The sequence below is a fragment of the Shewanella sp. 10N.286.51.B8 genome, assembly GCF_041469325.1.
Lineage (GTDB): Bacteria > Pseudomonadota > Gammaproteobacteria > Enterobacterales > Shewanellaceae > Shewanella.
In genome coordinates this window covers 1-49,605 of sequence record NZ_JBFRKG010000006.1, presented here as the reverse complement: position 1 = coordinate 49,605, position 49,605 = coordinate 1, and the positions used below count along the sequence as shown (strand labels likewise).

At 42.7% G+C, this 49,605-nt stretch carries 44 protein-coding genes, 1 tRNA gene and 2 pseudogenes; 21 read left to right on the top strand and 26 right to left on the bottom strand.

Annotated features, from left to right (window positions below):
• From AB4160_RS02810 to AB4160_RS02745, 14 genes and pseudogenes are all read right to left on the bottom strand, one after another.
• Window positions 1-392 (bottom strand): annotated as a pseudogene (locus tag AB4160_RS02810) (flagellin); the annotation flags it as partial.
• 283 nt (window positions 393-675) lie between these two features.
• Complete coding sequence (flgL, locus tag AB4160_RS02805; RefSeq protein ID WP_372003546.1) at window positions 676-1,881, bottom strand: flagellar hook-associated protein FlgL; 1,206 nt, start codon at window positions 1,879-1,881, stop codon at window positions 676-678.
• Between the two features lie 11 nt (window positions 1,882-1,892).
• A complete protein-coding gene (gene flgK, locus AB4160_RS02800; RefSeq protein ID WP_303459759.1) occupies window positions 1,893-3,815 on the bottom strand; it encodes a flagellar hook-associated protein FlgK in 1,923 nt (640 codons plus the stop codon).
• Window positions 3,815-4,936 carry a flagellar assembly peptidoglycan hydrolase FlgJ gene (gene flgJ / locus AB4160_RS02795; RefSeq protein WP_372003544.1) on the bottom strand — a complete coding sequence of 374 codons (1,122 nt, stop codon included), beginning with the start codon at window positions 4,934-4,936 and terminating at the stop codon, window positions 3,815-3,817. The genes flgK and flgJ overlap by 1 nt, the downstream gene beginning before the upstream one ends.
• Window positions 4,937-4,953: 17 nt before the next feature.
• A complete protein-coding gene (locus tag AB4160_RS02790; protein ID WP_372003548.1) occupies window positions 4,954-6,015 on the bottom strand; it encodes a flagellar basal body P-ring protein FlgI in 1,062 nt (353 codons plus the stop codon).
• 46 nt (window positions 6,016-6,061) lie between these two features.
• Window positions 6,062-6,736, bottom strand: coding sequence for a flagellar basal body L-ring protein FlgH (gene flgH / locus AB4160_RS02785; protein ID WP_102439334.1), 675 nt, complete (start codon window positions 6,734-6,736; stop codon window positions 6,062-6,064).
• A 24-nt stretch (window positions 6,737-6,760) separates the two neighbouring features.
• Window positions 6,761-7,549 (bottom strand): flagellar basal-body rod protein FlgG, encoded by a 789-nt coding sequence (gene flgG / locus AB4160_RS02780; RefSeq protein WP_102439330.1) that lies wholly within the window; start codon window positions 7,547-7,549, stop codon window positions 6,761-6,763.
• An 11-nt stretch (window positions 7,550-7,560) separates the two neighbouring features.
• Window positions 7,561-8,304, bottom strand: a complete 744-nt coding sequence (gene flgF, locus AB4160_RS02775; RefSeq protein WP_076540191.1) for a flagellar basal-body rod protein FlgF — start codon at window positions 8,302-8,304, stop codon at window positions 7,561-7,563.
• Window positions 8,305-8,573: 269 nt separating this feature from the next.
• Window positions 8,574-9,938 (bottom strand): flagellar hook protein FlgE, encoded by a 1,365-nt coding sequence (flgE, locus tag AB4160_RS02770; protein WP_102439331.1) that lies wholly within the window; start codon window positions 9,936-9,938, stop codon window positions 8,574-8,576.
• A gap of 75 nt (window positions 9,939-10,013) precedes the next feature.
• Window positions 10,014-10,811 carry a flagellar hook assembly protein FlgD gene (gene flgD, locus AB4160_RS02765; RefSeq protein ID WP_102439332.1) on the bottom strand — a complete coding sequence of 266 codons (798 nt, stop codon included), beginning with the start codon at window positions 10,809-10,811 and terminating at the stop codon, window positions 10,014-10,016.
• Window positions 10,812-10,835: 24 nt separating this feature from the next.
• Complete coding sequence (flgC, locus tag AB4160_RS02760; RefSeq protein WP_102439333.1) at window positions 10,836-11,252, bottom strand: flagellar basal body rod protein FlgC; 417 nt, start codon at window positions 11,250-11,252, stop codon at window positions 10,836-10,838.
• Between the two features lie 2 nt (window positions 11,253-11,254).
• The gene (flgB, locus tag AB4160_RS02755; RefSeq protein WP_076540181.1) at window positions 11,255-11,653 is read right to left on the bottom strand and encodes a flagellar basal body rod protein FlgB; all 399 of its coding nucleotides are present in this window, start codon (window positions 11,651-11,653) and stop codon (window positions 11,255-11,257) included.
• Window positions 11,654-11,796: 143 nt separating this feature from the next.
• On the bottom strand, window positions 11,797-12,636 hold the full coding sequence (locus AB4160_RS02750) for a protein-glutamate O-methyltransferase CheR (RefSeq protein ID WP_102519869.1): 840 nt from the start codon (window positions 12,634-12,636) through the stop codon (window positions 11,797-11,799).
• A 141-nt stretch (window positions 12,637-12,777) separates the two neighbouring features.
• Window positions 12,778-13,698, bottom strand: a complete 921-nt coding sequence (locus tag AB4160_RS02745; protein ID WP_102440676.1) for a chemotaxis protein CheV — start codon at window positions 13,696-13,698, stop codon at window positions 12,778-12,780.
• Between the two features lie 319 nt (window positions 13,699-14,017).
• On the opposite strand from AB4160_RS02745, the gene flgA reads away from it, so the two are divergent.
• The 3 genes from flgA (at window position 14,018) to AB4160_RS02730 (ending at window position 15,630) form a co-directional block, all read left to right on the top strand.
• Window positions 14,018-14,725: a flagellar basal body P-ring formation chaperone FlgA gene (gene flgA / locus AB4160_RS02740; protein ID WP_102440677.1), complete on the top strand. Its 708-nt coding sequence runs from the start codon at window positions 14,018-14,020 to the stop codon at window positions 14,723-14,725.
• Window positions 14,726-14,797: 72 nt separating this feature from the next.
• The gene (flgM, locus tag AB4160_RS02735) at window positions 14,798-15,130 is read left to right on the top strand and encodes a flagellar biosynthesis anti-sigma factor FlgM (protein ID WP_102440678.1); all 333 of its coding nucleotides are present in this window, start codon (window positions 14,798-14,800) and stop codon (window positions 15,128-15,130) included.
• Window positions 15,131-15,204: 74 nt separating this feature from the next.
• Entirely contained in the window at window positions 15,205-15,630 is a 426-nt protein-coding gene (locus AB4160_RS02730) for a flagella synthesis protein FlgN (protein ID WP_102440679.1), read from the top strand.
• A 131-nt stretch (window positions 15,631-15,761) separates the two neighbouring features.
• Here AB4160_RS02730 and AB4160_RS02725 read toward each other — a convergent pair whose 3' ends face one another.
• Both AB4160_RS02725 and AB4160_RS02720 read right to left on the bottom strand, forming a co-directional pair.
• The gene (locus AB4160_RS02725) at window positions 15,762-16,217 is read right to left on the bottom strand and encodes an LPP20 family lipoprotein (protein ID WP_102530793.1); all 456 of its coding nucleotides are present in this window, start codon (window positions 16,215-16,217) and stop codon (window positions 15,762-15,764) included.
• A complete protein-coding gene (locus AB4160_RS02720; protein WP_102440681.1) occupies window positions 16,214-16,918 on the bottom strand; it encodes a FlgO family outer membrane protein in 705 nt (234 codons plus the stop codon). The genes AB4160_RS02725 and AB4160_RS02720 overlap by 4 nt, the downstream gene beginning before the upstream one ends.
• Before the next feature lie 272 nt (window positions 16,919-17,190).
• On the opposite strand from AB4160_RS02720, the gene AB4160_RS02715 reads away from it, so the two are divergent.
• The 3 genes from AB4160_RS02715 (at window position 17,191) to AB4160_RS02705 (ending at window position 19,055) form a co-directional block, all read left to right on the top strand.
• Window positions 17,191-18,381, top strand: coding sequence for a flagellar assembly protein T N-terminal domain-containing protein (locus tag AB4160_RS02715; protein ID WP_372003542.1), 1,191 nt, complete (start codon window positions 17,191-17,193; stop codon window positions 18,379-18,381).
• A gap of 56 nt (window positions 18,382-18,437) precedes the next feature.
• Window positions 18,438-18,513: transfer RNA gene (locus AB4160_RS02710), tRNA-Arg, on the top strand.
• A gap of 209 nt (window positions 18,514-18,722) precedes the next feature.
• Complete coding sequence (locus AB4160_RS02705; protein WP_102438708.1) at window positions 18,723-19,055, top strand: YegP family protein; 333 nt, start codon at window positions 18,723-18,725, stop codon at window positions 19,053-19,055.
• 106 nt (window positions 19,056-19,161) lie between these two features.
• Here the strand turns inward: AB4160_RS02705 and AB4160_RS02700 are convergent, their stop codons facing one another.
• The gene (locus AB4160_RS02700; protein ID WP_372003540.1) at window positions 19,162-19,746 is read right to left on the bottom strand and encodes a protein disulfide oxidoreductase; all 585 of its coding nucleotides are present in this window, start codon (window positions 19,744-19,746) and stop codon (window positions 19,162-19,164) included.
• A gap of 467 nt (window positions 19,747-20,213) precedes the next feature.
• Here AB4160_RS02700 and AB4160_RS02695 point away from each other — a divergent pair, with 467 nt between their 5' ends.
• The gene (locus tag AB4160_RS02695) at window positions 20,214-21,626 is read left to right on the top strand and encodes an endonuclease/exonuclease/phosphatase family protein (RefSeq protein WP_303414356.1); all 1,413 of its coding nucleotides are present in this window, start codon (window positions 20,214-20,216) and stop codon (window positions 21,624-21,626) included.
• Between the two features lie 137 nt (window positions 21,627-21,763).
• Here AB4160_RS02695 and AB4160_RS02690 read toward each other — a convergent pair whose 3' ends face one another.
• Complete coding sequence (locus AB4160_RS02690) at window positions 21,764-22,426, bottom strand: glutathione S-transferase (protein WP_102519873.1); 663 nt, start codon at window positions 22,424-22,426, stop codon at window positions 21,764-21,766.
• Window positions 22,427-22,551: 125 nt separating this feature from the next.
• Here AB4160_RS02690 and AB4160_RS02685 point away from each other — a divergent pair, with 125 nt between their 5' ends.
• From AB4160_RS02685 to AB4160_RS02670, 4 genes are all read left to right on the top strand, one after another.
• Window positions 22,552-24,861, top strand: coding sequence for a peptidase U32 family protein (locus tag AB4160_RS02685; protein WP_102475416.1), 2,310 nt, complete (start codon window positions 22,552-22,554; stop codon window positions 24,859-24,861).
• 380 nt (window positions 24,862-25,241) lie between these two features.
• Window positions 25,242-26,804: a PAS domain-containing methyl-accepting chemotaxis protein gene (locus AB4160_RS02680; protein WP_303414348.1), complete on the top strand. Its 1,563-nt coding sequence runs from the start codon at window positions 25,242-25,244 to the stop codon at window positions 26,802-26,804.
• A gap of 266 nt (window positions 26,805-27,070) precedes the next feature.
• The gene (locus AB4160_RS02675) at window positions 27,071-27,550 is read left to right on the top strand and encodes a DUF2947 domain-containing protein (RefSeq protein ID WP_102475418.1); all 480 of its coding nucleotides are present in this window, start codon (window positions 27,071-27,073) and stop codon (window positions 27,548-27,550) included.
• Window positions 27,551-27,611: 61 nt separating this feature from the next.
• Window positions 27,612-28,172 (top strand): chalcone isomerase family protein, encoded by a 561-nt coding sequence (locus tag AB4160_RS02670; protein ID WP_102438720.1) that lies wholly within the window; start codon window positions 27,612-27,614, stop codon window positions 28,170-28,172.
• Between the two features lie 105 nt (window positions 28,173-28,277).
• Here the strand turns inward: AB4160_RS02670 and AB4160_RS02665 are convergent, their stop codons facing one another.
• Window positions 28,278-29,237 carry a DUF6268 family outer membrane beta-barrel protein gene (locus tag AB4160_RS02665; protein WP_133126422.1) on the bottom strand — a complete coding sequence of 320 codons (960 nt, stop codon included), beginning with the start codon at window positions 29,235-29,237 and terminating at the stop codon, window positions 28,278-28,280.
• A 169-nt stretch (window positions 29,238-29,406) separates the two neighbouring features.
• Window positions 29,407-30,048, bottom strand: a complete 642-nt coding sequence (locus tag AB4160_RS02660) for a TetR/AcrR family transcriptional regulator (protein ID WP_303446063.1) — start codon at window positions 30,046-30,048, stop codon at window positions 29,407-29,409.
• Window positions 30,049-30,295: 247 nt separating this feature from the next.
• Here AB4160_RS02660 and AB4160_RS02655 point away from each other — a divergent pair, with 247 nt between their 5' ends.
• Together AB4160_RS02655 and AB4160_RS02650 are read left to right on the top strand one after the other, a co-directional pair.
• On the top strand, window positions 30,296-31,414 hold the full coding sequence (locus tag AB4160_RS02655; protein WP_372003537.1) for an efflux RND transporter periplasmic adaptor subunit: 1,119 nt from the start codon (window positions 30,296-30,298) through the stop codon (window positions 31,412-31,414).
• Window positions 31,411-34,485, top strand: coding sequence for an efflux RND transporter permease subunit (locus AB4160_RS02650; protein WP_372003535.1), 3,075 nt, complete (start codon window positions 31,411-31,413; stop codon window positions 34,483-34,485). Before AB4160_RS02655 ends, AB4160_RS02650 begins: the two co-directional genes overlap by 4 nt.
• Before the next feature lie 143 nt (window positions 34,486-34,628).
• Here the strand turns inward: AB4160_RS02650 and AB4160_RS02645 are convergent, their stop codons facing one another.
• The gene (locus AB4160_RS02645; RefSeq protein WP_372003533.1) at window positions 34,629-35,120 is read right to left on the bottom strand and encodes a LysR family transcriptional regulator; all 492 of its coding nucleotides are present in this window, start codon (window positions 35,118-35,120) and stop codon (window positions 34,629-34,631) included.
• 375 nt (window positions 35,121-35,495) lie between these two features.
• Between AB4160_RS02645 and AB4160_RS02640 the strand changes: the two genes are divergently transcribed.
• Genes AB4160_RS02640 through AB4160_RS02630 form a run of 3 tightly spaced genes read left to right on the top strand, consistent with a single transcriptional unit; the run spans window position 35,496 to window position 38,201 of the window.
• On the top strand, window positions 35,496-36,239 hold the full coding sequence (locus AB4160_RS02640; protein ID WP_076540150.1) for a (Fe-S)-binding protein: 744 nt from the start codon (window positions 35,496-35,498) through the stop codon (window positions 36,237-36,239).
• An 11-nt stretch (window positions 36,240-36,250) separates the two neighbouring features.
• Window positions 36,251-37,633 carry a lactate utilization protein B gene (locus tag AB4160_RS02635; protein WP_102438728.1) on the top strand — a complete coding sequence of 461 codons (1,383 nt, stop codon included), beginning with the start codon at window positions 36,251-36,253 and terminating at the stop codon, window positions 37,631-37,633.
• A 1-nt stretch (window position 37,634) separates the two neighbouring features.
• Window positions 37,635-38,201, top strand: a complete 567-nt coding sequence (locus tag AB4160_RS02630; protein ID WP_102475424.1) for an LUD domain-containing protein — start codon at window positions 37,635-37,637, stop codon at window positions 38,199-38,201.
• 50 nt (window positions 38,202-38,251) lie between these two features.
• On the opposite strand, the gene AB4160_RS02625 is transcribed toward AB4160_RS02630, so the two are convergent.
• Window positions 38,252-39,145 carry a LysR substrate-binding domain-containing protein gene (locus AB4160_RS02625; protein ID WP_372003530.1) on the bottom strand — a complete coding sequence of 298 codons (894 nt, stop codon included), beginning with the start codon at window positions 39,143-39,145 and terminating at the stop codon, window positions 38,252-38,254.
• Window positions 39,146-39,286: 141 nt separating this feature from the next.
• Here AB4160_RS02625 and AB4160_RS02620 point away from each other — a divergent pair, with 141 nt between their 5' ends.
• The 3 genes and pseudogenes from AB4160_RS02620 to AB4160_RS02610 all read left to right on the top strand — a co-directional run bounded on the left by AB4160_RS02620 (window position 39,287) and on the right by AB4160_RS02610 (window position 40,334).
• Complete coding sequence (locus AB4160_RS02620) at window positions 39,287-39,496, top strand: ATP-binding protein (protein ID WP_372003528.1); 210 nt, start codon at window positions 39,287-39,289, stop codon at window positions 39,494-39,496.
• Window positions 39,460-39,723 (top strand): annotated as a pseudogene (locus AB4160_RS02615) (methyl-accepting chemotaxis protein); the annotation flags it as partial. The gene AB4160_RS02620 and the pseudogene AB4160_RS02615, both read left to right, overlap by 37 nt.
• 128 nt (window positions 39,724-39,851) lie before the next feature.
• Window positions 39,852-40,334 (top strand): DM13 domain-containing protein, encoded by a 483-nt coding sequence (locus AB4160_RS02610; RefSeq protein ID WP_102438736.1) that lies wholly within the window; start codon window positions 39,852-39,854, stop codon window positions 40,332-40,334.
• 126 nt (window positions 40,335-40,460) lie between these two features.
• Here the strand turns inward: AB4160_RS02610 and cydX are convergent, their stop codons facing one another.
• Genes cydX through AB4160_RS02595 form a run of 3 tightly spaced genes read right to left on the bottom strand, consistent with a single transcriptional unit; the run spans window position 40,461 to window position 43,311 of the window.
• Window positions 40,461-40,586, bottom strand: a complete 126-nt coding sequence (gene cydX / locus AB4160_RS02605) for a cytochrome bd-I oxidase subunit CydX (protein WP_102438737.1) — start codon at window positions 40,584-40,586, stop codon at window positions 40,461-40,463.
• Window positions 40,587-40,599: 13 nt separating this feature from the next.
• Entirely contained in the window at window positions 40,600-41,739 is a 1,140-nt protein-coding gene (cydB, locus tag AB4160_RS02600) for a cytochrome d ubiquinol oxidase subunit II (RefSeq protein WP_102438739.1), read from the bottom strand.
• Between the two features lie 15 nt (window positions 41,740-41,754).
• Window positions 41,755-43,311 carry a cytochrome ubiquinol oxidase subunit I gene (locus AB4160_RS02595; RefSeq protein WP_102438741.1) on the bottom strand — a complete coding sequence of 519 codons (1,557 nt, stop codon included), beginning with the start codon at window positions 43,309-43,311 and terminating at the stop codon, window positions 41,755-41,757.
• Between the two features lie 1,268 nt (window positions 43,312-44,579).
• On the opposite strand from AB4160_RS02595, the gene AB4160_RS02590 reads away from it, so the two are divergent.
• Entirely contained in the window at window positions 44,580-45,137 is a 558-nt protein-coding gene (locus AB4160_RS02590; RefSeq protein WP_102475426.1) for a hypothetical protein, read from the top strand.
• A gap of 541 nt (window positions 45,138-45,678) precedes the next feature.
• On the top strand, window positions 45,679-47,793 hold the full coding sequence (locus tag AB4160_RS02585; RefSeq protein WP_372003526.1) for a TonB-dependent siderophore receptor: 2,115 nt from the start codon (window positions 45,679-45,681) through the stop codon (window positions 47,791-47,793).
• Window positions 47,794-48,149: 356 nt separating this feature from the next.
• On the opposite strand, the gene AB4160_RS02580 is transcribed toward AB4160_RS02585, so the two are convergent.
• On the bottom strand, window positions 48,150-48,629 hold the full coding sequence (locus AB4160_RS02580; RefSeq protein WP_102436250.1) for a Fur family transcriptional regulator: 480 nt from the start codon (window positions 48,627-48,629) through the stop codon (window positions 48,150-48,152).
• Window positions 48,630-49,605: the final 976 nt, after the last annotated feature.

Here is a 49,605-nt window from a genome sequence, read left to right as displayed (position 1 = left end):
GACGTTGTGTCAGCAATACGGGTTAATTCTGTTTGTAATGCGCCAATCTCTTTTTGCATCGCAGCTCTATCATCTACTGAGTTTGAGCCGTTAGCAGATTGCAGTGATAAATCACGCATACGTTGTAAGATGTTGGTTGACTCTTGCATTGAGCCTTCAGCGGTTTGTGCAATTGAGATACCGTCATTGGCATTACGCATCGCCACCCCAATACCGTTAATTTGACTGGTCATACGGTTTGAAATTTGCAGGCCTGCTGCGTCATCTTTAGCGCTGTTAATGCGCAGGCCTGATGATAAACGCTCCATTGAGGTTTGCAGGTTGCCATTAGCGCCATTTAAACTGTTTTGCGCTTTCATTGCGGTGACATTGGTATTAACTGAAATAGCCATGATACTTTCCTTTTTTAGTAGCATTGCCAAGGCTAAGCGCTTGGCTAAACTTGTTAATAAAGTTATTGACCCAGCCGCTCTATCCCTATTGATTTGCGGCTGAAAACGGTTGACTCAATAACCTTTAAACAAAATTAAATGAATAAATTAACATTAAAAGTTGTTGTTAGCTTTTGGGTATTGGTTGCTATTTTATTTGGGCTTTTATTGATAAAACGATTAGTTATATCAGCCTATAAAACACCCTTACCCAATGACTGACATTGCAGTTTCATCGCGCTTGTTAGATGTAATCAAACAAGCTCGTTGAACCTACCTTGCTGAAAACACTTGATACGGCATTAAGTGCTAACTGCTGTTTTTCAAACTCAATAATGGCTTCGGCATAATCTAAATCTTCTAACATCGACAAGGCTGATGCGTTGATCACCTTCTCGTCGGTGTGATTCGATTTGTACTGGTCCATTACTTTTAAGCTGTTGCCAACCTCACCGCGCTTAGCGCTCATTTGATTGACACCACTATCGATATTATTCAACAACTGTGCCAACTCCGCTTTACCTTGTGGGGTTTGTATCTTGTCGCCACTTTGCAGCAAGCTAATTGCCTGGCTAAAACTGTCTAAAATACTGACCTCAGCCATAGGCTCAAGGGTAAAACTGTCGCCCGCCATCGGCTCGCCATCAAGTTTAACCTCCATGCCATTTATCTTAATTGGCATGGAACTATCAAAATCTGCCACTGTTGTCAGTACTTTATTGGCGCTGTCTCTGACTTCAACATCCACCCCACCTGCGCCATTGTCGATAAAAGCAAACTGATAAGTATCTGCAATATGTGCTGCACTATCGGTAATTTTGGCGCTATCGACGCTAAACTCACCTTGCTGGCCTGCCATATAATTGGCGCTATAATCGCCCATGGCATTGAGCGCGTTCATAAAAACAGCATCACCGGGCATATTGGTATCAGTGAGTACCCCTGAGGCAATAATGCTTTCGCGGGTGCCTGAGTCGCCGTTGTAAATAATTTGACCATTGGCATCAAACTCAAATGGTGCGCTGCCAGTTTTATTGCCAGCAAATAAGTAATTGCCTGACTCATCTTTTTTGTTGGCAATGGCCAACATTTGATCGAGCGTTTTTTGCATTTCATCGGCAATAGTTTGCCGCTCGTTGTCGGTCATGCTGCCGTTTGAGCCACGCAATAATTGCTCTTTCATGCTGCCAGCTAAATTATCTAAATCCCCCAGTAAGGTTTCTGTTTGATTAAGGTGGTTTTCACCGTAATCAATATTTCTTAAATACTGATCAACTAAGTTATTTTGCTGGTTTAACTTATCGATACCAATGGCGGCCACGGGGTCATCACCGGCGGTATTAATTTTTTTACCTGTGGCTAATTGCAGGAGGGTTTTGCTGGTTTCAGATTGGCCTTTTGCTATGCTGTAGCTGTTTTGCTGAAACATTTGCGCAGTAGAAATTCGCATAATTAATTCTCCTAGCGAACTGAGCTAAGTAATGAGTCAAACATCTGCTGGGCAGTTGTCATGATGCGAGCTGAAGCTTGATACGATTGCTGAAAGCGCATTAAATTGGCCGCTTCTTCATCTAAATTTACCCCAGACTCACTTTGCACTCGGTTATAGGCTTGCTGATACATGGCATCATTTGAGGCCAAGCTCACCGCTGCAGCTTGCGTTTTGCTGCCGATATCCAGTTTGGTGCCTTCAAACACCCCGGTTAAGGTGGTTGAGCCATTATTCATAATGTTGGCATCGGCCAATTGCGCCATTGCAACCGCATTACTGTTGTCGCCTTCGGCAAAGGACAAATCAAAGCTATAGCTGTCAGTGACACCTGCTGAAGATGAGTCGTTAATTTCAAAACTAAAACCAAAGCCGGTGTCAATTTGTGGTGGGGTAAAGGATTTTTCAGCGCCGACTATGGCGCCGTTGGCATCCAGTACTTGAAAAGTATTTTTAGCGGTATCAATTTTGACGGTAAGCTCACTACCCGTTTCAGGGAAGCTGGTATGAGTTCGGTCAATGTCTGTGAGCTTTACACTGGTGTTACCTGAGTTGCCTGAGTCAGCTGAGATATTAGGCCCAGCTGCAGCTATGCCTCTTGGATCTGTCATTGCCACATTGAGCCCTGCTGCAGCGCCCGCGTTAGGTCTAATTTCAAAACGGTCGCCATCAGCAAAACTGCCAGCATCAATTTCAATACTAAAACCATTGCCGCCTTCAAGCTGATTGCCATTAAGGGTTAGTGGCTCAACTTTACCTGTTTGGGTGTCTTTAAGCTCATAGGTGTTTGGCGCAGTGAAAGATAATTCGTATGCGCTGCCGGTTAATTGGCCTACATCGTCAATATTAACTTTCAGATTGGCGTCACCAGTGTTGGTACTGTAGGCACCGACTCGACCTGCGGCCATGCTGGGGTCGTTAATATCAGTAAAAATATTGCTGCCAATATTGCCGTCTAGGTCAAAACCATTTTGCTGCATTTGGTTAAAGGCATCTGCCACGCCTAAGGCCAGTTGCCCTAGCTCTTGAGAGGCTGGAATTAAGGTTTGATCACGAAAGTTAAATAACTCGCCTAATTGGCCACCTAATTTAGAGCCGTCAATCACTAACGTGCTATTACCAGTTGATGTGGTTAGCCTTGGCTCATTCGAAAAGGGATCGCCTGTAGTGGTGCCGACTTGCATCGCCACTTCACCGGACACTAGCATCACTGAGCCGCCGAGCATGACGCTTTTAGCGCCATTATCTAGCGGGATAACATTAACTTCAGAATATTCGCTTAGCTCTAAAATCAGCGCATCTTGTCGGTCTAATAATTGGCTGTCAGCCCCTGGCGACTTCATGATCTCGAGGTTGATGTTGGCAAGCTCAGTACTGATCTCATTAATGCGATCAGCAACAGCGCCGATTTGCGCATTGGTTTGCTTCATTTGCGAGTCAAGGTGGCTTTGCATTTGATTAAGGCTGTTAGCCACTTGCCCGGCAGAGCTAAGCATGTTGTTACGCATACCGAGATCTGTCGGTAAATCGCCAACATTATTAATGCTGGTAAAAAAGTCATTTAAACTGGCTGGCACCATGGCGCCAATTTGCGAGAACAGCTGATCCATTTCGTTCATTTTGCTGTAACGGGTTTCAGCACCACTCATGGAGGTTTGGCCAATGCGCAGCTCTCTTGCGGCATATTCGTTATAAACCCTTTTCACATCAGATACGTAAGTACCTGTACCATAAAAGCTACTACCGATTTGTTGGGACCCTAATGACGATTGCTCTGCAACTTGGCGGTGATAGCCCACGGTATTGGCATTGGCAATGTTATTACTGGTGACGCCCATTTGCGATTGGGCTGCCATAACACCTGAACGGGCAATGTTTAATAAATCGATAGCCATTAGTTAGTCTCTTTTGGTAATACGGACTTAAGTCCATTGGTTACTGACTCCATGACTTTCAACACTTTATTGGCGTATTGAGGATCAGTTGCGTAACCTGCTTGTTGTAGGGCATGAATAAATTTGGCGGGCTGTGCTGCCACTTTTTTGGCTTCTTGGTAGCGCTCGCCATTGGAGATGAATGACACAAAGTCATTAAAGCTTTGTTCAACGTTGTCGTACATTCTGAAGTCTGCTTGTTGTTTTACTGCCACCCCTTGCTCAAACTCTAAGGTGTTGACTGAGGTTTTATCGCCGTCCCAGCGTCTGTCGGCTTTGATATTAAACAAGTTGTTGCTGGCTGTGCCGTCATCACGACGGATCATTTTTTGACCCCAGCCAGTTTCTAATGCCGATTGCGCCAGTAATACTTCAGGGGTGGTGCCAAGCTGTTTCGCGGCCTTTTCAGCATGGGGATAAAGCACTGAGACAAAATGTTGCGGGCTGTCAAACTGATTCGGCGTTGGTGCCATCGATTGCGGCAAGCTATTGCCACTAGTGGCAACACGATCACCAGCCAAAACTTGATCTAATTCTTGGCTATCAATTATCGGCTTAGCCATTGCAGCGTTCGCAGTTGAGATATTAACAGTTGAGTGATTAGGCATTGTGTGGTTAAACATTGACTGATCAGCCTCTGAGCGCTCAGGGGCAGAATTTGCACTCACTACTGTGCTAAGAAAATCTACCGGCTTATTCGTAGAGTTAACTAATGACTGTGCACTGTTAGCGTCAATATTACCGCGCAGCACTGAGGCTGGGGTAAAACCGCTTTCTTGGGGAGAAAGTTGCTGCACCATCATGTCTGCGATGCCCAACATACCTTTGTTTGATAAATCCACCGACATTTGTTGATCGCGCATGTTTTCAAAAAATTCGGTGGTTTCACTGTTCATCGGGCTGTCTGATTTAAAGACTGCGTTAGCTTCACGCATACTTTTCATCAGCATTTGAATAAATATCCCTTCAAACTGTTTGGCGACTTCTTGTAATGCCGCCTTCTCGTCTTTCTGGGCCTTGGAACGTAATGAATCTAGTCCCCCTAGATCCAGATAGTTCGATGAATTTGACAGCTTTTCCATAGTCATACCGACAATTTTTAGATGATGATAAGCTCTCCATGCAAAGCGCCTGCCATCTTTAACGCTTCTAATATTGCCAGTACATCTGAAGGGGCAGCGCCCACCAAATTTACCGCTCTGACTAGCTCATCGAGCGAGGTGCCAGGGTCAAATAAAAACATTCGGCTATCGTCTTGGGCAACATCTATGGTGCTATCGGTTGTAACAACCGTTTGACCATCCGAAAACGGATTAGGTTGTGATACTTGGGTCGCTTCAGCAATGGTGACGGTTAAGCCACCATGGGTCACAGCTGCTGGCATTAAGCGTACATTTTGCCCCACCACTATGGTGCCTGTACGCGAATTGACTATCACTTTGGCTGACTCATCGGCCATATCAACTTGAATGTTTTCAAGGGTCGATAAAAATGACACTCTTTGGGATGCATCACGAGGCGCACTCACTTGCACCGAGGTAGCATCAAGCGCCCTTGCCATACCGGGGCCAAGCAAATCATTAATGGCTTGTTCCATGTTTTTGGCGGTTGAAAAATCTGCACGGCGCAAGTTAAAGGTGAGGTGATCGCCACTGGCAAAAGGTGACATCACGCTGCGCTCCACAATAGCGCCGCTAGGAATACGCCCAACGGTAGGAGTATTTTGTATCACCCGTGAACCGTCTTGACCTTCTGCGCTAAAGCCACTGACCACCAAGGTGCCTTGGGCAATGGCGTAAACATTACCATCAACCCCTTTTAAGAAGGTTTGCAGCAAGGTGCCGCCACGTAAGCTTTTTGCTTCACCAATACTTGATACCGTGATGTCAAGATTTTGACCGGGCTTAATAAAGGCAGGCATTTCTGCATGCACGGCTACCACAGCGGCATTTTTGGTTTTAGGGTTAACATTATCGGCTAAATTAATGCCGAAGTTTTTTAGCATGGTTCTAAAGGTTTGTTCGGTATAACGGGTTTTTTCACCTGTGCCGGGTAACCCCACCACTAAGCCATAACCAATTAATTGGTTACTTCGTACCCCTTGGACATTGGCAATATCTTTAATGCGCTGGGCTTGAATTGGCTGTGACACCAACACCATGCTGAGCAATAATAAAATGAGGGATTTGATTTTCATGGTTAACTCCTTAGAAAGGCCACCATTGGCCCATAAAGAAGGAGCTTAACCAACCCACTTTTTGGACATCGGCAAAAGTGCCGGTACCGCTATATTGAATCCGAGCATTGGCAACACGGGTGGATTCAACGGTATTATCAGGAGTGATATCTTGACTACGTACCATGCCAGTAACGCGAATAAACTCATCACCATTATTAATTGAAATCCACTTTTCGCCGCGAATAACTAAATTGCCATTGTTAAGCACTTGCATGACATTGGCTGAGATGCTGCCGTCTAAACTGTTTGACTGATCGGCATCTGACTCACGCTTGGTATTCATGTCATCTGAATAACGAAAATCTAGCGGAATTCCTTTAATCGACAGATTGCTGCCACCGGCATAAACCGGATCGACGCTTAAATCAGAGCCTCTTTTAATTTCGTTATTGGCACTTTTCTTCGCTTGGGTCGACTCATTAAGCAATACGGTAATAATGTCACCCACTTTGTGGGCACGAATATCCGAGTACAAACTGGATGATTGATGATCCATGTAAATTGAACCCGTTGACACCATTTGGGTTGGCGGCGCTTCTGGGTAAACAGGCGCATAAAATGGATCATCGGCTATGGGTTTTTGCTGAGTTGAGCTGCAACCCAGCATCACAAATGCTGATGCTAAGACTAAAACCTTATTCATCATCCCCTCTCTTATCATCAAAGCTTATAAGTTCTGTGTTACGTAAGACATCATCTGATCAACAGCTGATATCACTTTCGAGTTCATTTCGTAATTACGTTGACTTTGGATCAAGTTAACCAGTTCTTCAGTCACGTTAACATTTGACGTTTCAAGCGCCCCTTGACGAATAGCCCCTAAACCATCCAATGAAGCCGTGCCCTGAATCGGCGTGCCACTGGCACCGGTTTCGGTGTAAAGGTTTTGCCCTAGTGGGTCTAACCCTGATGGATTAATAAAGTCGCTCATGGCTAACTGACCAATGACGGTATTTTCTGTAGCACCTGAAAGTTTCACTGAAACTTCACCTTCAGATGACACTGTGATTGAAGTGGCATCATCAGGAATGGTGATGGCAGGCTGGATGACATAACCCGAACCTGGGGTCACAATTTGGCCATTTTCATCTAGGCTAAATTGGCCGTTACGGGTATAAGCTGCGGTGCCATCTGGCATTTCAACTTCAAAAAAGCCTGGACCTTCAATCATTAGATCTAAGGCATTGTCTGTGGTTAACATATTGCCTTGGGTAAACATCTTTTGCGTGGCAACCACTTTGGTACCCGCACCGAGGTTTAAGCCATTAGGTAGTTTGGTGTTATCAGCACTGACGCCGCCCGCTTGGTTAACGGTTTGATAAAGCAAATCTTCAAACACTGCGCGGCTTTTTTTATAGCCAATGGTACTGGCGTTGGCCACGTTGTTAGAAATAACCGAAATGTCGGTTTGTTGGGCATCTAGGCCGGTTTTACTGATCCATAAAGCAGGATGCATAATAATTACTCCTAACTAATTCTCATTAAAGCTGACGAGGCGCGATCAAGATCTTCGGCGTTTTTCATCATCTTCACTTGCATTTCGTATTGGCGCTGAATATCAATTAGCGCCACCATTTCAGATACCGCATTGACATTACTGCCTTCAACTGCGCCACTTTCAACTTGAACATTGGGATCATTAGGGATGTTTTGCCCTGTGGTTAAACGAAACAAGCCATCCTCACCGCGCATCATGTCGGCGTTGTTGGGGTTAACCAATTTAATCCGCGCAACTTCTTCGACTATGTCGGCTGTGGCGCCTTGGGGTCTAACCGAGATAATACCGTCAGGGGAGATTTGCACTTTTTCAACCGGCAGTGGCAGCACAATTGGCCCAGCCTCCCCCATAATCGGATTGCCACGCGCATTAGTGAGTAAGCCGGTAGTGTCAAAATTTAGACTGCCTGAACGGGTATAGGCTTCACCGCCATCAGCAGCTTGCACAGCTATCCAGCCTTTATCTTTAACGGCAATATCTAAATCACGACCTGTGGTTTTAAGTGGGCCTGAGTCAAAGTTATGCCCGGGGCTTTCTGTCATTGCAAAAACACGAGTCGGTAAACCTTCGCCAAAAGCTTGCATAGAGCGTGCTTGAACCAAATCAGCTCTAAAGCCGTCAGTATTCACATTAGCTAAATTGTTGGCTCGCACCGCCAAAGCATTCATATTCTGCTTAGCGCCGCTCATGGCAACATAAAGTAATTTGTCCATTTACCGCTCCGTCAAACTTTCTTCATAACAAAAGATATACACAGAACTAGCAATCAACGTGCCAAAAAATTAAGGGTTTGAGTTTTAGATGAAATTTGCAGTTATAAACAGCGGGGAAATTTACAAGATAAGCAATATTGGGCAGGTTAATGGCTGTAGTAACGAGGTGAAGAATGAGGTGAACAATAAGGCAAAGAGTTGCCATGGCGGCAACTCTTTACTAAAGCGCGAGTTTACTAAAGCGCGAGATTACTAAAGCGCGAGATTAATTAGCGGATCTGCAATACCGTTTGGTTAAGGGTATTGTTAACTTCAAGGGTACGTGAGTTGGCTTGGAAGTTACGTTGAGCTGAAATCAAATCCACCAGCTCGGTGGTTAAATCAACATTTGATTGCTCAAGTGCTGACGAGCGAATACTACCAAAAGTGCCGCTATTGGCCTCACCTGCTAGTGCTGGGCCTGAGTCTAAGCTGGCTTTCCAAGAGGTATTACCTACTTGAGTTAAGCCTTGCTCATTAGAAAAGCGTACTAATGCTACCCGAGCTAATGGCACGGTTGAACCGTTACTGTAACTGGCTGTTACTAAACCGTCATCGCCGACACCGACATTGGTTAAGCGCCCGACTGTGGTGCCATCTTGGGTTAACTCTGTCACTTCAAACGGTGAGGCGTATTGAGTAGGATTATTAAAATCGATGTTCACCTTTTGGGAGCCGTCAGCGCCGGTGCCGATAACACCTGCGCCATTACTACCTAGTTCAACCGTAGACACTACCGCTGGATCAGATCCTGTATAAGTTCCGGCATCATTAAATGTAAGTACTGAGCCTTTCCAGCCGGATGCGTTTTCAGCGGTACCAGTTGAATCAGCAATACCATCACCAGTAGTATCTGTTGGGAATGAACCACCCGTTGGCGCATCAATATCCACTTGCTTGCCATCAACAGCATAAAAGGCAACCCAGTTATTCTCACCAGTATGGGAACCACCTTCTGGTTTAACAAAATAAGTGGTCAAGATATGAGCCTCACCAAGTGAATCATAGATAGTTACTGAGGTTGAGTTATTGTAAGTATCTGCGTCATCTGGATCAAAGTTTGCTGGATCAAGTTCTTCATCACCAACATTGAGGTTCATTTGAAAACCAACGTTACCGGTTTTCACTGGGCTACCTGCAGTATCGGGGATTTTAATCGGTTGGGTGGTGGTTAAACTCACTGAAGTCGAATTACCATCAGCATCCACAGGGAAACCCTGTAAATAGTTACCGGCTGAATCTGTCATAAAACTTTCTGAGTTTACTTTAAATGCACCAGCACGGGTGAATGCATGATCTTGGCTGCCCGCTTCAGATGAAGTAACAAAGAAACCACCGCCACTAATAGCCATATCTAAGGAGTTGTTAGTAAACAGTAAGCTACCTTGCTGAAACTGTTGCGCTACGTGAGTTGTGGTTGCGCCGCCGCCCACTGCGGTATTACCATTTGAAAAAATTGAATTAGCATAAACATCGGCAAATTCAGCGCGAGACTCTTTAAAACCAATGGTATTGACGTTGGCAATGTTATTAGCCGTGGTGTTGAGATCTTTTTGAGCAGCTGCGATACCACTCAATGCAATATTAAACGACATAAATCACCTCTTAGCGCTTTAAATTAGGTTCTGTGTGGCTGCCAGATTTCTGGCAGCTTATTATTGTTTGTGTTATTAACTTTCTGCCACTGCCAGTACATCAGACAATTGAATACCACCTAGGCCTCTGAGGTTAAGGATCGGACCGCTGGCGACACTGCCTAAAGACACACTAGTGACATGGGCATAAGTTGAAACCGCTAAATCTTCGGCGTTGCCATCAACTTTACCGTTAGCTTTAATGGCATACATGCCTTCTTCTACGGGTTCGCCATCTTTATCAAGGCCATCCCAGCTGACATCAATGTTGCCGCCTGCAGAGCCATCAACCTCAAAGGTTTTAATCACTTGGCCTGACTCGTCTTCAATGGTGACGGTAATGGTATCGATTGGCTGTGGCGTACTAATGACACCGTTAATGACTGGGTTTTCTTCTGAGACATGGCCAATATCTGATGGAATGAGCACCTTTTGCCCCACTAAGCCCGAGGCTTGTAATGCCTGACTTGAGCTCATCACACTGTTCAAATTCAAAATTTCAGCATTTAAGTTGGCAATACCATCAACGGTCGCGAAGGACGCCATTTGTGCGATCATCTGATCGTTTTCAACAGGTTTAAACGGGTCCTGCATTGACAGCTGTTGACTCAAAAGCGCAAAGAAATCCGATTGGGTTAGCTCTTGGCTTTTAGCTTCACCAGTTTCGGTGGTGCTAGCTGATTGCGCAGCAGTTAGGCTATCTAAAAAGCTACTGTCTGATACCTGTGTAGTTTGTGAGTTTGTCGCCACTGAATTAGTGGAGACGGTGGAAGCCGTGGTAGACGTCTGCAACTGCGGTAATGACTGACTACTGTAAGGATTAACGAGGCTCATTGTTTACCTCCAACTAAATTCATATTACTTACCCATACGAAGCGTTTGCTGCAACATTGATTTGGCGGCATCAGCCACTTGAACATTCATTTGATATGACCGAGAAGCAGAAATCATATCGGCCATTTCTTCCATCACATTGACATTGGGTTTATAAATAAACCCATCGTTATCAGCCATTGGATGATTAGGTGAGAATTCTTTTAATAACGGTTTATCGCTTTCTACAACGCCTTTAACACTGACACTATGAGAACTATTTTGCTGATGACTGGCTTTGGCCATTTCAGCCTCAAAAATAGGATGACGAGCTCTATAGGTCTCACCGACACTGCTTGATACTGTGTTGGCATTAGCAATATTACTGGCGGTGGTATTTAAGCGCACCGATTGCGCAGACATACCCGAGCCTGACACATTAAAAATATTAAAAAGACTCATAATTAATCACCTCTAATGGCTTTACGCATGCCAGAAAACTTACTTTCAAGAAAGCCCAGTGACATTTGATATTCCAAAGAGTTTTGCATAAATGCAGATTGCTCTTCTTGCATATCCACCGTATTACCGTCACCTGTGTCTGGCTGATTTGGCACCCGAAACTGCACATGCTCTTGGCTTAACGCTTTAAGGTCAAAGTGCTTGTCAGTTGTTTGACTCATTTGCAGCCCTTGCTGATGAGAGCGGGCGCTATTCATGGCAGAGGCAAAGTCTACATCACGGGCTTTGTAACCCGGGGTATTGGCATTGGCGATATTACTAGATAGCACTTCAGCCCTTTGAGCACGTATGCCCAACGAGTATTGATGTACCCCTAAACCATTTTCAAAATTAATCGCCATAAAATTGCCTCCATCAGCTAACTGTCACTAACAAAGCAAACCTTATGCCAAAATATTGCGGTTTTAAGATGAGAAAGGATAAAAATGAAAAATGCCGACGTAAGTCGGCATTTTATTAACTAAAAACATATTAATTCATAAACTTACAATATATTTTTCTTTTGATAGTAAATCCCTGGGTTACAACGCACCATCGTAAATTCATCACTTAAACCTGAGATAGATTCTGACGCCCCTAAAAATAAAATCCCATTGGGATTAAGGGCGGCAGCAAATTGCCGCAAAATTTTAGCTTTTGCCTCTGGAGAAAAATAAATCAACACATTACGACAAAAGATAATATCGAACTTACCCAATAAGCTATAACTTTCAAGCAGGTTATGACTTCTAAAATTCACTAACCGCTGAACATTATCTTTCACTTTCATATGACCTGACGGCATTGGATCAAAAAATTGTCGCTTTCGCTCATCTGATAGCCCACGGGCTAAGGCTAAGCTGTCATATTCGGCCTTTTTACAACGCGCTAGCATTGAAGGTGATAAATCGGTGGCTTGGATCGTCGCGCTACCAGGCAATGCCCCCGGCTTACGCTGCTGATACTCTAAAATAGTCATTGCCAATGAATAGGGTTCCTGCCCTGACGAGCAAGCGGCTGACCATATTTTTAACGGCCGACCTAAGCGGCTATATTCAGGTAATAAAGCATCATGAAGTAATTCAAACGGGTATTTGTCTCTAAACCACAGAGTTTCATTTGTGGTCATAGCGTCAATCACTTCCGCCCGTAAATGCCGCTCCATTGGCTTCATTGAGCGCTTAACCACTTCCGATAATGAGGGCAAATCATGCTTGCCCATTAAAGGCGCTAAGCGACTTTTTACTAAATATTGCTTGTTGTCACCTAATACAATGCCACTGTGTTGCTCTAAAAAAAGCTTAAACTGATTATATTCTGCTTCAGCAAGTGATTTGTTCGGCACTTTTACATCCTATTTTAAAGAGGCGCTTTACATTGTTTGCAATCTAAAGCCGCCGCTTTGTTTGGTTACCGAGCACTTGGTAACAAACGTGAAATCTACAACCTATGGTGAATCATCAGCCCTAGGTTGTAGATTGAATTATTATAAAATGAGATGTTTGTTGACCGCTGACGCTAACTCATCGGGATTAAACTTAGCGATAAAGTCGTTTGCGCCGACCTTTTCAACCATGGCCTGATTAAACACGCCACTTAATGAAGTATGCAGCACCACTTTAATATCTTTAAGTTTTGGATCGTCGCGAATTTCCGCCGTTAAGGTATAGCCATCCATTTCTGGCATTTCAATGTCTGAAATAATCAGTGGAATTTCATCGGCAACATTATCCATCTCAGTGGCAATCGCTTTTAATTTCTCTAAGGCATCTTTACCATCAATAGCGGTGTCAATTTGCAGGTTCAATGACGATAATGAACGGATAATTTGCTTACGAGCAACTGCAGAGTCATCAATCACCATAATATGGTAATGCTGCTCTTTATCAATGGTAATAGCATCACTGGCAGCTTGGCTTAATTCCGTTTTTACTGGTGATATTTCATCAAGAATTTTTTCAACATCTAAAATCTCAACCAATTCACCTTCGATTTCGGTTACTGCAGTTAAATAAGAGTTGCGCCCAGCCCCTTGTGGCGGTGGCATAATTGATTCCCAATTCATATTAATAATGCGCTCTACTGAGCTAACCAAAAAGCCCTGAATACTGCGGTTATACTCAGCAATAATGATGAAGCAATTTTCAGTCGATGCCAACGGACGGCCACCAGTTGCCGCACTTAAATCAATCACTGAAATAGTCGAGCCCCGAATGTGAGCAATGCCTTTAATCATTGGGCTTAAACGGGGTAACTTTGTCAGTGGCGGACACTGTAATACTTCTTTTACTTTAAAAACGTTGATACCGAAACGTTGGCGACCATTAAGTTTAAAAAGCAGTAACTCCAGTCTATTTTGGCCTACCAGTTGGGTACGTTTATTAACTGAATCAAGAATGCTCGACATAACCCTGCCTTGTTTTATGAATGCTTTCCCTAGTGGGATTTATTATTAGAGTTCACTGTTAATCAGTGTTTTAAAGCGACAGTAAAACCATTTTCGCAAATTGTAACACAGTAATTTATACCAATTTGCTGGTTTAGCGCTTAAATTTAGCTATAGGCATAGTTTTTGCTTGATTGTGGTCACATCGCATTTAAGCGACGATTTCAATGAAAAAAGTCAAACTTCTGACAAAGATAACATTGAGAATGTTTAGCCTTATCATTGCTAATTAAAATTGAAGTTTAGAGGTAACCTGGCCAATCAAGCTAGTTAGAATATTATGAAGAAAAACATTCTACTATTGATCATTATTTTTTTATCTTTACCGGTTAACGCCAGTGAAGATGCCACCATAACTTACTCTCTATCGACCATTACTGAATTAGCTAAAGAGGTAGTAGCAAAAAAAATTGCTAAAAAGCCCAATGCGGTGATCAACATTAGCCCGCAAAATCTTGATGGCCGATTAACACCGCCAAGATGTTTGCCACCCATTAGTGTTGAAATGGCCAGTGACCGCGAAATTAGCCGCACCAACACAGTCAAAATTAGCTGTATCAGCCCTGATTATGACTACCCATGGCAAATGTTTATCTCGGTTAAAGTTGAGGTTATGTATCCAGTGGTGACAGCATTGGGAATTATTGAAAAAGGTGAGTTAATCACAGCAGATAATGTGGCAATTAACTATGTTGACCAACACAGTATCCGCGGGCAGTTTTTTTCTGAGATCTCACAATTACTCGGTACCCGCTCAAAAAGGCGTGTGTCAGCTAAAGCGCCTTTGCTAAACAATAATTTATGCTTTGTTTGCAAAGGAGATTCGGTATCTATTTATGCTAAAACAAACGCATTTGAAATAAAAACTGCCGGAGAAGCACTAAGAGATGGTAATATTGGCGATGCTATTAGAGTCAGAAATAGCAATTCTAACAGGCGATTAGATGTCATTGTCACAGGCGTTGGCGAAGTTGAAGTTAGAATGTAAAATATTCTAAAGTTTTTTCTGACAAGGCCGATAACCTGTTTGGAAAACCCTAACATTACGCTGGAGCCTCACATGGCAATTGATATTAACCATCTAAAAACAGCTTCTCATGCTCAGTTGCGCACCAATCGCGACGCAGGAGCAACAACGCAAACAGCTGACTCAGCGGCTAAGACCACGGCTGCCCCAGTAAAAACGGATTCGGTCAGTATTACTGCACAAGCGCAGCAGCTGCAGGGAGTGCAGAGTAATATGGCATCTTTACCAGAAGTTGACCAAAGCAAAGTTGATGCAATTAAATTAGCAATTTCAGAAGGTCGCTACAAAGTCGATCCTGAAAAGTTAGCTGCTAACATTGCTAGCTTTGAAGCTGATCTTGACGGATTAAATTTCGACCAAGAGTAACCTCATCGTTACTCTTGATATTATCGGCCACACATTACTTAACGGGTAATGTGGGTTTTAATAAAGAGTAACTTATGACTGAATTACTACAGCTGTTATCTTTTCAGCACGACACCTTGTCGTCGCTGAAATTACTTGTATCTGAAGAAAAATTAGCCCTTACTGAACGTGACGCAGATAAACTACTGTCACTGGCAAAAGACAAGGTTGACTGCCTAAACAACCTCAAACTTAATGATGAAAAGTTAGCCTCTCACCCAGAAAAAGCATTATTAAACGCTGAGCCAGAACTCATTGTTAAAGTCGAAGAAGCCAAAGCGATTCTAGACGAGTGCAAGGCCATCAATAGTCAAAATGCCAGCTTAATTGAGCTTAATATAGCCAGCCTTAATCGCTTCTCTCAAGCGCTGCAAATGAGCCGTAATGCATCAAGCCTGACCTATAATGACAAAGGCCGAACTTCAACGATTTCCTCTTTAGGGCAAAACCTTAAAGCATAATCGAGGCGGTAATTAACTGCCCTGCGAGTTGCTAGATTGTGTTTTAAAAACCAAAAAACCGCTCAAAGAGCGGTTTTTTTGTACTTCAGTTAAGTTAATTTAAATGACTGGATTTAAATAATTAAATTTAACTAAAAGTAAGTCACATGCTTAATCGTTCTAGGCCTATTTTGCTGCTGATATAGGCTCCATACCTGTGAAAAATCCAGTTCTAACTCAGTCACATACATATCACCAGCCGGATAGCTTTTGACCACTTTAGCGCCTTTAATCATGCCCGAGACACTGGCGGTAACGGTTTGCTTATTCAGCAACCAATCATCGACCTGGCTACTGGCATCAATCTGCTGGCCATACACTTGCTCAGCCAGTTCACGATAAGCGGCAATTTTAGACGCTTGCATCGCCATTAACACCTTGTGAGATTGCTCTGTTGCCGGTTGCGTTGCTAACGGCGCATAACCAATAGCGGTTAGTTTAGGAAATTGTTTAGGCGCCTCGGTTTCCCATTGCACATACTTGTCGTTTACCGCACACCCGGACAAGGTGAGGGCTGCTGTCAGGGCTGCAAACAGTATTGCCTTCATTGGTTATCTCCTAAAATAGTCACGCTTGCCATACCTGCATGCTCGTTTCGATACAAGATGCCGTCTTTTGAAATCACCTTATTGGCAGGTGTTAAATAGCCTGGCAGGCTGTGGGTTTTAACAAAGGTTTGTACCGCTGACACTACTCGATTATTGCTAGTATTGACAATTCTGGCATTGACCACCACCCCCTCTGAGGTAGTGCCCATGGTGGCTACGACCACATGGGATACCGCTAAATCTGTGGCAAGCTGCTTCCAGTCGCGGCTTAAAATAAACTCACCCTCCGCAGTGGCGCGAAGTGAACTAGCCACATTCATATCAACAAGATTAAATTCATTGGCATGAAATGCAGTCAACATGCCTTGCTGCAATTGCTGCCCCAGCAAATTAGTTTGTCCGTAATCATCAAGCATGACAGGTGTGGTGATCAGCAGTGGTTGATCAGCTCGTAAGCTGTCGTTTTGTAGCACTAATTCATTGACAATTTTTTCCGCCAAGCGGTTAACCCCAGCTTTGGGCGCTATGCCTGACTGCTGAATATCGTAGTGAATAACATGATCCGTTTTGGGCTCAGACTCATACCAAAAATTCATCTCATAGCCTTCATTGACATAAGATAAATCATCATACTCTGTCGGTTGTGAGCCAGCACAAGCTGTCATCAACATCATGATTGGAAGTAAACCAATTCGGCGCATATTGCATTCCTGTATTTAACTCAAGCATTGCTATGGGCTAAGGCGTTTGAGGCCTAAAGGTTAAAAATGAATTCTAAAAACACTATCGGCAATCAGGATAAAAACTTTAGATAATTAATCCCTTTCAGCATTGGCTTAACGACTTATATATTAAAAACCAATAACAGGCACACTCTTTGCATTTATTCTCAAACAATCGCTCCTAGTACTTTAACGCCATAAACTTGGCACTGTATTAGTCGTTCATCGTTATCTTTAAGCAAGTGATTAATATGAAAATATGCAGTAAAACAACCCAGCGACTCTACTCCGCAGCCATATTGCTGTTTGTCAGTATCTTGAGTCTGCCGTTAAAAGCTGAAATTATTGAAGTAACAGGCCATGCGAATATCATTAATGGCAATGTAGATAAGGCGCGTGAAGTGGCGATCAGCCAAGCGCTAAGCTATGCCAGCATGCAAGCTGGGGTTGGTGTTAACGTTAATAGTCAATACATCATGGGTCAGGGGCAGTTAAGCCAAGATGCATTTCAGTTTAGTCATATAGGACAAGACAATAATATTGAACTGGTATCTGAAATGCTCACCAGCACTGACATTACTGTATTACTAAGATTAGATCTTCAAGACGACTCAGCTCAGCAATGCCGAGGTCAGCAATTAAGAGCGGCAATAATGGTGCCTCAGGCCAGTATTCAAGATCGCGCTCAATTACGTTATGGTCAGTTATTAAACTTTACTCAAGCACTATCACAACAGTATGGCGTGCTACTAAATAGTCACTCCCATAATAGCTTTGCCCGCATTCACGCCGATGAAGCACTAGATCACAGCAATGAGTTAATCAATTTTAAAGGTAATCGCATCCCAAGTTGGTTAGGCGAAATCACCGATAGCCAATATATCTTACAACCAGAAATCCTCGATATGTCAACCGAGCCCACCTCAGGATTAATGTTTGGCTTATTTCACGGCTACCCACAAAGACAAATCAGCTTTAAGTTAACTTTGTATCACGCTATTAGCGGTGAAAAAGTCTGGAGTAAAGATTACTCAGCACAGGCGCAGTGGGAGTTTAAACGTGACGAAACCGTATCACCCACCACTAAACGTTTTTGGCGCTCAAGCTATGGCCAAACGGTTAACCAGCTTATGCAGCAAAGCACTGCTGACATTGATAATTTGCTAAATTGTCGCCCACTGCTGGGACAAATTGTGGCTAAACAAGGCAATAGAATAATTATTAACTTAGGCCGTAAGCACCATGTGAGAGCCGGTGATAGCTTTCAAATTGTATTGCAACAAAACATCCCTGACAGAGTGAATTTAATGCGCGCCGTTGCCACACCAAACCGCGCAACAGTCACTATTGATCAAGTATCAGAAGAAAGTGCCACCGCAGTATTACAAGGCATAGACGCAACAGGGAATATTCAAATACAAGATATCGTGATTAAGATTTAAGCAACTAAATTTAAAGCCTTTTAATCAAGATTAAAACTTGTATAATTGCGCTTAGTCTCCCTATAGCTCAACAGGATAGAGCAGTCGCCTCCTAAGCGATCGATCAGGGTTCGAGTCCTTGTGGGGAGACCATATTTTTTATTGATCGTTCGCTATCCTTCGGATTTTCAGTTCAAGTTTGTAACGCTCAAGCACCTTCCATTTTATTGCTGAAACTCCAACTAAAGTTGCTACCGTTAAAGGTTCTTTTTACTAGACTTAATTTCATAAAACATATGTGCATACTATTTTTGGTATGCACTAACTATATGTACTACGAGCACTGTAATTAGGAGCGTGTTATGTCTGGATGGTTCGAGTTAAGCAAAGGCAATAATGGTCAGTTCAAGTTTGCATTAAAGGCTGGCAATGGCGAGGTGATACTGACCAGTGAGCTATATGCCGCTAAAAGTGGCGCTAATAATGGTATCGCCTCGGTGCAAGTCAATTCTCAAAGCGAAGATAAATTCACTAAAGAAACCGCTAAAAATGATAAGCCCTATTTCAACCTTAAAGCGGCTAATCATCAAATTATTGGTACCAGTCAGATGTATGCCAGTGTCGCATCACGAGATAATGGTATTCGTTCAGTGATGGATAATGGTAGCTCTACCACCATAAAAGATCTCTGTTAACTCGTTTTAAATATCATAATAAAAGCTCTCGAACCTTTTGCTTTGGGAGCTTTTACTATTTACAACCGATTAACTATCTACAACTGATTAGCTATCAACAACTAAATTATGCCAGCAGCATGCGCCACCACAGGCCCACTACGCTAGTCATCCCTGTTGTATAGGATGTGAGTTTACCTTTATTAAATACCATAATGGTTGGCGCGACTTGTACCGACCAGTCATTGCTGAGTTCACTTTGCTGATCGTTTATCACTTCAAAGCTATAGCCTTTATCATCAAGGTAAGCTTGTATTTCATGATTGTTGCCTGACGCCATTGCCACGCTGATCACCGGATAATAAGCCGACATGGTTTCAACGGCTGGGCTTACTGTGCCGCATATTGGGCACCAGCTTCCCCAAAAATACACCAACACCGGCTTATCTTGGCTAATCGCCAATACATCGACCCTTTCACCTTTAAGGGTTACTCCCTGTAATTCAGGTAAGTTATCATGCTGAATGTCTTTGCCGCGCCATAAATCCATTAAACCCGTAATGACCATCACGAACACAATCAGTATGACGATTTGCTTTAACCAGCCGAAGATCTTTTTCCCTAAAGGCACTTTGTTACTAGCATCTGGCAACTTACTATCTAGCTGGCTCTGATGTTGTTGTTTGCTATCAGAAGAAAACAAGCGACTCATGATTTACCTCTTTATATGTTTTACAAAATAGGGAAATGACAGGCACTTGATGGTGCAACCTAAAAATCATTAATTAAATCGTTCGCGCTGCTGAATAAGCAGCCGGAAATTTACATTATTTATTGTCACATAAGCTAAAAAATATTAATTAGCAGCTCATTGGGTTTTAAAGTCAGCATCTAAAAGTGAAAGTAGTTTTCATTAAAGCGCTTTGTTTCGCTTATACGCTAGCATACTAAAAGCTAATGTCAGTATGTATCAGTTTAGTTACTGCTGATAAACCCCAACAAATACAACCAAACAAAAACACAATAACACCAAGCGCGAAACGTAACTTTAAAATAAAAAGCCCTGTGGCAACAAGCTAGTCACAGCTTCAATTTATACTTGTTAGCCAGCTTTTCAGGTGTTTAAAATCCCTTAGCTTCCAAGAAAGGAGGCATATATTTATAATAATGGGGTTAAAAATGAAAGTGTTAAAAACAGCTGCTGCCATGGCAGTGAGTGTTGCTTTACTTGCTGGTTGCAATGACGAAACTAATAATTACTATCCAGGTGAACCAGCACCTGAAACAACTGATGTACGCATCGGTGCTTATAACTTGTCTTTCGATCGTTTTACTTATGAAGATCTTGTCGCTGAAATGGCGTTAACCGTCGCTGAGCAAGATGAATTAATGAATAAATGGTTCGATGAGTCACTTAGCGACGAAGAACTCGCTGTGGCAGAAAAGGTTATTCAAATTCGTAACGTTGCAGCAATTATCCAAACTGAACGACCTGCAATCTTATGGATGGGTGAATTCAATAACGATGGTACAGCAGAAAACCAACAAGCAATCCAAGGTTTCCGTTTAAACTACCTGACTGTGCCACAAAATGCTTTAGGTTCAACGTCTGAAGAATTTAAAGCCCTTGAGCCAATCCAGTTTGGTTATTTTGAAAACTTCGCCACTAATACAGGCCTATTAAGTGGTCACGATTTAAACCGTGATGGCAAAGTGGCGCTACCTGATGACGCCTGGGGCTTCGGTTTCTACCACGGTCAATATGCATTCAGCTTACTGTCTCAATACCCAATTGATACAGATAATATCCGCACATTCCAAGATTTTAAATGGAAGGATATGCCTGGTGAAACTAACCCAACAATTATTAATTGTGACGATGAAAACAATCCAATTCCGGAAGGAATGGCTTGTGGCGATGAGTGGTACACTGCTGAAGCTTGGGCAGAAAGACCAATGTCATCTAAAAACCATGTTGATGCACCTATTATTATTCCTACAGCAGATGGCGATAAAGTGATTCACTTATTAATGTCGCACCCAACACCACCTATTTTTGATACGGTAACTGAAAATAACAAGTTACTTAACCGTGCTGAAATCAAATTCTGGGACGATTACACATCAGGTGAAGGTAGCTATATTTACGATGATGAAGGTAACAAAGGCGGTATCGATAGCGATGCATCATTTGTTATCTTGGGTGATTTGAATGCTGATCCTGAAAGTGGTGACGGCTACTTAGATACCATCAAAGACTTAATGTACAGTGACCAAGTTAACCAACTTGCTACTCACGGAATTTACGCACCAAGTAGCTTAGGCGGACCAGAGTGTTTGTCTAACGGTGAATGTCGTGCAGAAAACTGGGACACTAAATACCCAGATGCGGTTACTAGTACTTCAGGTTTACGCTTAGACCATGTTATTCCATCAAGTGATTTGAATGTCACTGACTCAGGGGTGTTCTGGCCTGCAACTTTCGAAGAAGGTCGTTTAATGATGAATGACGAACGTGTAGGTAAATGGGGCGGCGGCGGAAAGTCGGTGTCTTCAGACCACCGTTTAGTGTGGATCAACGTAGCGCTTTAATTAGCACTTATATTAGCTCAACTGGTTTAACATGAGTGCTTTAAGCACTTGTGTTAACTACAGATAAAGCCCGCATTTGCGGGCTTTTTGTTTTAACTTTTTGTTTTTAACTATGCGCTCAATAGCAGCTAAAAGTGTTAATCAGGAAATATTACATCTTGTCGGCTTTCAAGCCATAGAGGATATTTAGTCATCACTTTACTGAACATTTTGCTTTGCAGATAAGCATTAAGCCATGCTCTTACATGTGGATATGGCGACTGCAAATACCATTGCCGCTCTACTCGGGCAAATTGCCTGATAAAAGGTAACAATGCGATATCAGCTAAACTCTCACGATCCGCAAACAAAAATTCATGCTCGGATAACAACAGCTCAAGTTGTTGTACGTAGACTTCACAGGCCAGACGACATTCCACAATATTTGATTCGCTATAGCGTTTGGCGCATTTGTAGTTTTCAAGGCAGGACTTAAATTCACTATCAAAACGATAGATAAGCGCAAGCATCGAATCAAATTTAGCGGCGTCAGTGGCAAACAGTAAATCATCAGGATCGCTTTGGCTTAATGCCCACAACATCACTTCATAACTTTCTTCTATCACCTGCCCTTTTGGGGTCACGATCACCGGCACTGTGGCCTTAGGGGAAGCAGCTAACATTTCAGCGGGTTTGTCACTTAATACAATATCTCTAAGCCAAATAGGCTGATTTGACTTATAAATGGCAATTCTTGCTCGCATGGCAAAGGGGCAATTCCTTAGAGAATAGAGTACAGGTAAATCTATGATTTTATTCATTGTTATATGTTAATCCCAACTACATATATGCACACTGGCTAATTAATTATCTACTTTAACCATATTCATTAGTAAAATATACGGGTAACATCCCTGCATTAAAATTAACGGAGCAAGTCTAAAACATGAAACCTAAGATTGAATTATTAGCCCCTGGCGGTGATGTCGAGGCGATTAAAGCCGCAATTATTGCTGGTGCAGATGCTGTTTATTGCGGCTTAGATACCTTTAATGCTCGTAATCGCGCTGCTAATATTTCTTTTGACCAATTGGTTGGGATCATTCGACTTGCCCATCAGTACGACTGCGAAATCTTCTTAACCTTGAATATCGTTATTCTTGAGCAAGAATTTAAAACCTTAATGAAGTTACTTAATAAGTTGGTAAATACCACCTTAGACGGCGTTATTGTGCAAGATTTGGGCTTACTGTATGTACTGAGAAAACATTTTCCGACTTTAGCTATTCACGCTTCAACCCAGTTAACCACCCACAATGCAGGCCAAATCCCGTTTTTAAAGCATTTAGGCGCAGAGCGGGTGAACTTATCTCGTGAATTAAACCTACGTGAAATCACTACCCTTGCAGAAGTTGGCCGCGAGCATGACATGCTCCTTGAAGTGTTTGTCCATGGCTCATTATGTGTGGCGTTTTCAGGTTTATGTTACTCAACCTCAGCCAGCGCGGGTAACTCAGGTAACCGAGGCCGCTGTAGCCAAGCTTGTCGTGAAGAGTATGAAACCACTGAATCAGGTAATAATTTTCCGCTAAACATTAAAGATAACTCCGCCTTTTTTGACCTACCGGCGTTAATTGAAGCTGGAGTGTATTCATTTAAAGTTGAAGGCCGTATTAAAGGTGCCAGTTACGTACATACTGTGATTGATAGTTTCCGTAAGCAAATTGATGGCTATGTTGAAACAGGTGAATTGACCCAAGATGGCGAGCGCTTATATAAAGTATTTAACCGCGACTTTACCAACGCCTTTTTACGCGGCGATTTAAACCAATCAATGTTTATTGATAACCCACGGGATAACTCTAAAAATCATTTGGTTGACCAATTAAAAGCAGAAAAAGGTGAGTCGATTTCAGTGGTGCAAATCCACGATGCCCAGCAGCAATTGCAAATCGATAAGCAGCAAATTAATGCCTCTGTGGATGATAAAATTGCCCACTTAAGTATTGAGAAAATCAAGCTATCATTGGCCTTTGCCAGTGAACAAGGTCAGCCCTTAAGCCTGACTGTTACCACTGAACAAATGAGCAGTAAACTGGCCTCGGCAGAGCAGCAAACCTTAGTGCTGCATTCAAGCAGTAGTATGCTGCCAAGCGAAAAACTCAGTGTTGACCAAGAAGCCATTGAAAAGCGTTTTAAAAATATCAATAACGCCAATTATGAATTAATCAGCTTAGATTGCAGTGGTTTAGCAGATGGCTTAAGTATTCCATATCGCGAGATCACCACCCTTAAAAATCAGCTGTTAGCTTATTTAAACGATGGCATTGAAGTGATCCCAACGGTTGAGTTACCAAAACTTGAACGCCACCCTAAAGTGGCAGTAAAAGCTGACGCTGAAACAGCCCAGCCACAGTTATCTATTTTGATTTGTGATGAAGCGGATGTGGCACTAGCCCAAGCAACCGATGCTGATATTTATTTCAAACTGCCAGATGCCTATAAACGTGGCTGCACTAAATATGTGGAATTCTTCAAGCAAAACCCACGCTTAATTCCATGGTTCCCGCCAGTATTGATTGGTAAAGATTACGATGCAGCGCTTAATATTTTACAACAAGTAAAACCTGAGCTTATCGTAACTAACAATACAGGTATTGCTTATCACGCCCAAAAGCTAGGTGTTAAATGGATTGCTGGACCATTTTTAAATACCACCAACTCATACGCTTTATTAGCCTTAAAAGAAGGCTTTGATTGTAGCGGTGCGTTTATTTCAAATGAAATTAACCGCCAACAAATGAAGCAATTAGCCCGACCTAAAGACTTTAAAATGCTTTACAGCATTTATCATCCAATTTTGTTAATGGCCAGCAGACAATGCTTCTTCCAACAAAGTGTTGGCTGTGAAAAACCACGAATTGATAATGGTTGTATGTTGTCATGTGATAAATCCACCAGCATTAAAAACTTAAAAGGTGACTCTTTTGCCATTGATAAGCAAAAAGCAGGTTACCCAAGTATTTATAATCAAGACCAATTCTTGAACATGGATATCGTTGACGATTTAGCTGATTTATTTGACGGCTTCATGATTGATTTAACCAACATTGGGGCAGGCGATAGAGTCTCACCTGACAAGCTGGCATTGATAAAACAGTTTGAGCAATTGCTACAAGGCAATCAAAACGTTAAGTCAGAACTTGCCGCCATGGTGCCAGAGTCAACGGTTGATCAGTACATCAACGGTTTGTAATACCAACCCGCTGATTTATTGATAACACAGTAACAAAGCCCTGATGTAGCTCGCGACATCAGGGCTTTTTTGTCTTCACAATATGATTTTTGGGGATAGGTAAGGTATTTAAAATCAGCAACTAATGCTAAAAAAATCCAAATATTACCACGTTAAATGTAACAATTTGAATCGCGCGTTGAATGTTATCAAAATATTTAAACGCTTGTTTTAATAGCTGCTTTTAATACACCTTAAATCCCTTCTCGATTTTAGCGTCGTAACTTACGGAATTTACACTGTTAATTATTTGTTGCTTAAATTGCATTTACCTTAAAGTGAGGTCAGAATCACACCACCCAAGTTTACTTGATCTTAGTCACAAAATAATAAGAAAAAATATGACAGCACGTATAACAAGTAATAAAGAATATCTGTTCTCACCTGATAAACCATTAATTTCCAGCACTGATCCACAAGGGGTTATTACCCACTGTAACCAAGCATTCATCGACACCAGTGGCTATAGCCGAGAAGAGCTAATTGGTCAGCCGCATAACCTTGTTCGCCACCCAGATATGCCCAAAGCGGTATTTGAAACTATGTGGCAGACATTAAAGTCTGGCAAGGTATGGATGGGGCTGGTAAAAAATCGCCGCAAAAATGGAGACTATTACTGGGTGAGTGCTTTTGTCACTCCAGTTTATGATGGTAATAAACTGGTGGGCTATGAGTCGGTACGTGTGCAAGCTGAACCCGATGAAAAACTACGTGCGAGCAGTGCTTATGCGCGCATCAATGCTGGCAAGTCAGCATCATCGCTGCGCAGTCGCCTAAAATTGGGCTTCACTAAAGCATTACCAATTATTCTGCCCTCACTAATACTCACCTTAATGCTTGCTTGGCAAGGTAACAGCGTCGCGGCTACAGCCAGCTTAATCGCTGGACTAGTAAGCCTTGGCTGGAGTTTGCAGCAACAAGCTAGTCAGTGGAATAAACTACTATTAATTAGCCCTAAATCATTTGCCAATGAAACTGTTGCCCAAACCTACTTTGATGATACTGGCACCAGCGCCCAAGCTAAAATGGCTTTCATTAGTGAAATAGCCCGCTGCCGCACAGCATTAACTCGTATCGATGAGTCAGTTAGTGGCTTAGACAAAATTTCCAATATCAGTAAAACTCAAGTGTCAGTGACTCAAGCAGCGGTAGAGCATCAAGGCTTAGCGACTCAACAAATTGCCTCAGCGATCACCCAGATGTCCCAAGCTATTCAAGAAGTCGCCCAAAAAATTGAAGAAAACTCTCACAGTGCAGAAAATGCCATTAGCTTTGTTGATTCTGGCGCAGCGCTGGCCGATGAGTCCCTAAGCTCAATCCACCAGCTAAGTCATGCGGTTGACAGCATTGCTATTACGATTAAAGAGTTAGCCACCTCAACTGAAGAAATCGGTCAAGCGGCCAATTTAATTTCCTCCATTGCTGAACAAACCAACTTACTGGCTCTCAATGCTGCCATTGAAGCGGCTCGGGCTGGAGAGCAAGGCCGTGGCTTCAGTGTTGTCGCCGATGAAGTGCGCGCCCTTGCCTTAAAAACCCGTGAATCAACCGACCAAATCCACAGTGTCATTAAGCAGTTGTCGGCTCGTACTAATGCCGCTGTTGATATGTCACACCAAGGTGAAATTGCCACTAAAAATGGCCTTGAAGTAGTTGAGAAAACTCGCTCATCACTGGAAAAAATAAAAGGTGCGGTGACGAATATTACCGATATGACCTTTCAAATGTCCTCAGCAGTTGAAGAGCAAAGCGCTGTTGCAGAGCACATCAACCAGCAAATTATTGAAATTGCTGATGGGGCAACAGATACGGGCTCTGCGGCCAATAAGTCACTCAATGCCAGTGAGGAGTTAGAAAAAACCATCAAGGTATTTCACTCTCTTATTCGCCGTTTTAAATTATAAGCCGCTATAGGGAAAACTGCTCTCAGTGCGCTGTATTGGGCGCACTGAAGTCATGATAACCCTCTTGGCAAGCTTGTGTAATGAGCCTGCTTCAATCTGCCTGTTTCAATATCAAGCGATGCAATACAGGCTGTTCCCAAAACAAGCCAGCCTCAATAAAGCCCTTCTCTGTGTTCTTATCCCAAAGCTAGGCAAGAGCTAGCACTATTTATAGCGAAAAGTTATAATTGGCCACTTAATTACCCTTTAAACCCTAGGAGCTATTTTTGGCACACACTTACATCCCGCTAGATGTGTATAAGCGCAAGTGGATTTTTAACCATAAAGATTTGCCTGTTGCTGATGAAGACAAAGCATTAATCAAACCGTTAACGGACAAAAGTGCCATGATGGTTTGGAATCAATGGATAAGTAATAAGTGTAATCGTGCTGAATTATTTTCTAAGGGTGACTGGGCAGCTAAGCAAGATGCTTGGAAGCAAACCGAGCACTGGCAAGCGGCATGGGACTCTGAAGATAATACCCTGCCAGAACCGATTGCTGAGTTTATTGACTGGAGTGACGATACCCAAGTATTTTTCTGTTATGAAAAATACCAAATCATCGAAACCACCTGGGCAGTGTTTGCTCAAAACTGGAAAGCCTTTTTGTTTTTCGATGATGGTCCAATTTTGATCGCCCCGAAAAAGAAACAAGCCATTATGTTCGAGCAAAATGGCCAATATAAGCTAGGAACGCGTTCGTAGTCTTGTTGTGCAAAATCAGCATACAGCCCGTATAAATCACACTTTATAAAATGAGTTGCCCATGAAACGACTTTCAATAATTGCCCTCACCGCTGCGTTAGTGTTACCACAAATGGCTGAAGCTAAAACCGTTTCAGGTGTTGAGCTGGCGGATAATATGACGATTGCAGAGCAACAGCTTGCCCTTAATGGCGCAGGGGTGCGCAGCAAGTTCTTTATGGACTTATATGTTGGCAGCTTGTACTTAGCAACACCTGCAACCAATGTAGATGCGGTTATCGCCCAGCCGATATCAGTGATTAGGCTCAATATCACTTCTGGAATGATCACCGCAGATAAAATGACTGATGCCATTGTCGAAGGTTTTGATGCAGCCACCAATGGCGATAGCGCATCCATTCAAAGCAGTATTGATGCGTTTATGGGACTATTTAACGAAGAAGTCAGCAAAGGCGATCAATTTACCTTTGTCACCCATAAAGACGCTGGGGTAACCAGCTTTAAAAATGGTCAAGAACAAGCCACAATTGCCAATGAAGCGTTTAGACAAGCGTTAATCAAGATTTGGCTAGGCGATGAGCCTGCTCAAAAAAGCTTACGCAAAAACATGTTGGCAAAATAAACGCTGTTAATAGCGCTTAACCCACAGCCACAAAAAAGCGACCTGATGGTCGCTTTTATAGCTAGTTTTATGTAACACCTTTGCTAAAAGGCTAGTTAATAAAGCTTAAAACTTAATATCAATGGCTAAACCTGCTGCCGCTTGATTTTCAATATCATCAGACACCTTAGGTTGACTTAGCTCCATTTCACCAGCAAAGAAGTAACCACCATAGGCATTAATCGATACTTTCTTGCTGATATTCCAGCCCGCACGAATAAAACTAACCCACTCTTCTACTTCAATAGTTTGCTCAGCATCAGTCACTAGAAAGCGCTCGGTACGTCTTGAAGCCCCTAAACCAAAATTCCATTTGTCATCAAGTTTATAAGATAGCTCCAAACCTGCTGGGCCACTAAAGCCTGCTTGGAATGGATTACTTAACGACAGTTTATCGGTTATGTTCCATTTTACCGCTAGGTAAGGAATGGTTTTTACTTCAGAGATATCATTTAAGTACGCCACCCCAACCCCAAGCATGTTACCTGACTTAAAGCGGTACATACCTGAAGCCACAACCCCATAACTTTGCGCATCTGAAGACGATGCCGTATTAGCATAGGAATATTGTAATTTCGGTGCGAATAAAAACATCCACTGGGCATTAGGGCGATAACTTAAAGATAAACCGGCACTGTATTTATTGATGGAACTCCAAGGGGTAACGTTACCTTGCAGTAGGCCTGCGCCAACATTTTTAAAGCCATAATCGAGGTTGTCATAACCTACATTGGCGCCGATAGACCACTCTTTGCCAATAGGCATCGATGCCGACAGCTTCATGCGCCATACATCACGTTGCAGTTCGGTATCTGAGCTGCCGACTTGAGCCGCTTCAGTTGAAGTGCGCGATACATGAAACTTAAACGGTGAGTAATCGTAGGCAGAAGCGGTTGCGCTAAACGCTAAGCTAGACACTGCTGCTAGCTTGGCAACATAGGGAATAGAAAGCCTTTTTGAATAACGCTTTTTAACTTCAAAGGCAGTTTGCTCTGGCACGAGGGACAAACTTGAAATCGTTTTCATTAATCGCTTCCTTTCTCATTATTATATCGATCGAAATTATCAGGTATAAATCATAACGTCTATACTGGAACGCTTTTAAATTGGATCACTATTTCAATATTTTATGACACTTTTCAGCGCTGATAACCATGTTATCTAAGCCAGTTTGCGATAACCCAGCTTACCGCTGCTACACTCGATGGGCTTTTAAAAACATCTGCGTGGTATCTTCAATATATTGCGCCCGTTTAGGCATTAAGTCTGTGGCATCTAGGCGCAGCTCTAAACGCAGCTTCAGCTCACCAAAAAGCATTAAACTTAAGCGAACGGCGCTGTCATGGGGCTGGGGGAAATAATACTCACCGTGCTGATTCACCGCGGTAAAGTAATCCGCCAGCAAGGCTAAAATATGCTTAGGACCGGCATCAAAATACAGCTTTGATAACTCAGGATGGCTATCAGCATGAGCAAGACAAGTTTTGAAAACTGCTAATACTTCTTCACTCACAACCAAATCACTAAACTGTTTCGCAAAGGTAACTATTGTTTGCTCAGCATTGAGTGAGTCACTTAATAAGTTGCCGGTCAGTTGATGCACCACACACTTAGATTCTATCGCCGCGACAAATAACTCATCTTTAGAACCAAAGTGTGAATACACCGTTTGCTTAGAGACTTCAGCTTTTTTCGCGACCAAATCCATACTGGTATTAGGAAAACCTTGCACGCAAAAAAGCTCAATGGCTGCATCTAAAATCCGCATTCGTTTTTGTTCGCTACGAGTTTTCACCGCACCATGATTGCACGGTGCTGAGTTTGCCTCATTTATCATAATCACATCTTCTTGTATTTATGTTTGTTTTCGCTATAAGCGCAACCACGCCTTAACAATAAATAACATTTAATCACAAATTAGACTGGACAGTCTAGTTTTATAGAAATAAACTAAAACCAAAATAGACTAGACAGTCTAGTTCTTTATTAGCCCAGCATCACATGATGTATTCAATTGGTCAATGCTATTAAGCCTTGGTTTAATTGAAATTAAGGAAGTTGCAATAGCAATAGGAATGTTCACCATGAATAAAGTCACCGTACAGCGTCGCGTCAATAAGCTTGGCATTATCATCAGTTTGATTTTGTTAACGGCCTGTAATGAGGCCGCAATATCCAATACGGCAACAGTGACTATTCCTAATGTGATGACCCAGCCACTTAATGCCAGTAGCAGTTACCTTCAGCAGCAGCGATACACGGGTATTGTGCGCTCAAGCGATACCACCGCCATAGGCTTTGAACTGGCGGGCAAATTAAGCGACATTGTTGTTGATAGTGGCGATAGCGTCATTAAAGGGCAACAACTGGCCAAGCTTAATACCCAATTACTTCAGGCTGAGCAGCAACAATTAGCGGCGTCACTACTGCAAACCCAAGCCGATTTAGATTTAGCGCAAAGTAATTTTAATCGCTCCGTTAAGCTGAAGAAAAAGCAGTATGTATCCCAGCAGCAGTTTGATGAAAGCCAGCAGCAAGTCGCCAGCCTGCAAGCCAATCAAAAACGCCTACAAGCCTCGCTTCATGCCACCGAATTAAAGCTAGCAAAATCCACATTAGTGGCGCCTTTTGATGGCAACATCAGTAAGCGTCACCATAATATCGGCGAAGTTATCGCCTTGGGTAGTCCGGTGTTTACCTTAATTGGTAACAACCAGCAGCAGGCTTATATTGGGGTGCCAAACACGGTCGCGATGACCATGCAAACCAATCAAAGCGTCAACATCACTGTTGGCAATCAAACCTACAGTGGCACCATTGCCGGGATCAGCGCAGAAATCGATGCGGTCACTCGCACTGTGCAGCTGCGGGTAGACTTACCCAATAACAGCCGCATGATCAATGGTGAAATCGCTTATCTTGAATACCAACAACAGGTCAATAGCGCCGGTTACTGGGTGCCCATTTCCGCACTCACTGATGGTATGCGAGGCTTATGGAATGTGTTTGTGGTCACCAAAAATGCTGACGGACAAGCCCAACTAGAGCGCCGCGACGTTGATATTATTTACACCAACCAGCAACAAGCCTTTATTAATGGCGCGATTGATAAAAATGATGTCATAGTCACTCAGGGCTTACATAAATTGGTGGTTGGCCAAATTGTTAGCCCAAGCTCACAAGCTGTTGCGAGGTCATTATGATTAAGGCCTTTGTTGAAAATGGCAGGCTAGCAAGTTTAATGATTGCCCTGCTATTGGTGGCGGGGTTAGGCGCCATTAGCAGTTTACCCCGCACTGAAGACCCTAACATTACCAACCGCTTTGCTTCGGTGGTGACTCATTACCCCGGCGCATCGGCTGAGCGAGTGGAAGCTTTGGTCACTGAAGTGTTAGAAAATCAACTGCGCCGCTTAGAAGAATTAAAACTAGTGCAATCTACCTCGCGCCCGGGCATTTCCGTTATCCAGTTAGAGCTTAAAGACACGGTAACTGACACAGCTCCGGTTTGGTCTCGAGCCCGTGATTTAGTCGCCGACAGTAAATCTACACTGCCGCTACCGGCGCAAAACAGCATTTTGGATGACCAAACAGGTTACGCCAACACCGCGATTTTAGGCTTAGTGTGGCAAAACGACAGCCCAACTCGAACTGACGTACTCAAGCGTTATGCTAAAGAGCTGCAAAGCAAGTTACGGGTACTTAATGGCACTGACTTCGTCAACTTGTCTGGCACCCCAGATGAAGAAATTCTGGTTGAGCTTGATGGCAATAAAATCAGTCAACTTAAATTAACTCCCGCTGCTATTGCCGCTATTTTGTCTAATGCAGACAGTAAAATATCAGCTGGTGAAATCAATAACGCTACCTTTAAAGCGCTGATAGAAGTATCAGGCGAGCTTGATTCAATCACTCGCGTGGGCCAAGTGCCGTTAAAAATTGATACTAATGGTCAGATCATTCGCCTAGGTGATGTCGCCAATATTAGCCGTCAACCTAAAACACCTGCCACCAGCATTGCGCTGATTAATGGCGCTGAAGGGGTATTGGTGTCGGCCCGAATGCTTGACGATAACCGAGTTGATCAATGGCAAGCGCAAGTAAGCCAAGTGGTCGATGACTTTAGCGCTAACTTACCGGCTAACATTCAAGTGCAATGGCTGTTTGATCAACAAGGCTATACCAGTGTGCGCCTAGGGGATTTAGTCATTAATTTAATCCAAGGCTTTGTGATTATTTTACTGGTACTGATGCTCACCCTTGGGCTAAGAAATGCGCTGATTGTGGCATTATCACTGCCGCTAACGGCCTTGTTTACCCTCGCCTGTATGAAGTACACCGGACTGCCCATCCACCAAATGTCAGTCACTGGTTTAGTGGTGGCACTGGGGATTATGGTGGATAACGCCATTGTAATTGTTGATGCTATTGCCCAGCGCCGCAAACAAGGCTTAAATAAACTTGAAGCCGTGAATAAAACCTTGCACCACTTATGGCTGCCGCTTGCGGGCTCAACCATTACCACCATGTTGGCCTTTGCTCCGATAGTATTAATGCCCGGCGCTGCAGGTGAATTTGTTGGCGGTATCGCCATTTCAGTGATGTTTGCTCTACTGGGCTCATACTTAATTTCACACACCATCATTGCTGGTTTGGCGGGGCGTTTTAGCCAAGATAATGCGTCTATGGCGTGGTATCAAAAAGGCATGGCCTTCCCGCGTCTTAGTCATGCTTTTCAAACCAGTTTACGCATTGGCTTAAAAAGACCGGTGATCACCGCTGTGCTGATTGGTATTTTGCCGGTTGTCGGTTTTGTTGCTTCAACTAAAATGACCGAGCAGTTTTTCCCGCCATCGGATCGGGATATGTTTCAAATTGAAGTGTATTTAGCGCCATATGTGAGCTTAGCCAATACCCGTCAGCAAGTTGAACAAATTGATCAGCGTTTACGGGCGCTTGAAGATGTTGAAATGAGCACTTGGGTCATTGGCGGCAATACGCCATCGTTTTATTACAACCTGACCCAGCGCCAACAAGGGGCGGCTAACTACGCCCAAGCCATGGTCAAAGTGACCGACTTTGATGCGGCGAATCGACTGATTTTATCGCTACAAGCTGAGTTTGATGATGCTTTTCCCCAAGCGCAAATTTTAGTGAGAAAACTAGAACAGGGCCCACCATTTAACGCCCCAGTTGAATTACGCATTTACGGGCCATCATTAGATGTATTAACTCAGCTAGGAGAACAGGCCCGCGGCTTGTTTATGCAAACCAAAGATGTGATCCATACCCGCGCCACCTTAAGTGCAGGCTCACCAAAGGTGTGGATGCAAATCAATGAAGATGCCAGCTTAATGAGCGGCTTAAGCTTAACTGATATCGCCAAACAAATTGAAATGTCTACCACAGGTATCATAGGCGGCAGTATTTTAGAGCAAACTGAATCGCTACCAGTAAGAGTAAGGTTAGCAGATAGCTCAAGAGAGCAAGCCACTCGTTTATCTGAGCTTAATTTACTGTCTAATAATGGCAATATTATTCCGCTGTCAGCCATTTCCCACAATGAAATCAATGTCAGTCGCGGCGGGATCCCAAGGCGCAATGGCGAGCGGGTTAACACCATTGAAACCTACATTGTCAGTGGCGTACTGCCCGGAAAAGTACTCAATGATGTTAAAGATAAACTCGCCCAAATTGAGTTGCCAGCGGGTTACCATATCGAGATCGGCGGTGAAAGCGCCAAACGCAATGAAGCGGTGGGCAATTTACTGTCAAACATCGTAGTGGTGGTGACCTTATTACTGGCAACAGTGGTGCTGTCTTTTAACTCATTTAGATTAACTGCGATTATCTTATTAAGCGCATTTCAATCAGCTGGGCTTGGTCTGCTGGCAGTGTATGTGTTTGGGTTTCCGTTTGGCTTTACCGTGATTATCGGCTTATTAGGCCTAATGGGGCTGGCCATTAATGCCGCTATTGTTATTTTGGCAGAACTTGAAGACATGCCAGAGGCAAGACTTGGCAACCTTGAAACCATCATCAACATTGTTAGCGGCTGCGGCAGACATATTGGCTCAACCACTATCACCACCATTGGCGGCTTCTTGCCACTGATTATCGCAGGCGGCGGTTTCTGGCCTCCCTTTGCAATAGCGATTGCTGGCGGCACCTTACTCACCACCTTGTTATCGTTAATTTGGGTGCCAACTATGTACCTATTATTAATGAAGAAAAAAGCCTTGCAGCAACCAAGCCTTGAGCCAATAAGCGTCTAATATAAAGGCGGTTATACCTATAACAAAACGGCGCTATTAAGCGCCGTTTTTTATGTTTAATTGTTCTAGGATTTCGGTTCACAATGTAATTTTAAAATGACTTGGGCTTGCTGCCATGACATAGTTTAGGGTGGCAAATTGTTTCATCCGCATTGATGAGTTTTGCGGCACCCCCCTAATACGTACCAGTAAATGCGCACCAGTAAATCAATGGCCTCTTGGGCGGGGTCCATAAAACTGTCGGTTTGATGTATTTCCAGATTCAAGAGTGGATACAGCTCTAACAGCTCGGATAAAAAAGGAGAAATATGTAACCGAGCAAAAGCCACTGGCGCGCTAATTTTAACAGTGCCACGGGGGCTATCAGCTTTTTGCTCTATCCGCTGAGATACTAAATCATACTGACGGATAATCTCAGCACTGTGCTTAGCAAAAGCAATACCTTCTTCAGTTAATGAAATAGCCCGCGTATGACGGTGCAGTAACTTAGTACCGACCTTCTCTTCTAATTGATTCATTTTGCGTGACACTGAAGACGGCGTCATATCTAGCCTGCGAGCAACTTCAGAAAAATTGCCAAACTGGTGCGTCATTAAAAACAGTTTTATGTCGAGCAAAGAGACATCGTAGTTCATAGCAAGATCCCAAGTTGATACCTTAAGAGCATAAGCGATAAACACAAAATCGCACACATGAACCAAGGCAAGTGACTTTTGACACTTAAACAACAGTCATCTTGTTAAAACCAAACAGAAATGATCATAGAGTAAAATCATCAGGTATTTGGCAAAGCGACTATAAAACCAATTACTTAATTAGCAATGCCCTAACCCTCATCGATTACTTATTGCATTTATGAGAAAGTAAACCCGCACATTTGCTTTTTTACCTCTACTTTTTGCAAATTTAAAACAGTACATTAATCCTCCTAAATGTCACAGCGCTATTTTTATGACCTTAATTAGCGCTGTGACCTATCAGTTACTCTTATTCTTAACAGAGAATATGCTATGAAAATTGCACTGTTTATACCTTGTCTCGTCAATCAAATGCTGCCAGAAGTCGCCGTTGCTACGCTTGAATTATTAGAAAAGCTTGGCCATGAAGTGATATTGCCTTCAGGTCAAACTTGCTGCGGCCAACCGATGACCAACTCAGGCTGCTTTAACGAAGCAAGAAACACCACCATGAAGCTACTTAACGCTTTTAAAAATGTTGAGTGTGATGCCATTGTTTGCCCTGCTGCATCTTGCTTAGTGGCTGCCAAAGAAAATTTCCATGAGTTTGACAATAGCCCAGAAGCCCAAAAGGTTATCAGCAAGCTGTATGAACTGACCGAATTTTTACATGACATTGCCCCAATTAAGCAATTTTCGAAACCTCTGAATACCAAGGTTAGCCTACAAATGAGCTGTCACGGGATCAGAATGCTGAGTCTTGCCACTCCAAGCGAAAGCATGGGCAGACAATTTAATAAAGTCGAAGCAGTGCTGCAAAATATTGACGGCTTAACCATTGTCTATCCCGATCGCCGTGATGAGTGCTGCGGCTTTGGCGGCACCTTTGCCGTAGACGAAGGCGCAGTATCGGCAAAAATGGGCAAAGATAAAGCCCAAGCCCACGCAGCCACCCAAGCTGAATTTGTTGTGGGGTTTGACCCATCATGTTTAATGCACCTTGATGGCATGATCCGCCGCCAACAATTACCGATCCAAACTCGCCATATCGCGCAAATCATTAACTCAGTTCTATAGGAGGCTTTGCTATGTCAAACAATCATTCATCTGAAGCGACTCACGCTAGAAAGGCCGACATTTTTTGCCGCGATGAGTCTCGCGTCGATTGGCATTCAAAAGCCTTATGGTTACTCAGAGAAAAGCGCGATCGCGCTGCAAAGCAAATTCCTGAGTGGGAAAAATTACGCCAATTAGGTTCTGAAATTAAACTGCATACCTTAAGTAACCTTGGCCAATATCTTGAGCAATTTGAAGCTAAATGCCTTGAAAATGGCGTGCAGGTTCATTGGGCTAAAGATGCCGCTGAGCATAATGAAATTGCCCATCGTATTTTGGCAAAGCACAATGTCAAAAAGCTGGTCAAATCAAAGTCAATGCTCACTGAAGAGTGTCATTTAAACCCGTACCTTGAAGAGCGCGGCATTGAAGTTATTGATACCGATTTAGGTGAGCGCATTATTCAGCTTGCCGGTATGCCGCCATCACATATTGTGGTGCCTGCTATTCACATGAAAAAAGAAGAAGTGGGTGAACTATTTCACCACAAGCTTGGCACCACTGCTGGTGAGTCTGATCCCACTTACCTGACCCGCGCAGCTCGCGCCCATTTAAGAGCGCAATTTTTATCTGCTGATGCGGCAATGACAGGGGTCAACATGGCCATTGCCGATCAAGGTGGCGTCATGGTGTGCACCAATGAAGGCAATGCTGATATGGGGGCAAACTTACCTGCGCTGCAATTGCATTCTATGGGCATTGATAAAGTCGTGCCCAATTTAGACAGTGCTGGGGTACTATTAAGAACCTTAGCTAGAAATGCCATTGGCCAACCTATTACCTCTTATTCGTCTTTCTACAACGCGCCAAAGCCAGATGGTGAGATGCACATTATTATTGTTGATAATGGCCGCAGCGCAATGATGCAAGACAGTATTTTAGCCGAGTCACTGAAGTGTATTCGTTGTGGTGGCTGTTTAAATACCTGCCCTGTGTATCGCCGCTCTGGTGGTTATAGCTATAACTACACCATCCCTGGCCCTATTGGGATTGCAGTAGGCGCGCAGCACGACAAAACGGACTCTATGCCTTGGGGATGTACTCTCTGTGGCAGTTGTAGCTTTGTCTGCCCAACACAAGTGCCGCTGGATAAAATTATTGCCCGCCACCGCCGCATTAAAGCCGAGCAAAACCGCTTACCTTATGGCAAAAAGCATTACATGCCATTAGTCGGTAAATTTATGAGTAGTACCACAGCGATGAACTGCTCAATGAGCGCGGCAAGAACATCATTACGTATTTTACCCCATAGCTTATTAAAGCCATTTTCTGGCGCTTGGGGTAAATACCGCGAATTACCACAGGCACCAAAGTCGAGCTTTGAAGCTTGGTTTAAACGTAATAGAGGCCAATAATATGTCCAGTAAAAATACCATTTTGGCAGCATTGCAAAAATCTGCCGTGGCAACAGCCACTATGCCAGTTATCGATATCCCATTACGAGATATGGACTTAGTCAGTGCATTTAACACTAACCTCAGCGCCGTTGCCGGTAAACTGATTCAACAAGGTGGTATTGCTGCCTTAAACAGCTATACCCATGAGCTGATCAGCCAAGGTAAACAAGTGTTATCAATGGTTGATGGCGTCAGCGGCAACCGTCAGCAGCCTGACACTGCCCATGCGATGCAAGACATTGACTTTACCGTACTGAAAGGCGAGATAGCAGTAGCTGAAAATGGCGCAATTTGGGTATCGTTACCCCAAAGCCATCGAGTGACGCCGTTTATCTGTGAAAACCTGATTATCACCATTGCTGCCGATGACATAGTACAAGACATGCATCAAGCGATGAAGTTAATTAATAGTGCTGTACCGTCATTTGGGGTGTTTATTGCAGGCCCTTCAAAGACAGCCGATATTGAGCAAGCCTTAGTCGTCGGTGCCCATGGGGCTTGTAGTTTAGATGTTTACTTAGTTTAGGCATCTATCGACAAACTACACCCTGTTTTTGGCTAGCAACAGTTCAGTTGCTAGCCAAATATAGAGGCTGACTTTGACAACATAAAATCTAAAAACAATTGTACTTTTAGTGGCTGATGACTGCGCTGATGGTATAACAGCGAAATACGCCTCGTCTCACCCTGCCACTGAGGTAGCACTGGCACTAACGCCCCAGATGCCACTTCTTGCTCAACAAACTTAGTGGGACCATACATGATCCCCGCTCCTGCTACAGTTGCTTTCACCGCGCCGTGAATATCCGATAAGGTCAGTTTTGCCGGGCCCTCATAGTAAAACTCCCCCAACTGTTTATGAATTAAAACCCAATTAAACAGCGGCCACATTTTTACTAAATTATGCTCAACTAGCTGCTTAGGATGGCTCACTGCTGCCACTTTGTCTAAATAACTAGGCGCGGCAAACAAACCATAATGCAGCACCCCAAATAACTTAGACACCCAAGATGAATCTGGCTGCGCTCCGCCTACAATGGCGACATCAACACCTTCATCAATTAAATCAATGGTCTGGTTATTTTGGCTAATGTGCAATTGAATATCAGGATACGCGATAGAAAACTCGGTTATCGCTTCCATCAGCAACATCGAGGTAATAGAAATTGGCGTAGCTAAACGCAGGGTACCTTCGGGCTTCGCTTTCGATGGATGGTTTAGCACATCAAGTTGCGCTATCACCCCTTGATAGCGTTCAAACAATGCCCCGCCTTCTTCTGTTAAGCGAATTCGCCGAGTACTACGCATAATCAGCTGCGTATTAAGGTGGGCTTCAAGCTTCGAAATTTTGCGGCTTACGGTAGCCACAGGCATTTGCAGCTCTTTGGCCACTTGAGTAAAACTACCCGCATTGACTAAATGCACAAACAAATGGATTAGCGCAATCTCGGCACCGGCATTATTGGACATATCAACTCTCTGGTAGCGAAATAACTATTGTAATAAAAAGTCCCTCTGTCACCTAGTGGGTTATGGGCCTTATTGGGGAAATAATGAGAATCAGCAGCCTACTAATTTAGAACAAGGAAAAAACAATAAAAAAACCTGCGCTTGTCTATTCAAAGGGATGCCACACTGCTGTTTCGGGCCATATATAATCTATTAGAAAACGCCACTAAATACGCAGGCGTTAATGCCGCCATTAACGTTGAGCTAACCGCCAACGGTTTTATCATTAGTGATAACGGCCCAGGTATTTCTGATAGCGAGAAAGACAAGGTGTTTCAGCCAAACAGGGAATGCAAACCAGTGAGCAATTAAGTCAAATCACAGCCAGTATTGGTGAACTTGCCACTTTCTCTAGCTGTATCGCTAGCGCCACAGAGCAGCAAAGCGCCGTTGCTGATGAAATCACCCGCAACTTGCATCAGATATCGTCCCTTGCCAATGAAGGGCAAGAGCGCGCCGGAGAAACCGTTGAAGTCGCTGACGGGCTAACAGCGCTAGCAGGAGAGCTAAAAACCAAGATTAACTTCTTTAAAATTTAATCATTTGTTTGTAATAAAAGATTGTTAACTCAGGTCGTTATAAGGGGCATGAACGGTAAAGTTCATGCCCCTTTATTTGATAATGAGGTTACGATTAACTACCACTTTAATGACAGAACAGGTACAGAATGAAAAAACGCACCGTTATCGCACTACTTTCAACCCATGCACTCGTACTCGCCATTGGCTTTGGCGCGGGCATTTATACCTTACCTATTCTTACTGCACCAGATGCACCAAGTCGCGAGCAAGTGCAGTCAATTGACTCTGTGCAACGCTTTACAGGTCAATTCAGCCGTAACCTCAAAGATAGCGACGCATTGCATTGGGGCGAAGGCAAAGTGACCCTAGGCGATGAATTTATTGCATTGAATGGCAAGCTGTCACCAGGTCCTGACTTTAAAGTGTATTTGGCCAAAGAGTTTGTAGAAACAGAAGCGGATTTTAACCGTTTAAAATCAACGATGGTGCAAGTGGCCGACATCAAAACCTTCAACAATTTCTTAGTGCCAATACCAAAAGAGGTGGATATCGCAACTTACAACACCATCATTATTTGGTGTGAAAGCTTTGGTCAGTTTATTACCGCAGCCCAGTACCAGTCTATTTAAGCGCTTTAAAAAAGATAACTCATTCAACCTTTGTAAGCTTGCTTCCCTTATTTCACCCATCAGCTAATTTTAAACAATAAAAAACCCTGCACTAGGCAGGGTTTGATATTTTACAACTTAAAACACTTACTTATTTTTAGCTTCAGACTCGCTAATACGGTCTAAGTTTTCAGTGTTTTCAAGCCAAAGCGCATTAATGATGCCAAAAGCACAGGCCAGTAATACACCTAAAATCCAAGCGAAATACCACATAATGGCTCCTTAATTAATAAAGTGATGCTTTGTTCTTTTCAATGAAGTCGCGGTTTAAGCGACCAAACATCTTGTAGTAAGTCCAAATGGTGTAACTTAATACTGTCGGTACGAAAATAATCGCCGCCCAAGTCATCACATTAAGGGTCATTTCACTTGCGGTTGCATCCCACATCGTTAAGCTCACATTTGGATCAAGCGATGAAGGCATGACGAATGGGAACATTGATGCGCCACATGTCACGATAATGCCTGCAATAGCTAGTGAGCTAAATAAGAATGCAAAACCACTTCGGTTAAAGCGACTTGCTAGAATCACCAAGATTGGCATCAACAAACCTAATGCTGGGAACAGCATAGTCAGAGGATACTTGTCATAGTTAACTAACCATGCGCCTGCTTCTATAGCAACAGTTTTAGCCGTTGGATTAGAAGGACCAGCAGTATCGATTACTGAAGTAACCACATAACCGTCAATACCATTTACTAACCAAACACCCGCAGCAGCAAACAACACTGTCACTAACAAACCACACACTTGTGATGCTTTAGCAGCGCGAACACGTAGCTCACCTTCGGTTTTCATTTGTAACCATGAAGCACCTTGCATCATCATCATAAGTGCACTGATTAAGCCAGCTAATAAACCAAATGGGTTTAGTAGGCCTAGTAAGCCACCTTGATAAGTTGCACGTAGGTATTCATCGAACTCAAACGGTACACCTTGTAATAAGTTACCAAAAGCAACACCGATAACTAATGGAGGTACAAAACCACCGACAAACAAGGCCCAATCCCACGACTTACGCCATTTTGGATCTTCAATTTTTGAGCGGTAATCAAAACCAACAGGGCGCAGGAATAAGGCGAATAACACCAACATCATTGCCACATAAAAACCCGAGAACGACACGGCATATACTGTTGGCCAAGCAGCAAATAACGCACCACCTGCAGTAATTAACCAAACTTGGTTACCATCCCAATGAGGGGCAATCGAGTTAATCATGATACGGCGCTCAGTGTCGTCTTTACCAATAATTGGTAATAACGCACCCACACCCATATCAAAACCATCTGTCACAGCAAACCCAACTAGCAATACGCCAACCAGAGCCCACCAGATAAATCTTAGCATTTCATAATCAAACATAATCAGGTCCTCAGATTAAGCATCTTGGTTTTCAAAATGATATCTACCTGTCTTAAGGCATGATGGGCCAAGACGAGCAAACTTAAACATTAAGAACATTTCGATCACTAATAGTATTGAGTAGAACACAGTGATTGAAATGATACTGAACCATATATCACCTGGCGTTAGCGTTGATGCTGACATAAAGGTCGGTAAGACTTCTGAAATGGTCCAAGGTTGACGACCATACTCTGCCACAAACCAACCACATTCAATTGCAATCCAAGGTAGTGGCAAGCTGTATAGCGCTGCACGTAATACCCATGGTTTTTCTTCAATTTTATGACGGGTGCTTTGCCAGAATGCCGCAGCAAATACCAATAGCATAATCACGCCACACGCAACCATGATACGGAATGACCAGAACATAGGGGCAACGTTAGGAATAGAGTCTTTAGCGGCAGCTTTAATTTGCTCTTCTGTCGCATCGACTACATTTTCTGTGTAACGTTTTAGCAGTAGACCATAGCCTAAATCGCCTTTGGTCATTTCAAAATCAGCACGAATTTGCTCTGTTTCATTACCTGCACGAAGTTGTTCTAGTAAAGAGTAAGCAATCATACCGTTACGGATACGAATTTCATGCTCGTCGATTAAGTCGATAATACCAGTCACTTGCTCATCTAAAGAACGCGTTGCAATGATCCCCATTACGTATGGGATCTTAATCGCGTAGTCAGTGTGCATGGTTTCTTGATTTGGGAAACCCACTGCAGTAAAGGCCGCTGGTGCTGGCTCAGTGTGCCATTCCGCTTCAATTGCCGCTAATTTAACGCGCTGTACTTCACCTACTTCATAGCCAGACTCATCGCCTAGTACCATTACCGATAGGATTGACGCCATACCAAAACTTGCAGCAATCGCAAACGAGCGACGGGCAAACGGTAAATCACGACCTTTAAGGATAAAGTAAGAACTAATTGCCAAGACGAACATCGCGCCGGCAACATAACCTGATGCGACTGTATGAACAAACTTAACTTGCGCAACAGGGTTGAACAGTACTTCAGCGAAGCTGGTCATTTCCATACGCATTGTTTCATAGTTAAACACTGATCCTACTGGGTTTTGCATCCAACCATTAGCAATCAGGATCCATAAAGCTGACATGTTAGAGCCGATAGCAACTAACCAAGTAACCGCTAAATGTTGACGCTTACTAAAGCGATCCCAACCGAAGAAGAACATACCCACTAAGGTAGATTCTAAGAAGAAAGCCATTAAGCCTTCAATCGCCAGTGGAGCACCAAAAATATCACCCACATAATGTGAGAAATACGCCCAGTTAGTACCGAACTGGAATTCCATTGCTAAACCGGTGGTAACACCTAAAGCAAAGTTAATTCCGAATAACTTACCCCAAAACTTAGTCATGTCTTTGTAGATTTGGTTATTAGTCATCACGTAAACGGATTCCATAATAGCCAAAATAAACGCTAGACCTAAGGTTAAAGGTACAAATATAAAGTGGTACATGGCTGTTAGCGCGAACTGTAACCGTGACAGTTCAACAACCTCTTCAATAATCATTGGCGACTCCTTACCCAGTACATCCAAATGTCATGTCGACTTCCTCAAAAACAAAAGTGTTATTGCAGGAAATAAATTTATTAATCTAAAGCAGCACCCAAAAAAACAGGTTAATGAATTGTTATTTTAAGACTACCGTAACTCAATTTCGTTTTTAGTTTATTTCGCCTTAGCACCACAATAGTGAGACGTTTGTCACACCAAGATAGCAAAGGGTGACACAGCGCAAATAAACCAAGCCCACCAAAATCATAAAATCAGCAAAAACAGTTACTTATAAAAATAATTAATGGTGCACACCTCTATTTTATATCATCTAAATTTGATTCAAATCAATCAAACTTGCCACCCTTAATGGGTTTTCTGTGGGTTTTGGGCAATAGCGCAAACTACCAACTTTTATGTATTGACCAATACCCCAAATATTGCTAGGGATTTTTTTACATTTTTTTAAAATAGTGTTCCCTAATCCATGTTTTGCTAATGAATTTAACCTAAGCAACAAAATTAGATCAAAACAAAACCATGGGATATATATTTTAACCCTTACAGCTTTAATTTAAATAATTAAACTATTGAATATAAATAACAAATAAAAATAATAGTTCAAAAACAAAGCAGACAGCCACATCTCACTCATTAGTTTTGCTAATGCGTTAGATTAATTTAACTCGTTTGAGAAAAACATCGGCAGGCTTTAATATTCGCCCCGTGTTGAGAGAAGGTCGATTGGACTTGAACAGAATGGATTTCAAGTTACATCCCCAACTCTACTAATTTGAAATTATTACTGAGTGGAGATTTAAAAGATGACTAAATTATTTGATCGCGTAATCAACAGCTACAAACGTATCTTTGTTGAAATGCACAAATCGTACTAAACGCTATTATGTTGTTGCTAGCATCAATACCTACAATTTAGGTGAGTGTTAGCAGCAATAAAACTAAAGACGCATTAAGTATGCAATTGCTTGCTAAATCCGTTGGACGTTTACCCTTGATGTTTTGTTAGCGCAAAACAGCTCTTGCAACATAGAGCAATAATCGGCCCTTTAGGATTAATATTCTAAGGGGCTTTTTATTGTCTAATTTAAAGTTTGCTTATCATTGGCGCTTGCAACAGAGTAATCAATGCATAGCCATAACCTCTAAGTTAGGACACATAAGTTAGGACACTACTGCTTATATAATCATATAATAATCTATATATTGCCCATTAGTTGCCCCCGCCCAATACTCGTTGGCGATGAATCCTAAAGAGATGACATATGCATGAACAAAAGCTAAGCCTTGTTATTGAAAGCGGCCACCCTGCCTATGAATGGGCAAAAAAGCAGTCTGACGCCGTCGGCGCTTTTGGTCACATAGGTACTCATATTGATTGTTACGATTCAGAGCCATTAGAAGCACAGTATGAAGTCGATGTCGTTGTTATAAATTGTACTCACGAAATGCCGTCAGTGGATGATTTAGAGCCTTTAGCGTTAGCAGACAAAGCATTGGTACTTTTTACCGCAAACATTGAGCAAAATGGTTACGGCACGCCAAACTATGGCGTTATGAATACTGCGCTAACCAGTGATGCTATTGAGCAAATTCTACTTAACGCGCCCGCCTTTATCGTTATTGACAGCTACGGAATAGGATCCCATGGTGATGAACACATAGGTTTTGATAAAAGATGCGAGTCGAAAGGCTGTTTCGTGATTGAAAATGTGAACTTATCTGCAGCAGTAACACACTCAATGGTAAAACTTAAAATAGCCTTTGATAAGGACTCTAAATCGACAGGAAAAAGGTGCGATATTAGCGCAATTTGCCGCTAACTATTTATAGTTTAATAATGCTATCTAACTAATTGTCTCGAATTAATTTCACCTAACAAATCGCATCTAACTATATGTCCCAAATTAATCCCACCTAATAAATTGCACCTAACTATTTGTCTCTAATTAATTCCACCTAACAGATTGCGCCTAACCTACTGTATTTAAATGTTTTAATTTAACATTCTGCATCTAGCTCTTTGTATTTAACTATTTGTATTTAACTATTTGTATTTAACTATTTGTATTTAACTATTTGTATTTAACTATTTGTATTTAACTATGGGATTAATAAAGATCTCCTGTTTAAGCCAGATGCGCCCTTTCTGAACCTCGAAACTCCTTTGGGATTAACTGGTTTTTCACTGTCCCCGCTAAAAAGTACCAGCAGCGGACTTTCTGTTTGCCGTACTCAATAGCTTTATGTATTTCAAAACCCTTAAGTGGCCAAAGTGACTGTTTGTTACTGGCTTCACTTTGATGAAATAAATGATATGTTATAACATTGCCTTTTTAATCCATCCTTGATAGGGCAAAGCACGTGAAAAAGCATTTTCTATATTCAATTATTGTCATTTCTAATGGTGCGTTAGCGCAAGATAGCAATAACCCAACCTCAGAAACTAATGATGATATTGAGCGCATTGAGGTAAATAGACTTTGGCAGCCTTACCGAGGCAACGTACCATTGATTGATACTCCCCAAGCAGTAGATAGAATTAATGCCGATACCATCAAAAACGAGGGCATTACTCGTTTCATGGACGCCTTGGACTTTTCGCCTAGTATCGTAAGGCAAAATAACTCTGGCGGTATGTTTGATAGCTTTGCTATTCGCGGTTTTTCGGGCGACGAAAATAACCCGACAGGTTACTTAGTAAATGGCTTTAACTCGCGAGGTTATAACGGCAACAGAAATACCGCCAATATTGAAACCATTGAAGTAATGAAAGGGCCAGGCTCAGCACTGTACGGACAAGGTGAACCGGGTGGCACGGTCAATATCATCACTAAAAAGCCGCAATTTGATGAACAAGGTTATATTCAGGGAACCTTAGGTAATTTCAATCAAAAACAAGTGGAATTTGATCACACCAAAGGCATTAGTGACGATGTTGCTTACCGCATCAATGGCTTTTACGAAGATTCAGATACCTTTCGTGACCATGTTGATATTGAAAGCTTGAATTTAAGCCCGTCACTTTTGTGGAATATCTCTGACGCCACCAGCTTAAGTTATGAAATGGAAATTCTACATCAAAGCAAGCCGTTAGATCGCGGTGTCTATGTATTAGATAATGATTTTGACGCTGTCGATACTGCCGCATTTTATGGTGATACCCGAGACGGAGCCCATAAAGTTGAAGCGCTAGGACACCAACTACTATTAAATCATCAGCTTAATAACTCGTGGCACTTATTAGCCGGTTTAGCTTATCGGGATTCATCCTTTAAAGGTCAATCTTCAGATGCTGAACTATCTGACGGCCGCCAGCTGATTTATAGCGACCCAAATACCTTATCAAGACAAAGAAGAGAGCGTGATTATCAGGCGCAAGACTTCTCGGCGCGTTTTGAAGTTAGCGGTGACGTAGAGCTTGGTGAAATGACCAATAATCTATTAATTGGGTTAGATTATTATAACTTCCAGCTAGATACTGATTATAGAGTGTGGCGAACCGCTTGGGGTTCGGGCGATGCGACATACTCAATCAACCCTAATAACCCTGATTACACTATGTATCAGCCTGAAACCACACCAACAACCTTAACCTTTGAAGAGCAAAAAGGCCTTGGTTTTTACGCCCAAGATTTAATTGAGTTGACTGATAAAGCCAAGCTGTTATTGGGCTTCAGAGTCGATAGCTTTAATCAGCACATTGTCAATAAACTGGATAATGAGTCTCAAGAGCAAGATCAAACTGAAGTATCTTCTCGTTTCGGTTTTGTCTATGAATTGGATGACAATATCAATATTTACACCAGCTACGCTGAAGGTTTCAGACCTAATCCTGGGCTTGATTCAGACAGAAATGCTTTTGACCCAGAACAAACTAAATCTTTCGAAGTCGGTCTTAAATGGCAAAATGTCGCTGACAGGTTCTCCGGTAGCCTTGCACTGTTTGATGCCAGCAAAACCAATATGTTAACAGCAGAGCCAGACACAGGGCTTTCTGCGACTTTAGGTGAGGTTGAAAGTCAGGGAGTTGAGTTTCAGCTGACCACCTTACTAACGGCTGATACCAGCATTGAGTTAGCCTACGCTTATACCGATGCAAGAACAGCAAACGATTTGATTGATAATGACTGGGGCGTGCCAATCCCTAAAGGTTCACGTTTAATCAACGTTGCAGAGCATGTCGGTCATGTGGCCCTAAGACATTATACTGACATTATGGGTAAAGAAGCTTATTTTGGCGCTACGGTCAATTACGTTGGCGACCGTCTAGGTGAAACCACATCACCTGATTATATTTTACCTGCATACACCTTAGTGAACCTATCCGCAGCGATAGAGTTAAGCAGCAAGTTTAGTGTAATGCTTGATGTGAATAACCTGTTTAATGAGCAATACTTTGAAAGCTCCTATCACAGGTTATGGACTATGCCGGGTGAGCCGATTAATTTCACCGCGAGTGTTAAGTATCAATTCTAATTTTCAGCATTAATTGCTGCTTGGACTTGCTAATACGGCTTCTGTTTAAGGTTTTCACTGCTCATTGACATCAGTCAACTCCGCGGTAAACCCCAAACTTCATTGTCTTAGCATCGCCACTAACGCTATTTGGATAGTTAAATTTGATAGTTAAATTTGATAGTTAAATTTGATAGCGTTAAACCTTGTCACTAGTCCCGACTGACAAGGGGCAAGTCCGCGGTGTAAACTCAAACTGCATTGTTTTAGTACCACAATGACATTAAGCGACCTTAGGGTCGCTTTTTTGTTGAGGATATCAGAGGTGAATCTATCAGTTGGGCTGAGTGGCTCAAGTGTCAAATATAAAGAATGCGTTAATCATTGGGCTTTTCACTAGGGTTAGCACAGTCATTACACAAGCATTGTAATTCTATTTGAGAGTTGAGCAGTTGAAAGTCCGCTTGTTGAATGCTCTCTTTTAAAGCCTCGATCACGCTGGCTTGAATGCCCTTCTCGGCCACTTTGCCGCAACTTTTACAAATCAAAAACTGCGGTACTTGGTGCTTGTGAGCGCAAGTGATGTGTGAACAAGCAAGGTACTTATTTTCAGATGATAGCTTATGCACTAAAGGCAGTTCACTGAGTATATCCAGCATACGATAAACAGACATCGGTGCTAATGATTCTTGGTGTGTCGCACGGTAAATATCAACGATTTCATAGGCTGATAAGGGTTTGCTAGAGTTAAGTAATACACCTAAAACATTCTTTCTTTTTGCCGTTAGCTTTACACCATTGTCGTGACATAGTTGTTCTGCTTTAGCAAAAATTTCAGTGTTATTAGAAGTAGGCATAGATAAGCTCAAGAGAAATCGTTATTGTTGTTATTATTTCTTGTCGGACTGACATTGTAAATGATAAAAAATAGAACATCTTAACAGCATTAAATAATTGCTATTTTTTGTGATTTTAAACCGTTTTTCGGCGCTTAGCTAATTTAGACCATTGGTTTCCTTTTTGTATTTCCAAACTCCGTTTGGATTAACGTCGTGGCGCTTCGCCCCTTCTTTTGCAAAGAGCAGAGTCAAGGGGGAAAGCGCACACATTTTACAAAAGAAGCCCTTAACAAACCCTCAGCGCCCCTAACGAAAAATGCTGAAAAGCGCATGATTTTCGATGGGGATTGATCCAGCTTTTAACTTCGTTTGTAGACTGCTTCGGTCATTGTCGAAAAGCCCTAACGCTTCCGATAGGCCGTCCATGGCCTAACGAAAGCTAGCTTGGCATCCATGCCAAGCTCACGGCCTTTTCTCGATGACCTCAATTCATATGAAGTCTTTTAGCTGATTAGATTCTTGGGTTTTTTAGCTTTTTTAATTGCCACGAATACAGCCAAATCGAAGAGAGAATAATCCCAGTGTAGATGCAGCAGCGAGCTCTGACTGCCAAGGATGGCAAGAATGTCATTATTTTTCTGGAACAAATTTGACCAAAACATAGCGAAGTTTCACAGCGTGAAACGCTATGAGCGAGAGGCAGAGATGCCGAACTGGCCGTTTAACATGGATGTTATTTGTTTTGGCAGAGCTTACATGGACCTTTTGACTTATATAAAGAATGCAGCGTCTCGCAGTTGTATCTGCACAAAAGGTCGCTCTTTCACATCTGACCCATAGGGATTTGGGAAATGTCATGATGATGTCGGGAACATCATTGACCATGTGATCGCGACATTTGTATATCCTATACATTACCTGCGGCAGGCAATGGATTAGATTGAAGTGATGATCTAGCATAACTGAGCCAATTAAAATGAAGTATAAATTTGGT

Coding starts and splice junctions, on each gene's coding strand:
- flgL (WP_372003546.1), bottom strand. CDS start 1,881: ATGCGAATTTCTACTGCGCAAATGTTTCAGCAAAACAGCTACAGCATA.
- flgK (WP_303459759.1), bottom strand. CDS start 3,815: ATGGCTATCGATTTATTAAACATTGCCCGTTCAGGTGTTATGGCAGCC.
- flgJ (WP_372003544.1), bottom strand. CDS start 4,936: ATGGAAAAGCTGTCAAATTCATCGAACTATCTGGATCTAGGGGGACTA.
- AB4160_RS02790 (WP_372003548.1), bottom strand. CDS start 6,015: ATGGTGTTGGTGTCACAGCCAATTCAAGCCCAGCGCATTAAAGATATT.
- flgH (WP_102439334.1), bottom strand. CDS start 6,736: ATGAATAAGGTTTTAGTCTTAGCATCAGCATTTGTGATGCTGGGTTGC.
- flgG (WP_102439330.1), bottom strand. CDS start 7,549: ATGCATCCTGCTTTATGGATCAGTAAAACCGGCCTAGATGCCCAACAA.
- flgF (WP_076540191.1), bottom strand. CDS start 8,304: ATGGACAAATTACTTTATGTTGCCATGAGCGGCGCTAAGCAGAATATG.
- flgE (WP_102439331.1), bottom strand. CDS start 9,938: ATGTCGTTTAATATTGCATTGAGTGGTATCGCAGCTGCTCAAAAAGAT.
- flgD (WP_102439332.1), bottom strand. CDS start 10,811: ATGAGCCTCGTTAATCCTTACAGTAGTCAGTCATTACCGCAGTTGCAG.
- flgC (WP_102439333.1), bottom strand. CDS start 11,252: ATGAGTCTTTTTAATATTTTTAATGTGTCAGGCTCGGGTATGTCTGCG.
- flgB (WP_076540181.1), bottom strand. CDS start 11,653: ATGGCGATTAATTTTGAAAATGGTTTAGGGGTACATCAATACTCGTTG.
- AB4160_RS02745 (WP_102440676.1), bottom strand. CDS start 13,698: ATGTCGAGCATTCTTGATTCAGTTAATAAACGTACCCAACTGGTAGGC.
- flgA (WP_102440677.1), top strand. CDS start 14,018: ATGAAGAAAAACATTCTACTATTGATCATTATTTTTTTATCTTTACCG.
- flgM (WP_102440678.1), top strand. CDS start 14,798: ATGGCAATTGATATTAACCATCTAAAAACAGCTTCTCATGCTCAGTTG.
- AB4160_RS02730 (WP_102440679.1), top strand. CDS start 15,205: ATGACTGAATTACTACAGCTGTTATCTTTTCAGCACGACACCTTGTCG.
- AB4160_RS02725 (WP_102530793.1), bottom strand. CDS start 16,217: ATGAAGGCAATACTGTTTGCAGCCCTGACAGCAGCCCTCACCTTGTCC.
- AB4160_RS02720 (WP_102440681.1), bottom strand. CDS start 16,918: ATGCGCCGAATTGGTTTACTTCCAATCATGATGTTGATGACAGCTTGT.
- AB4160_RS02715 (WP_372003542.1), top strand. CDS start 17,191: ATGAAAATATGCAGTAAAACAACCCAGCGACTCTACTCCGCAGCCATA.
- AB4160_RS02705 (WP_102438708.1), top strand. CDS start 18,723: ATGTCTGGATGGTTCGAGTTAAGCAAAGGCAATAATGGTCAGTTCAAG.
- AB4160_RS02700 (WP_372003540.1), bottom strand. CDS start 19,746: ATGAGTCGCTTGTTTTCTTCTGATAGCAAACAACAACATCAGAGCCAG.
- AB4160_RS02695 (WP_303414356.1), top strand. CDS start 20,214: ATGAAAGTGTTAAAAACAGCTGCTGCCATGGCAGTGAGTGTTGCTTTA.
- AB4160_RS02690 (WP_102519873.1), bottom strand. CDS start 22,426: ATGAATAAAATCATAGATTTACCTGTACTCTATTCTCTAAGGAATTGC.
- AB4160_RS02685 (WP_102475416.1), top strand. CDS start 22,552: ATGAAACCTAAGATTGAATTATTAGCCCCTGGCGGTGATGTCGAGGCG.
- AB4160_RS02680 (WP_303414348.1), top strand. CDS start 25,242: ATGACAGCACGTATAACAAGTAATAAAGAATATCTGTTCTCACCTGAT.
- AB4160_RS02670 (WP_102438720.1), top strand. CDS start 27,612: ATGAAACGACTTTCAATAATTGCCCTCACCGCTGCGTTAGTGTTACCA.
- AB4160_RS02665 (WP_133126422.1), bottom strand. CDS start 29,237: ATGAAAACGATTTCAAGTTTGTCCCTCGTGCCAGAGCAAACTGCCTTT.
- AB4160_RS02660 (WP_303446063.1), bottom strand. CDS start 30,048: ATGATAAATGAGGCAAACTCAGCACCGTGCAATCATGGTGCGGTGAAA.
- AB4160_RS02655 (WP_372003537.1), top strand. CDS start 30,296: ATGAATAAAGTCACCGTACAGCGTCGCGTCAATAAGCTTGGCATTATC.
- AB4160_RS02650 (WP_372003535.1), top strand. CDS start 31,411: ATGATTAAGGCCTTTGTTGAAAATGGCAGGCTAGCAAGTTTAATGATT.
- AB4160_RS02645 (WP_372003533.1), bottom strand. CDS start 35,120: ATGAACTACGATGTCTCTTTGCTCGACATAAAACTGTTTTTAATGACG.
- AB4160_RS02640 (WP_076540150.1), top strand. CDS start 35,496: ATGAAAATTGCACTGTTTATACCTTGTCTCGTCAATCAAATGCTGCCA.
- AB4160_RS02635 (WP_102438728.1), top strand. CDS start 36,251: ATGTCAAACAATCATTCATCTGAAGCGACTCACGCTAGAAAGGCCGAC.
- AB4160_RS02630 (WP_102475424.1), top strand. CDS start 37,635: ATGTCCAGTAAAAATACCATTTTGGCAGCATTGCAAAAATCTGCCGTG.
- AB4160_RS02625 (WP_372003530.1), bottom strand. CDS start 39,145: ATGTCCAATAATGCCGGTGCCGAGATTGCGCTAATCCATTTGTTTGTG.
- AB4160_RS02610 (WP_102438736.1), top strand. CDS start 39,852: ATGAAAAAACGCACCGTTATCGCACTACTTTCAACCCATGCACTCGTA.
- cydX (WP_102438737.1), bottom strand. CDS start 40,586: ATGTGGTATTTCGCTTGGATTTTAGGTGTATTACTGGCCTGTGCTTTT.
- cydB (WP_102438739.1), bottom strand. CDS start 41,739: ATGTTTGATTATGAAATGCTAAGATTTATCTGGTGGGCTCTGGTTGGC.
- AB4160_RS02595 (WP_102438741.1), bottom strand. CDS start 43,311: ATGATTATTGAAGAGGTTGTTGAACTGTCACGGTTACAGTTCGCGCTA.
- AB4160_RS02590 (WP_102475426.1), top strand. CDS start 44,580: ATGCATGAACAAAAGCTAAGCCTTGTTATTGAAAGCGGCCACCCTGCC.
- AB4160_RS02580 (WP_102436250.1), bottom strand. CDS start 48,629: ATGCCTACTTCTAATAACACTGAAATTTTTGCTAAAGCAGAACAACTA.